This is a genomic window from Pradoshia sp. Z4_20, assembly GCF_058216035.1.
In genome coordinates, this window is sequence record NZ_JBZAJD010000002.1 from 57672 (window position 1) to 115342 (window position 57671).

Genomic DNA, 57671 nt, shown 5'->3' on the forward strand with positions numbered 1-57671 from the left:
CAATTCACCTTTAATGGGAAGGATGTTATCGTCATCGCTAACCATTTTAATTCAAAAGGCGGAGATCAGCCGCTCTTTGGAAAAAACCAGCCGGCTATATTGTCTAGTGAGGAGCAGCGCATTAGCATAGCAAATGTGGTGAATCAATTTGTAAAAGAAATCCAGTCCAAGAACAAGAATGCCAATATTATTGCTCTCGGAGACTTAAATGACTTTGAATTTACAGATACACTCAATACACTGAAGGGAAGGGAACTGACGAATATGATTGATTTGATTCCCTCAATTGACCGCTATACGTATGCCTATCAAGGAAATTTACAAGTGCTAGACCATATCCTTGTTTCGAAACCACTAACATTGCGTACAGCTGTTGATATCGTTCACATCAACGCTGCCTTCATGGAAGAACACGGACGGGCAAGTGATCATGACCCTGTATTAATCCAAACCATGCTAAAATAATGCTCAATAAATTCTTGAGAAGGCGGTCCTAAAAGGATTGCCTTCTCTTCTTTTATGTAAGGCAGAGTTTTGAGATGATACGTCTTAGGTAACGCATATTATGAACACAAGAAACCCAATGGTACATATACATCGGGTTTGTCATCTCTTGGCACTTCATAAGTCAAGGCTTGTCTACTGTCTCCTATTCCTTTAATGGTCGGATCCTGAACAATACCAATCCAGCTAAAATAACCACAAAAATCAAAACTAATTGTGGTGTATCATCTTCTGCGACAGACGGCATGACTCCTATTAAACCGAGCAACTTATATATAAAGCTGGTGACTAAAGTAGCAAATGCAATAATAAGATTGGGTTTTTAAAACGTACTTTCCAATTCATTCTATCACTCCATTAACTTAGTATGCCTAACTTCAAATATATTTAAAAGGCTGAATGCTGACAGTAAAAAGAAAATCCCTGCCCCCCAATTTAAGGACATTTCACTCGTGGCATAAGAAACAGCAATGATTAAATAAATTAAGGCGGATAACCCTAACCCAAACTTTCTCATTACATAACTATTAATAACCAGCCCAATAACCTTAATGGTAGCTGCAGAAAAGAAAATGAGAGCAAACAATGTCTCGCTTCCCAACTGACTTAAAGTTCCATATAACTCTGGCAATTGCTGAAACATATCATTGTTGAACATACATACCATAGCAAGGTAATAGCTCAATATACTAACTAGTGCCTCAAAATATGGTATAGACCTTTTCATCATCCACCCTCCTTAGTTCAGTTTTTGTATAGCAAACACAATAAAACCGATAACCGCTGGAATAGTTCCACCTATAACGGCAGCGGTCACAGTTCTTCTTAACCATACAGTATCTCCTTTAATGTCTTTTAGGGTTTCTAAAATACCAGCAATCTGTTGATCGTGTACAATTTGTGTACTACGCATTTGGTCCAACCGATCCTCCTGCTTGTCCATCCGGAGTTCATGTTTTTCAAAACGCACGTCCTGTTTATCAAATTGCCCTTCCGTCTGACGCTTGTACTCTTTGAACTCTTCTAACATATTCATCACCAACTGTTTTAACATGTAACCTTCACCCTCATCATATGCGAAGAATCTTTCTTTTGTGCCATAATTAGACTTTGTAACTATCATTTAATGTCTGAATAGTTGGCCAAGAGAATGGCTCACTTTACACGAGCATCACTTTAGGCAAAAAAAGAGGACTCCAACTAGAAGTCCCCTCATACTATGTGATTTGATCATACTTACCCGTGAAATAACTCAATGGTTTATTACTTATAATTGCATTCAAGTCTACATTACCAGCATATCCATCTACTATTCCTTTGTCTGTAAACTGCCATAAGTCGCAAACATAGTCAGGTTTCCTGCTACTTGCTCGCATGCCATTGTTACGCCCATAAGAAGGTATCCAAACAGCATCAAAGTCTCTTATATCGATATTAAAGGATTTATAAAGATGATTGGCAATATATATCCCTACTTTCTTCACCCCAAGAGCTCTCAATTTCTTTGCATAGACCTTAACCCCTGCTCTCATATCTTTCATGCTCTTCTCCTCAACGTCAAGCCAGTAAACAGGCGGGCTAAATTCTTTAGTCCGGTTATAAAAATCAGTAGCCTCTTTCTCCATATCAGAGATCGAAATACCTCTTACCCACGCATAGGCATTAGTTGGTACACCACGCTTATTAAATTCCTTGTGATGAGTTTTATAATGTCTGTCGATTGTAGAAGATCCATACTGAGTACGAACAATAACTAAATCCACTTCCTTGGCTAGTTTGTCATAATTTATAGATGATGGTGGCTGGTGATGTGAAATATCTATAATTTTCCCCATTTTTATCAGTACCCCCTTTTATTAGAATATATAAAAAGAGCCCTGGAGGACACTTAAAATAAATTAAACGGCAACTATAGTTTTTGACAGAGGCGAGCAATTTTGCTGGGCATAAAAACTGACTCGCTTTTTTATATTAAATCCTTAAATGGTAAGACTTCTCCCCTTCCCTTAAGGGATTGTGTGCACTATATTGGCCGAGCATACACCTGGATTCTGCTTGCCGTTTTTTATCCAACTAAGGCGATCTATAAAGGGCTTTTCGCTATGTCCTTCACAAAGTGGATGGGCTAATTTTTTCTCGCTATAACAGCAAACTTCTCTTTAGAGTGTATTCTTAGTTGTTTCTCCAGAAATTCATCCGCTTCCGGTTCCCATGGAATTCTAGCATCAGTTTTCCATGTGTATCTCATTTTTATCGCCTCCTACTTTTATAATATCAGTCAGAGGAGATTTATTAATAAGAGGTAAAAAGGTTTTATAAAAAAGAGGACTTCCAGAGTGGAAAGTCCCTTTAATTTTAAATTTTCAGCTTTTCTAATTCGTTTAATTTTAAATGCAAAAGAAGAATTTTTTGATTCACTTCCTTAGATGATTCCACATGTTGAAGCAAATAGCGTAACCGCATGGTGTGGAAAATACACAAAAGTTTCTTCATATATAATCATCCTTTATCCGACTTACGTTAATAATAGCGTTGGTATATAACTTCAACAAGAGGCTCAAGATGCGGTTCATTTGTCATATACAAATAAGAGGAATCCCACTTAGGAACCCTCTTATTTATTCTTCTCATGTTACCGCATAGTATGTTCCAATTATACTTTAAATCAACGAAACCTTTCGCACAGGATATTCATTTCCTGTAACTATTTAATGCTATGGAACGAATCCATAAAAGAGCCGGATTGCCAAAGATACAATTCACGCTTTAAGGCATACTCATGCTGTTCTACTTCTAGAATCAGGAGCTTCGATGAAATACATCCAAGTACGATTGGGTCATGGATCCATTCAGATCACCGCTGATGTGTACTCTCGCGTCTCTAAGAAAATCGAAAAAGATACTATGGGAAAATTTGAAGATTTCACAAAAAGTTAAAATGTTTAGAGGCGGGGCAAAAGCGGGGTAAAAATTTGGACAAGCTAAAAACATGTGATTGCCCCACCAAATAAAAAACCCTTGACGCTAGCAGTGTCAAGGGTTTCAGCTATTAATACATTTGAAGATATTGTTCTCTCTCCCATGGATGAACTTGGGTTCTAAACATATCCCATTCAATCTCTTTTGCTTCTACAAAGTGTTCCAGGATATGATCACCTAGACCATTCATGATGACTGGGTTTTTTTGTAATTCCACTAACGCTTGATATAATGTAGACGGAAGATCTTTAATACCTTCTTCAGCACGTTCTTGTGCAGACATTACATAGATATTACGGTCAATTGGCGCCGGAGCTTTTTTCTGATTTCTAATGCCATCAAGACCAGCGCTAAGTAATACTGCCATAGCTAGGTATGGATTTGCAGTTGGGTCAACAGAACGTACCTCAACACGTGTGCTCAATCCACGGGAAGCCGGAATACGGATTAGTGGGCTACGGTTACGAGCAGACCATGCAACATAACAAGGTGCTTCGTATCCAGGAACTAGACGTTTGTATGAGTTAACTGTTGGATTTGTTACTGCCGTGAACGCAGGCGCATGCTCAATGATACCAGCAATGAATTGATGAGCTGTCTCGCTCAATTCGATATTTCCTTTTGTATCGTAGAAAGCATTCTTTCCATCAGAGAATAAAGATAAGTTCATGTGCATACCGGAACCATTCACACCGAACAATGGTTTTGCCATGAAAGTTGCGTGCAAGCCATGTTTACGAGCAATTGTTTTTACTACCAATTTGAACGTTTGGATTTGGTCACATGCTGTAATCGCATCAGCATATTTAAAATCAATCTCATGTTGTCCTGGAGCTACCTCATGGTGGGAAGCTTCAATTTCAAATCCCATCTCTTCTAGCTCAAGAACGATATCGCGACGGCAATTTTCACCTAAATCTGTAGGAGCAAGGTCAAAGTATCCGCCTTTATCATTTAACTCCAAAGTTGGTTCCCCTGCTTGATCCAATTTGAATAAGAAGAATTCTGGTTCAGGCCCAAGATTGAAATCTGTGAAACCTAGCTCTTTCATTTCCTCTAACACACGTTTTAAATTAGCACGTGGGTCACCTGAGAAAGGTGTGCCATCCGGATTGTAAATATCGCAGATTAAACGAGCCACTTTTCCTTTTTCAGCAGTCCAAGGAAAAATTACCCATGTATCAAGATCTGGATATAAAAGCATATCAGATTCTTCGATACGAACGAACCCTTCAATGGATGAACCATCAAACATCATTTTATTTTCTAATGCTTTATCAAGCTGACTTACTGGAATTTCTACGTTTTTAATTGTTCCCAGAATGTCGGTAAATTGTAATCGAATAAATTTCACATTTTCATCTTTAGCTAACTTTCTAATATCATCCGCAGTGTATTTCCCCATCTTCCTTTTTCCTCCTTAAATAATAAAGCTTTTTATATTTTAATTTTTAATTAAAAAACCGATGCATATCACCAGATTGGTTGCTGCCTCTCGTTGTAAAGCGGCCAGCCTTCAAAATTTCATCACGCAATAATTTTCTTAATTGCGCATTGGTCAATTCTGGTTTTTTTTCTTCTTTAGAATGTTCATCTTTAGCAATTATTTCAGTTTCATTATAAATAGAAGGTTCAAGAATTTTTTTAATCCCAGCCATATTTATGCCTTGATCAAGCAATTCTTTAATTTCCAAAAGACGATCAATATCGTTTAACGAAAACATCCTTCGATTACCCTCTGTTCTGGCTGGATAAACCAATTTGTGTTCTTCATAATAACGGATTTGACGTGCAGTTAAATCGGTCAGCTGCATGACAATACTCATTGGAAAAAGTGGCATGGTTCTTCTGATGTTACCGCTCACCACTACATCCTCCTTCAATAACTCTTCTTGATATTGTTAGTTTATGCCATGTGAGCTTCTTTGTCAATCGTATGTAAGGTTTTCTGACATGAAATCTCAGGAGTAATGTACCATTTTAACTACTTTACTTCTTTTACCCCAAACTCAGTCAATTAACCTATTAATTTTTGAATTTCACATAAAAAATCATTTCTATTTACACATTAATTCAACTCTTTTCCACTAAAAAGTATACCTACCTCTACGGAGCAAATAGACCAAGATGCAGAAAAGATATGGCACAGACACACTAGAGGGGTATAGAAGATGCAGGAAAGCCACGGTATCCTACGCCTATCTTACATCTATCAAACACCTTTAATTAGGAATAGGTGTAACAAAGATGTAGCATAGCATCTATTCAGCACCTTCCAGACACCTTTGACCCCGCATAGGTGCGGCATAGGTGTGCCATGGGTGCAGCATAACACCTATCCTCCACCTTTCAGACACCTATGCTATGCGATGCCATTCAATAAACAGCTAATATGATATAGATAAACAGAGTTCACTTTGAATCCCACGCTCTGCAAATAATCGGTTACTTGTAACTCACACTGACCATTTTTACTAATAAAAAACTCCCCTATTCCAAAAATAAGGGAGTTATTATCAGTTACTTAATTAATCCTTTTTCAATCATCTGATCGATCGCTTTGCAAATGGCTATTTTAACATGTGAGTACGTTAGACCACCCTGTACAAAAGCGGTATATGGCGGTCTTAACGGACCGTCAGCCGTTAATTCGATACTCGCTCCCTGGATAAACGTTCCGGCAGCCATGATTACATCATCCTCATATCCAGGCATATAGGCAGGATATGGCGTCACATGAGAGTTAATTGGTGAAGCGAACTGAATCTGCTGACAGAACAGCACCATCTTATCTCTGTCATGGAATTGGACTGATTGGATTAGATCTGTTCTTGGTTCGTTCCATGTAGGTGAAGGGTTAAATCCCCATTTTTCTAACATAGCTGCTGTAAAGATTGCTCCTTTTAAGGATTGTCCAACAACATGCGGAGCCAGGAAGAATCCTTGGTACATTTCCAATAAACTGTACAAGGAAGCACCCGCCTCAGCACCAATACCCGGTGTTGTTAAACGATATGCGCATCGTTCTACCAAATCAGCTCTACCGGCAATATAACCACCCGTTTTCGCTAAACCGCCGCCAGGATTTTTAATTAAGGAACCAGCCATTAGGTCCGCACCAACCTCAGTAGGCTCCATTTTCTCAGCAAACTCTCCATAGCAGTTATCAACAAAGACAACGACATCCTGTTTGATAGCTTTTACAAACTGAATCATTTCCTTGATTTCTGCAATTTTAAATGATGGGCGGTTATCATAGCCTTTTGAGCGTTGAATTCCAATTACCTTCGTATTTGGTTTAATGGCTTTTGCTACTGCATCAAAGTCAACATACCCATCTTCCTTTAAAGCGACAGATTGATAGGATATTTGATATTCCTTTAAGGATCCTATACCACTTCCGCGTATGCCAACAATCTCTTCAAGCGTGTCATATGGCTTTCCAGTGATGTATAAAAGCTCATCTCCAGGGCGTAACACGCCGAAAAGGGAAGTTGAAATAGCATGTGTTCCAGATATGATTTGCGGGCGGACAAGTGCCGCTTCGGCTCCAAATACATGAGCAAACACCTTTTCCAATGTATCTCTTCCCATATCATCATACCCATAACCTGTTGATGGATTAAAATGGGCATCACTAACCTGATTTTCCTGGAAGGCTTTCAATACCTTCGCTGTATTAAAGTCTACATTTTCTTCGATTTCTAAAAATCTTTCAGCAATCATTTTTTCAGTATCCTGAACAGTTTCTTTAATTCTCTCACCGTTCTTTAATTGTTCAAACATGTTGTATTCCTACTCCTACTCATAATTTATAATAATTCCCATGATTGCATGGTCTGCTAAAGCAAGTCCCTTTAGATGATAGGTCTCATTGCTTTCATGAAACTCGGTTGATTTAACGATTGTCTCATCCTTTAACCGGGCTATAATTTTCCCTTCATTAGCTGGAATCATTACGGAATATGGTTCCATAAAGCTTTCAACCAATTTTTCCATTTCTAAAAGGAGTTGTTGAATCCCTTCATCCTGACGAGCAGATATATGAATGGATTTTTCCTTGGATGTCGGTACAAATTCAGAATGGGCGGCATCTTTTTTGTTATAGACAATCAATTGAGGAATATCCTCAGCACCCAAATCCTCGATAATTTTTTGAACGGTCTTCTCATGATTATAAGCATCAGGATGAGAAGAATCCACTACATGTAAAATGGCATCGGATTCTGTCACTTCTTCAAGCGTGGATCTAAATGCCGCAACAAGGGAGGTAGGTAAATCCTGAATAAATCCAACAGTATCACTGATAAGGACCTTGTATCCAGATGGAAGAAGACATTCCCTGGTCATCGGATCAAGGGTAGCGAACAGTTGATTTTCCTCATAAGAATCCGCTTCAGCCAGACGGTTAAACAAGGTTGATTTACCGGCATTCGTATAGCCAGCCAATGCAATTTGGAAACGATTATTTCGTTTTCTGCGCGCTCTGTAACGTTCCCTATGCTTAACAACTGAATCCAACTGCCTTTTGATCTCATCCAAGCGACGTCGAATGTGGCGTCTGTCAGATTCCAGTTTGGTTTCCCCCGGTCCCCTCGTTCCAATACCGCCGCCGAGTCTTGATAATTCAGTACCTTGCCCCGCCAATCTTGGCAGCATATATTGCAATTGGGCTAACTCTACTTGCATTTGACCTTCGCGAGAACGCGCACGTTGAGCAAAAATATCTAAAATCAACTGGGTACGGTCAACGATTCTAGTTCCCAGCTCTTTACCTAGATTTCGTATTTGACTGGGAGACAATTCATCGTTAAAGATTACGACATCCGGTTCTATCTCTTCAACTAATGCAATAAGCTCCTCGACTTTCCCTTTTCCGATATATGTAGCAGGATGAGGCTTAACTCTCTTTTGAGACACTAATACAAGAGCCTGCCCTCCGGCAGTTTCCGTTAGTGATTCAAGTTCCTCCATAGAGGATTCAAATCGACTGTCATCAATATCTTCTCGCTGACAACCAACTAGTATAGCTTTTTCATATGTTTCTTCCATTATGTCACTTCCCTCAATAGTTCACTATTCTTCTTATCATACCAAAAAAATCACCCGTTCCAAACACTGTATTCAAATGATATGATAAATTAGCCAGATTTTAAATGATTATTTGAATTTTATTTAAGGAGAAAAAGAAAAAAGTATGACATGGGATGTATTAAGCATTATCGGAACAATCGCTTTTGCGATTAGCGGAGCCTTAGTGGCAACAGAAGAGGAATATGACTTATTTGGCCTTTATTTACTCGGATTTGTAACAGCCTTTGGGGGAGGTGCCATTCGCAATTTGCTGCTCGGGATCCCAATAATCCATATTTGGGAACAAAACGGATTATTTTTTATCGCATTCATTTCTATAACTATTGTTTGTTTATTTCAGCATTCGCTTTTAAAGCATTGGAACAGGTGGGGGAATTTTTTTGACGCTATCGGTTTAAGCGCATTCGCTGTACAGGGCGCTTTACTAGCAACGGAAATGAACTTACCGCTTATTGCGGTTGTATTTGCTGCTATCCTGACAGGAAGTGGCGGCGGTATCGTACGAGATGTCCTCGCAGGCAGGAAGCCAATACTGTTAAGATCTGAGATTTACGCAATTTGGGCAGGTATTGCAGGTCTCTTAATCGGCCTCGGAGCGATGACATCCAACCTTGAATTATACCTTTTATTTATTATTATTACCTTTTTACGAATGCTTTCTTATCTATACGAATGGCATTTACCTGTTGTTAAAAGAAGTTACTGATTAAGAGTTACTACATAAATATCCTACTAATCCACTTTCATAGATTCGTATTTATATAGGATAAATGATAAGGGCCTTGCTGTTTTCTTAGCAAGGCTCTTTAATCTGTATTGATGATTATCTTAAGTGCCATACTCCACAACTGGCATGAATCCTTTTACCTCATAATCAGAAATCTCTATAAATGAAAAATTATGACGATGAAAAATAGCTCTGATTTTAGAAGAGAACTCCCTCTTATACTCAAGAATGCGTTTTGTTGTTTCAAATTCCCATACACATAGTTTATTTTCTTCTATAAATAAGCCGTATTTGTAGGTAAGTGCAAAGGTAATTAAATTTCCTGTATCAAAAGGAATTTTCATCGTTTTTTCTTCTTCAAGCTGCTCGTTTAGTATTACTAACTCATTTCTCTCCGAGTTGATACAAGCATAGGGCTTATAACGAGTAACCAGAGGGTCATAGAGAAGATCATATTGGATAGCATTGTTATAAAAAGACTTTAAACCACTGAATGGAGATACACAGTTCAATATATTTACTCCAGCACCCTTTCCATATACACCTTGATCTCCATATGTACATAGAACGCCATCTTTGTAAGGAAATAACTCATGAATATGTGAACCAACCTCAAATTCAGATACAAATTTACCCGTTAATGAATAAAAAGATAGAGTCGTATTGTATAAAAGACAGAAATGGTCTTTTGTGAATCGAATAATATGGTGACCCTTGGGAAGAGTTAAAATAAGTTCTCCGTTTAATTGAACCGTATTTTCACCGGTGTTTTTTAACAAAACAATCAAATCTTCTTTTTTACAATCTGCATCAATTATTACCTGTTTGCTTGTAAATATAATTTCTTCTATCAAATTCATCTCGTTTAACCTTCTACTCTCATTCCACTTCTCGATCTTTATGGCAAGAGATTGTTAATATAAAATCTACCATTCCAACCTATGCAACTAACTAAAATTTACCACAAAATCTAAATTATTAATAGATTACTTAGACGTGGTAGTTCGTTAATTCCCTGCGTTTGATTTTAGTATTCTAACCTACTAATAATCACCATCTTAGAAATATTTCATTATGACTATTTCTCAAAAAAACAAATGCCCCAAAAGCTTTATGACAGCTTACGGGGCACTCATATTTATTCGTATCTCTTACTCAAACGTATCGAACACTAGGTCATCACTTCGGATGGTCATTAATTCCCGACGTTCATATTGATCCGACAGCAAAAGACGCATTGCCTGAGTTCTGATTGATTTTTCTATTACATTCCTTACATATCTACCATTGGAAAAGGATTTAAGATGTAGAACATTTGTTAAATAATATAGATGATCGCGCAGTTTTCTTTCCGCGTCCAGACTATAAACGTATTGCCTGGCACTTAACATTCGGTTCCCTATATCCATTAATTGATCAACCGTGTAATCCGGAAAATCAATGACAATCGGAAAACGGGATTGCAGGCCTGGATTCAAGGTTAAAAAATACTCCATTTCCCGTGAATATCCGGCAAGAATAAGAATAAATTCATGCTGCCGATCCTCCATATGCTTTACCAATGTATCAATCGCTTCCTTACCAAAATCCTTTTCACCACCCCTTCCCAAAGAATAGGCTTCATCAATGAAAAGAATACCCCCAATTGCCTTTTTGATTAAATCTCTCGTCTTTTGAGCTGTGTGTCCTATATATTCTCCTACAAGATCTGCCCGCTCAGCCTCGATTAAGTGGCCTTTGCTCAAGACATTCATCTTTACAAATAAATCTCCTATAAGCCGTGCGACCGTCGTTTTTCCAGTACCGGGATTACCTTTAAACATCATATGAAGCGCCTGTTTTTCAGCCTTAAGGCCAGCTACTTCCCGTTGTTTATTCACATAAATCCATGCATAAATTTCCTTTATAACTTTTTTCATTTCCTCCATGCCTACGAGACTATTCAATTCAGCTTCAATTTCTTTTAGGGCTATATGATGAGAAGGTATATCCTTTGGTAATGGAGGAACATTTAGAATCGGCTTAACCTGAGCCTTTGCTTGACCATTTTTCAATACAACATTAATTTGCCCATTATTTCTCACTCGCATTGGCTGTTGCTCCATTTGATCACCTCTTTAATGAAGCCGTGTCCCCCCTTTTTTACCTAACACATTCGACAAAGTGAAGGCAAAATAGACAAGGGCACCCCTGAAACTACAATATAAATTTATTTTTTACCAATAAAGGTGTGCCTGATTGTCACATACTGCGATTGCCCGGAAAATAATTATATTTCCTCTCCTTATTTATATTCCGGGCACCCTCCATACAGAATGAAAAAATCAGTTAAATAAAAAACAGACTCACCGTAGAGGGAGTCTGCCGTACTTATCCTTAACCTTCAAGGTCAACTTGTACATTTTTTTGAGGAGCAAATGTTGAAATCGCATGTTTGTAGACCAGTTGATGTTTACCCTCTGTTTCAATTAAGACTGTAAAATTATCAAACCCTTTTATCAGTCCGCGTAACTGAAATCCATTAAGTAAAAAGATTGTTACATATACATTTTCCTTACGCAATTGATTTAAAATTTGATCTTGAATATTGATTCCTTGTTTCATTTTTTTGCCTCCTCTTTTCTCTCTATAGTTTATCTATTCGCCTTTAAAGCGAGCATTCCTGCCACTTCAAGCGATATTTCTTCAGAAATTTTTTCGAAATCAGCCAAATTGGTCATATCAAACCAGTGAACATCCATCTTATTTCGGAACCAAGTAAATTGTCTTTTTGCAAACCGACGGGAATTCCGCTGTATTTGAGCTATAACATTTTCTCGTGTTTCAGTTCCTTCAAAGAGTCCCTCAAATTCCTTATATCCAATTGCTTGCATGGATTGTGCATCTTTTAATCCTTTTGCATATAGTTTTCTGACTTCCTCTTCAAGACCCTGCTGCATCATTGCTTCCACTCGTTCATTGATCCTTTTATATAAAAGATCGCGGTCCATCGTTAATCCAATCAAAGCCACATCATATAATAATGTTCTCTCTGTGGATTGTTCCTGTTCACTGAAACGCTTTCCTGAATCATAAAATACCTCTAAAGCACGGATAACTCTTTTTGTGTTATTAGGATGTATTTTTTCTGCAGCAACGGAATCAATCTCAACAAGTGTTTGATAAACAGCATCAGGCCCTTCTTGTTCAATTCGTTCTTCCAGCTCTTCTCGAATATTAGGATTTGCTGTGGTTTCAGGGAACTGGTAATCATAGAGGACGGATTGAATATACAAACCGGTACCACCCACTAATATAGGAAGCTTTCCCCTATTCGTTATATCATTAATCTTCTGCTGCACTTCTTGCTTAAAATCATAAACATTATAGGATTCAGATGGTTCCCTGCAATCAATTAAATAATGAGGAATCCCTTCCATTTCGTCCTTTGTAACTTTAGCAGTTCCTATATCCATACCCTTAAAAATCTGTGCTGAATCGCCACTTATAATTTCACCATTGAACTTCTTGGCCAAATTGATTGATAATTTGGTTTTTCCCACTGCCGTTGGTCCAATAATCACGACCAATTTCTGTTTTTCCATTTATGCTTCACACTGCCCTATTCATTTTTTTCTTATCTTAACATAAATCATTATAATCTGAACATGAGCGAGTAACATCTAACCAGTATAGTCAGTTTAAATGGTCTTTATTCAATTCTTTTTTCACACTTTTATTATTTTTAAATAATTTTCAGATGAACTTTAACCTTAAGATAAGTTCTATTAATACTAACCCTATAATTAAGGTGCTTCAGTAATCAATCATATAACAATTACCTAATCAATATTTATTATAGAGGTTTCATACATTTGAAGGCGTAAACGATATTACGCGCAGCAAATTGCTGAGGATGGAGAAAGGTATCCTACATATATAGAAATGAGGAGATTGTTTTCATGCTCCGGTTCATACAGGTGTTAACCGGCTTACTTACGTTTTTCTTATTGGGTTATATTTTTTCATATAGAGTCTTCTCCTTGGTGCAATTACTTTTTGTTTATTTATTCGTCCTATTTTTAATAACCGGTATTAGAGAACTTTATAACTATAAGACTTTTATAGGATCCATGTATGTTCTTGTCTCGCTTCTTCTTTTCTTATTTTTTATCCACAGATGAAATAGCGGGTTCAATATGACCACTGGCATCTCGATTCCATAGGAAACTTACAAACCCATCTAATTCTTCACGTTGGAAAGTTCTTTCTACAAGGCTTACATTTATCTGTAAGATCCTGAATTTAAATCTACAATAGTTACTTTAAAATAGATTAATAATATAAAATCATTTCAATTTAACGGTATAATAGGTATTAATTAGGTTGTTTCTCTCCATGTAAAATTGCAAAATCAATGCTAATTCTCATGATGTTTTTTTAAACTTTTGATGTAGTTTTACTTAACTTCAGTAAAGTGGTAACGATTATTTTAGAAGGAGTTCAATTCCAAAAAAAATGTTAAGGAAGTGATGGTTTTGGGAGAACAACTAAAGCTCGATAAAAACCAATGGGATGACAGTCATCGTCCATGGGCTCTCCCGAATTTACCTTGGACAATGAAGCAGACATGGAGCGATCTTTTATTTGCCCATTATCCAATTAAATATGAGGTATTACGAAAGTTAGTACCTGAAGTGCTCCCTTTGGATTCATATAATGGCATATGCTGGATTGGGGTTGTACCGTTTCGTATGTCGGGTATTAGACTCCGGGGATTACCCCCTATTCCAGGAACAGATCAATTTCCTGAGCTAAATGTTCGTACATATGTCATTCTCGATGGAAAGCCAGGTGTGTACTTTTTTAGTTTGGATGCTTCCAATTGGCTTGCTGTAAAAGGGGCTAGAACACTATACCACTTACCGTATTGGTACACTGATATGGAGATCCAGACTAATGATACAAACATTGAATTTAAAAGTAAGAGACTACATGACCATGAAATCGAGTTAGCCTGTAGCTATAGACCAATTTCAGAACCATTTCAGGCAGCTAAAGGGTCTTTCGAGGAATGGATGGCCGAGCGTTACTGCTTTTATACCTTAAATTTATCAGGAGTACCGCTTCGCTGTGATATTTTACATGACCCTTGGGTATTACAAGAGGCAGAAGCAGAATTCAGTAAGAATTCCGTTCTATCCAAGCAAGGTATTGATATTAATGGTGAAATGCCTATATTTCATTTTGCAAAAAAAATTGAGGTGCGTGCTTGGCCTTTGGTTCACCATTTCACTAATCGTTTCAGTACATAGAATAGTATAAGGTCTCAGTGCCATGGACTAAAATACTGACTCCTTTTATACACATCTCCTTAGAGCCAAATAAAAAGAGATTCCCTCATCCTTTGTTAGATGCTGAAATCTCTTTTTATGTTTAAATTGTTCTATTTTATCCTTCTTTGTTTTCGTCATTCTTGTACTCAAATCAATTGTATATAGGCCGCCCCGTAGAGTCTCAGGATTGCGCTTGCCTTCCCTCTCCAATTTCAACCTATATTTTTTAGCCCGACTTTTACTCATAACTCTATACACCTCAATTTTTTACAGGATAGGATTAGTATACACAAATTTAGGGAAAAAGACATTAAGCAGCGTTTCTAATGAGAGGTCTTTAATTTATTTTCAAACCAATCACTGAAATGTTGTTAGTTGAAGAAATATACCTTAAAATGTAAACAAGTTGTCGTTTAGGAGGAATGAGTAATGGAAGAACAAAACAAAGGAATACATAAATATAAAAAATACATCGATTCAGCCAAAACCTATTTAAATAATACAAAAAAATCAAATGAGCTATTAGATGAAGCAACTACGAAATCAAATACAAACAAAAATGCACTGGAAGAGGTATGGGACAATCTTCAATTACTCATCACCATGTTTCGCTCTTGGGTAAAGGGTGATTATAAAGAGATTCCTAAAAAATCGATTATTTCTATAATCGCAGCCATTATCTATTTTGTATCACCTATTGATTTTATCCCTGATTTTATTGTAGGTCTTGGTTTTGCTGATGATGCAGCCATTATCGGATTTACGATTAAGCAAATAACTGAAGATCTCGAGAAATTCAAACTATGGCAAGCGAAGCAAGAGCAAACTATTGATATTGAGTAATTAAAAAGGTGTCTGATCAGTATGATAGGCTGATTTGACACCTTTTTTGATTTTCAAGATTGATTTCTCGGGTCCTGGTTAATACATATATGCGATTTACATAAAAACATAAGCAGCTGCTTAGAGAGAATCAACCCTGCAAGTAATGGTACCTGCTCATAAATTAAATTCCCTAAGATGACTACCTTTCAGACACTTTTACCCCGGTATAGGCTGGTCATAGGTGGAGGATAGCTGCTTTCCTCCATACTTCACCCACCTTTCAGACACCTTTACCCCGGTATAGGCCGATCATAGGTGCCTCATAGCTGGGATATAGCTGCTTTCCTTCATACTTCACCTACCTTTCAGACACCTTTACCCCGGTATAGGTCGGTCATAGGTGCCTCATAGCTGGGGGATAGCTCCTTTCCTCCATACTTCACCTACCTTTCAGACACCTTTACCCCGGTATAGGCCGGTTATAGGTGCCTCATAGCTGGGAGATAGCTCCTTTCCTCCATACTTCACCTACCTTTCAGACACCTTTACCCGGTATAGGCCAGTCATAGGTGCCTCATAGCTGGGGGATAGGCCCCAAAAAAGCGCAGCTTAGGAGCTTTTTTGTATCCAAACTTATATTATAAACACAAAAAAAGCGGAGGAAAACGACTTGTTCCCCCGCTTAATTAAAGTTTAATGCATTTTTATTTACTTACTACATTACATAACCCGTTTAAACATTTTCTCCAGCTCATAAATCGAATAATGAACGATAATTGGACGGCCATGCGGGCATGTGAATGGATCATTTGTATGACGCAATTCATCCAGTAATGCACTGATTTCATCATTACGCAAATGCCGGTTGGCTTTAATTGACCCCTTACAGCTCATCATAATTGCCGCTTCCTCACGCAATTTCTTGATATCCACCTTTTTCATCGTTAATACTTGGTGGACCATTTCATCGATGATCGTTTCTTCCATGCCTGCTGGGAACCAGGTTGGATGGGCGCGGACAATATAACTATTTAATCCAAATGGTTCTAAAAATACTCCGACCGCTTCCAGCTCTTCTTTATGTTCTTCCAGCTTCACAAACTCATCTGTTGAATACTCCAGTGTCATCGGTACCAACATTTCTTGCAGTTCTTTGTTGACCTCTCCCACCTTATGCTTGAAGAACTCATACTTAATCCGCTCTTGGGCAGCATGCTGGTCAATCATATAGAGCCCTTGTTCATTTTGGGCCAAAATATACGTTCCATGCAGCTGTCCAATCGGATATAAAGGCGGAATTCGGCTTTCTTGCATGTCCTGATTGTCTTGAATCGGCTCTAATTCCTCTTCTTTTTGCTCTACGATCGTTCCGACACGTTCGGAACCCGCTTCTGAACTGATAAACGGTTCAGTTTCTACCTGTTCTTCTACTGATTCCCTTCCAGGCTCGTTCAACTCGATAGGACTAGGAGCCTCGAATTCCCGCTTCGGCTGTTCAATCTCAGGCGGATCATAAATCACTGAAAATCCTTCAGTTGCCTTTACCATTGGAGGAGTCTGCTTTGGCGCCTCAGGCCGCTTGGCTCTTTCCTCCGTAAACGTAAATTGAGCTTGTTCCGTTTTTGCTTTTTCCTCACGTTTAACAGGAGCGCCTGTCGGAATTAATGTCTCTTTTTTAAACGTATTCCGGATGGCCTCGCTAATTAATGTCATCAGCTCTTGCTCTTTACTGAAACGAACCTCCATTTTGGAAGGATGCACATTCACATCAACCAATAAAGGATCCATTTCAATATTGAGCATCGCAATTGGATAACGTCCAATAGGCAATAAAGTATGGTACCCTTCCATGACTGCTTTGGCGATTAAATAATTCTTAATAAATCTTCCATTTACCAAAATGGTCATATAGTTACGCGAAGCCCTCGTCATTTCCGGATGTCCGGCATAGCCTTTTATTGAAAAATCAAGTGTTGATGCTTCAAACGGCAGCATTTTTTGAGCAGTTTGTATCCCATATATCCCGGCAAGCACCTGAAGTGGATTGCCGTTGCCTGATGTTTGTAATAAGGTACGGTCGTTGTGAACCAGCTTAAACGATACATCCGGATGCGACAGTGCCAGCCTATTTACGACATCGGTTATATTCCCAAGCTCTGTATGAACGCTTTTAACATATTTCAGACGAGCCGGTGTATTAAAGAACAGTTCACTCACCGTTATATCGGTTCCTTTACGGCTTGAATAGGACTCATGAGTAAGGACCTTGCCGCCCTCGAGTAAAAGACGGGTTCCAGGTCCATCACCTGTTGAGGTCTTTAATTCGAATTTGGAAACAGAAGCGATTGAAGGCAATGCCTCACCCCGGAAACCTAGCGTACGAATTCTGAATAAATCGTTTTCGTCCTTTATTTTACTGGTCGCGTGCCTGTGAAAAGCATTGAGGGCATCGTCCTCTTCCATCCCTTCCCCATTATCAATAATGCGAATGGATTCAAGACCGGCTTCCGTAGCATAAATCTCAATTACCGTACTGTTAGCATCTATTGAGTTTTCCACTAACTCTTTTACAACAGATGCAGGTCTCTCTACTACTTCTCCGGCAGCGATTTTATTGGATAATAGATCATCTAACAGTACAATTTTCCCCATATCGTTCTCTCCTTCCTACTTTAATTTTTTCTGTAATGTATATAAGGCGTTTAAAGCTTCTAAAGGATTCATCTCTAATATAGATAAGGATTTAAGCTCTTCCGCTACCTTCCACTCTTTTGAGTGTCGGGATGATGAAGTCGTTTTTTCCTTTTTATCTTCTGTGAAAAAGGATAATTGCGCCTGTTCACTGACAATTTCAGCATCAGTTTCAGTTTTTACAGGCGGCGTAGGTTTTGGTTGCTTGTCCCCTTGTTCAAGGACGTTTAATATCTCTTGCGCTCGCTTAATCACCGTCTCCGGCATTTCCGCAAGCTTGGCAACATGAATACCATAACTGCGATCAGCAGGTCCATCGACTACTTTATGAAGGAAAATGACTGTGCCATTTTGCTCAATTGCACGAACATGTACGTTACTCAGCTTGCTGAGTTGATCAGCTAGAGCTGTTAACTCATGATAATGCGTGGAGAAGAGGGTAGCTGCACCAATATGATGATGAATATATTCTATGATTGATTGGGCCAATGCCATTCCATCATAGGTTGACGTTCCTCTTCCGATTTCATCGAATAGAAGCAAACTGTTTTCTGTTGCATTCGTAATCGCATGGTTCGCTTCAAGCATTTCGACCATAAAGGTACTTTGTCCTGATATCAAATCATCTGCTGCACCGATTCTCGTAAATACCTGATCGAATATTGGCAGGATTGCTTCGTCTGCAGGTACAAAGCAGCCGATTTGGGCCATAATCGCTGTCAAGGCAACCTGGCGCATATACGTACTCTTACCGGACATATTTGGTCCAGTAATTAATAAGATTTCCTTCTTTTTATCCAAGAAGCAATCATTCGGTACATATTCCTGTGCTTTTAAAACCTTTTCTACGACTGGATGTCGGCCATTTTTTATACTCATTTGACGTGTATGAGAGAATTGTGGTTTTACATAGTGGTAACGTTCACTAATAGTAGAGAAACATTGTAAAACATCCAATTCACTGATTTCCATCGCTAATTTTTGCAGACGAGGTATATAATCTTTAATTTGATCACGTAATTCACAGAACAAATCGTATTCCAGACCTGTACTTTTTTCCTCTGCTTCGAGGATGATTGTTTCTTTTTCTTTTAATTCTGGAGTGATATAACGTTCTGCATTTGCAAGAGTTTGTTTTCTGTCATATCGATCATCATTCAGAAGGTGGAGATTTGCCTTTGTTACTTCCAAGTAATAACCAAATACACGATTATAACCAATTTTTAGAGAACGGATACCTGTTCTTTCTCTTTCCTTTTGTTCCAACTGAGCGATCCAGGTTTTCCCGTTCTTGGAAGCATCGCGATAACGATCTAAATCTTCGTTATACCCTTCGCGAATAATGCCTCCCTCTTTAATGGAAATCGGCGGGTTCTCATGCAGCGCCTGCTCGAGTAAATCCGTCACTTCTTCACACGGATCCATCCGGGATGCGATTTCTTTAGCCGTATCAATAGGCAGCCTTCCAATCACATCAATAATAGCCGGTACTTGCTGCAGGGAACGCTTCAGCTGCAATAAATCCCGTGCATTTACATTGCCATAGGAAACACGGCCTGTTAAACGTTCCAAATCATACACTTCATGTAATAGCTCACGCAGCTCTTCCCGTTCAAAAAATTGATTCATAAATGTTTCAACCATCGATAACCGAGCTTCTATTTCAGATTCGCTGACTAATGGGCGTTCAATCCATTGCTTTAGTCTTCTGCCGCCCATGGCCGTCTTGGTTTCATCAAGAAGCCATAAAAGAGAGCCTTTTTTACCTTTTGAACGAATAGTTTCCGTGAGCTCTAAATTTCTTTTTGAATAGTAATCAATTTTTAAATATTGTTCCGTTTCATATAATTCAACTGGTTGAATATGTTCAATCGTCCTCTTTTGAGTACGCTGTATATAATTGAGCAAACGGGCTACCGTATGCTTTAGGTCTTTTTTCGGAAGCTCACTTACCAAATGGTTAAACTCTTCCTTCGGTTCCGAGTCGGCTTCATAAGAAATCGTGACAATCCCTCTGTCTTTTAATAACACTTCTTTTTCTTCACCGAAATCTGGCTGAACCACAACTTCTTTAGATCCTATAACGGAAACTTCATTTAACACATCTTTAAAATTGGAAAAATGGGTTACTCGATTTTCGCCAGTCGTTAAATCAATATGAGCCACTCCAAATCCCAAGCCATCTATGGAAGAAATAGTCGCAAGATAGTTATTCTCTTTTTCGGCGAGACTCTTTCCTTCCATCACCGTACCTGGAGTAATTAATTGGACAACTTCACGTTTAACGACTCCTTTTGCCGCTTTTGGGTCCTCTGTTTGTTCGCAAATGGCCACTTTAAAGCCACGATCTACCAGTGTTTCAATATAAGACTGCGCTGAATGATAAGGAACCCCGCACATGGGAATCTTTTGTTCTCCTCCACCATTCTTCGCTGTTAAGGTTATCTCCAATTCTTTTGATGCCTTAATGGCATCCTCAAAGAACATTTCATAAAAATCACCGAGACGGAAAAACAAGAATGCATCTTGATAATCTGCCTTTATACTCAAGTACTGTTGAATCATAGGAGTATAGGTTGCTACTGCCATTTTCCCAAAACCTTTCTTTCAATCAAATATATAATAGAAGTATTATATCATAGGAGCCAAGCTCATCTAACAACAAAAAAACTAGAGAGTTTTTCTCTCTAGTTACTTAATCCCGCTTGCTTTTGCTTTTTTTCCTGTCTGATTCATAGGAGCTGGACTCTTCACTGGATGACTCACTATGATCAAGGAAATCAGGATTAATTTCCTCCAGTTCGTCATCATCTACCTCAAGCTCCCAGCTTTCCTCATCGGTGTCTGCATTTTCCCTGATTGAAACAGTTACTTTTGTTTCACCAATAATCTCCACTAAAAATTCACGTTCAACATGAACAGAAATTTTTTCACCATCTGGAGTTATTAGACATTCAATACAATTCGGTTGTTGAACCACTTTGGCTATGACTTCATTATCATCATAGACTGTTTGGTCCCGATACTTTAATTTGATGGTATCTTTATACGGAACCTTTTCTGTTCTGACTTCTGTCTTTGTATTATTGCAATATGAATACCAAATATTGATATCATAATATCCTGCAATTTCTACCTTTTTACCATGTTTCTTAGCTTCGTACGTATGATTAATAATCCAGCAGCCCAGTATACTGGTAGGATCGTTGTCTGGACAAACCGTATGATTTGCCTTGGTAAACTTACGCCCCTTTGCCACTACTGCCTTCGTGATAATTTCTCTATATTGCGACATACAAGGTTACCCTCCTCAACCATTTTCATTTCATCCTATGCATGATAAATGTCTAGCGTGCAAATTAATTATCAGTTCAACAAGGATTGCATGCTACAGTTTATGCCCATGCTGAAGAAAGGTGACCTTGATTTAAAAATAGGAGCAAGTTATGCGGAATTCTTCTATAATAGTATGAAGAAGGATCCTGCTATTTACAGGATCCTAATACTTTCTTTAAACTGTTTTGTTTGTCGATCTTTTATACATATATTGCTGCCATTGAAAACGAATAAAGCAGCCTATACAAAATCCCAGGATAGCAACGAATGATGCAATAGCAACCATGGCCGTAAATACATATCCAGCAATCATCCAATCAAGCATATAACTGATCAGGCCGCCTGCAAGACAAATAACAGCGATCACTTGATTAAATTGTTGCTGAGCCCACTCTTCCGGGATATAATCAGAAATTATTTTTCTTAAAAATAATTTACCTGCTTGCATGATTGGATTGAATCCAAAGACTAAACCCATAATTCCTGCAAATAAAGGCAGTGCTAAAATCCATTCAACACCTGTTACCCAAGTAGCGACCACGCTAAGAAAAATCACCCATTGGTTTAAACGTACCAATGGTCTCGGAACTGTGCGGACCGTTTCTCCCATTATTTCACACCTCTCCAATATGTTTTATATGTTATTTTTCATCTTACTCTGTTTAACCATAAATGGGAAAGTATAAGAATTTAATTAAATTATATTTCTCATCAATACTTTTAGTCATTAATTGTATTTAGAGGAAGAATCATGAACCATTCTAATTGACAGCAAGGAAGTTGATAAAGGATAATAACTTTCCCATTCATTTTGTAAACGAACTAGTTCGATAGTAGATTTTTTATAAACTTGATAATTTTATACTCTAATTAAAAGAACATAAATAAGAATACCTGCTTCTTAATTGAGAATCTCCTTGCTGCCTCTCTTGCTTGCTTTATTTCTAAAGGTAAAACCCCTACCTGTAAGAGCTCTCTCACAATGAATTAAATAAGCATCCTTTCACTAAATCTCCTTTTATTTATAATTATTTTAAATAAATAGTAGTTTTTAATTGATAATATTATAAAAAATAAATATAATAGGTTTATCATACGAAAAAGGTGGTATAAATAATGTCCAAAAAATTAACAACTAGTTGGGGAGCTCCTGTAGGAGATAACCAGAATTCCATCACAGCTGGAAGACGCGGACCAACTTTAATTCAAGACGTACATTTATTAGAAAAATTAGCTCATTTTAACAGAGAACGTGTACCTGAGCGTGTAGTACATGCAAAAGGCGGCGGAGCACATGGTTATTTCGAGGTTACAAAGAATTTAACTGAATATACAAAAGCTGCTTTCTTATCTGAAGTTGGCAAAAAAACTCCTTTGTTCATTCGTTTCTCTACAGTTGCAGGTGAACTTGGTTCTGCTGATACATTACGTGATCCTCGTGGATTTGCAGTAAAACTTTATACTGAAGAAGGTAACTACGATATCGTTGGTAACAATACTCCTGTCTTCTTTATCCGTGATGCAATCAAATTCCCTGATTTCATACATACACAAAAAAGAGATCCAAAAACACATTTGAAAAACCCTAATGCTGTTTGGGATTTCTGGTCACTTTCACCAGAATCTTTACATCAAATAACGATTCTTATGTCTGATCGTGGTATTCCTGCTACTTGGCGTCATATGCACGGATTTGGTAGCCACACGTTCAAATGGACGAATGCTGAAGGTAAATCTGTATGGGTTAAATACCACTGGAAAACAGAACAAGGGGTAAAAAATCTATCTACTGATTTGGCTGCTGAGCTTGCAGGTACAAATCCAGACTACCATATCGAAGACTTACACAATGCAATTGAAGCTGGCGATTATCCTGCATGGAAATTATGCGTACAAATCATGCCGCTTGAAGATGCCAACACATATCGTTTCGATCCATTCGATGTAACAAAAGTTTGGTCTCAAAAAGACTATCCTTTAATCGAAGTTGGCCGCATGGTATTAGACAGAAATCCAGAAAACTATTTTGCAGAAGTAGAACAAGCTACATTCTCTCCTGGTAATTTTGTTCCTGGTATTGATGTATCACCGGATAAATTGTTGCAAGGTCGTTTATTCGCTTATGCAGATGCTCACCGTTACCGTGTGGGAGCAAACCATAATCACTTACCAGTCAACCGTCCTAAAGTTGAAGTAAATAACTATCAACGTGACGGCCAAATGAACCCAAGTATAAATGGCGGTTCTTCTGTCTACTACGAGCCAAACAGCTTCGGAGGTCCACAAGAATCTCCTGAAGATCAACAAGCAACATTTGAAGTGGAAGGCTATGCTGCAAGCACTTCTTATGATAATGATGATTTCTACACTCAAGCTGGTGATCTTTACAGATTGTTAAGCAGTGAAGAACGCGCTAACCTGGTTAACAACATCGTTGGATCTATGCAAGGTGTGACTGTACCTGAAATTATCGAACGTCAAATCCAGCATTTCTACAAAGCTGATCCTGAATACGGAACACTTGTAGCTGCAGGACTTGGTTTAACAGTAACTGAAGAAGTTTAATAGAATAATTTAATCGTATTTTACGTTCTCAATTAAGTTTAAGGTACTGCTATACGCAGTACCTTTTTTAAATAAAGACACAATTTCCCCTTCTCCTCCAAGTTTTTAAGTAGTATTTTTTAGCCAAGTAAGGACTCGAATGAAATAAAACGGCTCAAACCAGCTAATCACAAAGAACACAATAAAAAAAGAACTGAGTGAAATGAATTTTAACCAACCTTCTTCCTGTTTTGCAATCGCCACAAAACTGAAGACTATTCCAACTACAAAAGAAAGACTTCCTAAAAGAAATAAAAGTTCCACATGTTTTTCTATACCTGCGGTTAAACCGAATAATATCAGCCCTGCTATCATCATTCCCATCGACCATAAACTGAATTTTCTCAACACTCCACCTCCATTCATAAGAGTATCACCATTTGGAATAATATTACAAAACGTTTTCCATTTAGATTTCATTTAAATTTAATAACTCGGAAAATAAAGATCTGTAAAATTTAAGATCAAAATTAATAACCTTTCTCCTTCATCTTGAACACATACACTATATGATAAGGTTAATCAGATTTCTAAGGCTTAATTATTAAACAAAACATTACAGATACTAAATAAATATCTCTTAAAAGAATTGATTATTAATATATAGTTCAAATTTACCATTTATTTGAAAATTATGTCGATTGCCTCGAAAACTAATTTATAATCAGATATGAGGCCTATATCTTGGCCATATCAAACAAAAGGGGAGCGGTATATGAAGTTTCGATTGAAGTTTTCTCGTATGTTGGCCATTATGACAATGGTTGTTGCGCTTGCTGGAACATTGCTTGCGCCGGCAGTCGATGCAAAAACATCTGATCGCCAGAATGAAGCACGTTTTATTCAGGAACTGGGCGTTTCGTCCCAAAGTATGAAGAAACAGAAATCCATATCTAGAATTGATGCAGCTGCTCTGATGGCGCGTGCATTAAAACTCGATAGCCAAAAAGCTCCAAAGACAAGCTTTACGGATGTGCCAAAATCGTCCCAAAAAGCTGTAAACTCATTAGTCTATGCCGGTATTCTTGATGGGAAAAGCAAGAATAAATTTGGCAGCTATGAGCCCTTAACTCGTGGGGAGCTTGCTGTTTGGATTGCGAAGGCTTTCGATTTGAAAGGAAGCACAGTAACAAACTTCTCTGATGTACCTGCTAAACACGCTGAAAGAATCGGTTCTATCCTTCTATACGACATCGCTGAAGGTATTTCCGATACTGAATTTGGTTATAACCAAAAGGCTAGCTTATCCGAGCTTATTTCCATGCTGCAACTAGCCCTAAAAGCCCCAGATTATCAGTTGCGTGTTCTTCATGTGAACGATACACATGCTAATATTGAAAATACACCAAGACAAATAACCGCAATTAATGAACATCGCAATGGAAATACGAATAATCTTCTTCTCCATGCTGGTGATGTATTCTCTGGCACCCTTTATTTTAATGAATTTAAGGGACTAGCCGATCTTGAATTGATGAATCTTGCCGGATTCGATGCTTTTACCTTTGGTAACCATGAATTTGATCTTGGCACTGAGACCTTGCTGCCATTCGTTCAAAGCGCTGAGTTCCCATTTGTGAGTGCAAATGTTGACTTCAGCGATGATGCCCTCATGAAAAGACTTCAGAATAACACATATACTGCTAAACCACATGATGGAAAAATATACGACGGTATTATTAAAAATGTAAACGGTGAGAAAGTTGGTATTTTCGGCTTAACGACCGCTGAGACTACCAGTATCTCTAGTCCTGGTGATGTTAAATTCGAAGAATATATCAATTCAGCCAAAGCCTCCGTTAAAGCATTCAAGAAACAAGGAGTCGATAAAATCATCGCCCTTACCCATATTGGCTACAATGACGGCGGCGGTGACAATGACCTTGAGCTTGCTAATCAAGTCGAAGGCATTGATATTATTGTTGGCGGCCACTCTCATTCACAGCTGAATGAGCCAGTCGTTGTAGATAAATACAAAGAACCGACAGTTATCGTCCAAGCAAACGAGTATTCCAAATATCTTGGTGAGCTTGATGTGAGCTTTGATAAAAAAGGAAAAGTTATTGCCTATGATGGCGAACTGATTAGCATTGATGCTAAGAACACAGAAGGATCTTATATCTTTGCTGAAGACCCGGCAGCAGCTCAAATCCTAGCGAAGTATAAGCCTATTGTTGACGCAAAGAAAAAACAAGTTGTCGGAACAACAGCTGTCGATCTGATTGGTGGCAATCCTGCTGCAAGGACAGGCGAAACAAATCTTGGCAACTTGATTGCTGATGGAATGCTCGATAAGGCAAAAGCCATCAACCCAAATACTGTCATCGCCCTACAAAATGGCGGCGGTGTCCGGACAACCTTAAAGGCAGGACCAATCACTTTAGCTGACGTTATGACAGTCCTCCCCTTCAGCAATGCACTCGCAATCATGGAAATAAGCGGAGCGGAATTGAAAACAGCTCTTGAACATAGCGTTAGTGCTGCTCCAAGCGCTAGCGGCGGATACCTGCAGGTCGCAGGCATGCGGTTTATCTATGATAGCTCTAAACCTGCTGGCACACGCGTGCAATCAGTCGAAATAAACCAGAATGGCGAATATACATCACTCGTGGATACACAGAACTACTTCGCTGCTACGAACATCTTCACTGCCAAAGGCGGGGATGGCTATTCTGTCTTTGCTGATATTTATGCAGATGGACGCGTAAGCGAACCTGGCTTCGTTGATTGGGAAATTTTCTCCGATTACATCCAGTCCTTCCCTGAACAAACTGTTTCACCTAATGTTGAAGGCAGGATTATTGATTTAGCTAATTAAGATAAAGCTATTCGAGATAAAGAATATTAAAGGCATCAGTTTAAGACTGATGCCTTTTTTCAATGAATTTTACATTAATTTTGTTAACCTGAAATAAGTTTGCTGAAGGGACATGCCTTTTTACTTATTCCATAAATACCCATTTTAACTTTATAATGAGATAGGATGTTCAATATATTAAATAAATCGAGATAGGATGCGGTGATTATGGATTATATTAATTATACTGAGATTATCTTGAGGTACGCTCTCCTGGCGTTTTCCTTTTTTTGCGTTTATGCAGTAACCAGGCAAGGGAGTAAAAGCGAGCGTTATGCAGCACTATTAATCTACCTAGCTACCTTTGGCTTGTATACGTTCTTAATTATTGCTGAAGTGATTACCCCCTCTGAAGATGCGAACATTGGATTAGGCTTTTCTATATTGCTAATGGGATTTGTGAGCATCGCAGGAATCATCTTAGCAGGCATCATCTACCTGGTGAGGAGAATTAAATCCCGTTAATCGATTTACATCACTATTATTTTTTCAGATTACTAGTTTATCTATTTAAGGTGCACTCAGCAGAAGATAGTAAATAACTAAAAGTATTGATGAAAAAATAAAAAAACTATTAACTTGGATGATGCAAAAATAAAACCTGTAAAGAAGCGTGAAAAAAGAAGCTCCCACCCTTACTTGAAAGATACCCCCGGATAGTGGCACTTTTTTTATCAGTGTCCGCTATCCAGAGTATCGTTCATGTTCTGAATGGAAGCTTCTTTTCTATTTTTTGTTTACCTTTTTAATTAATCAATTTCAGAGGAATCCCAATCCAAGAATGTCTTTTGAACAATGGATTGAACATTTTTACCTCCGCCATTATTTTGTACATCTTCTATTAACAGTGCCATGACAGCCTTCGGATTTTTTTGATCATAGGCTACGAATAACCCATTTTCAATACCTTCTTCTCCTTGTGTGCTTTTCAGCTCAGCTGTACCTGTCTTACCTGCTAATTCCAGTTTAGGTGTGTTTGCAGCCTTTCCTGTGCCGCTTGTAACAACCTTCCTCAAGTCAGTTTTCAATGTTTTAGCCTGTTCAGCAGTAATAAAAGAATCATGCCAAACGGCAGTTTCAGTATCAAGGTAAAGACGAGGCTTCATCAATTTTCCATCATTGACAATTGTACCGTAAATACTGGATAAATGAACCGCACTCATTAATACTTCTCCTTGACCATAGCCAGTATCAGCTAATAATTTACTGCTCTCCAATTTGCCGCTATTTGAATATTGTGATGCGCGGACTGGATATTCGAGCGGGAATTTTTCTTCGCCAATCCCTAATTCCTTAAATCCATTAATCAAATCAGTCTCACCAATCGAAAGAGCTGTCTGTGCGAAATAAATATTATCTGAGATTTGTAAGGCAGTTTGAAGATTAACAGGTTTTCCTGGATCGCTTACTCTTGTAATAGAGGCATTTCCCCATTCTTTCCCTTTAGACCATTTTAAGCCTTTAATATTCAGCTGTTTTTCTGGGTCAAGCTTACCCGTTTTTAAACCAATTGCTGCAATAATCGGCTTGATCGTTGAACCAGGTGAATAAGCGGCCGCAAATCGATTTAACAATGGCAGTTTTTTATCATTTTCCAGCTGACTATACTTCTCTGAGCTAATTCCCAGTACAAAGTCGTTTGGATTAAACGACGGAGAACTTACAAGCGCCAATACATCTCCTGTATTTGGATGTACCGCAGCAAATGTCCCCGCAGCTCCCTTCATATTTTGAAATGCTTGTTTTTGTAATTCACCATCCAATACTAACCTAAAGCTTTCCCCATCCTCTGCTTCTGTTTCAGCAATGACTATAGGGTCATCTTCGCGGTTAATATAAATCGTATTGCCATCTTTCGGGCGCAGTTTATCCTCTAATAATTGCTCAAGCCCTCTTTTGCCAATTATACTGTCATTTGAATAGCCCTTATCTTTATTTTTCTCTAGCTCTTCAGCAGTAATAGTACCTACATATCCTGTCAAATGGGCTGCACTTTCACCATATGGATATTCCCGAATCTCTTTTTCTTGGAAACTGACACCATTAATAACTTTTAATTTTTCAATCAGCTCTGTTTGGTTATTTTGGATTGTTTTAATTGGCACAAAATAACCTGGCTGAACCCAGCTTTGATTAAGCTGTTTATCAATATAGTCATTGCTAAGATTCAATAATTTTGTTAACTCAGCTTTTTTGGATTCATCAAACTTCTCTGGTGTTATACCTACAGTTTGAGCAATTCCATTTATCGCAAGTCCATTTCCATTACGATCAAGGATTTCGCCCCTTTTACCAGTTGTCGTTTTAATCCCAATCTTATCGTCTGGCTGAAGTTCAGGGAAAATATAAGTTGTATCCCAGTCTACATACCAATTCTCTTCCTTATCCTTCGTTTCAAGCTTCATGGTTACTTCTTTTTCAAATTCAATCGGTCCTGCAAGGGAATTCATTTTTACTTGAATGGGAAGTGTTATACTTTTTTGATCCCTCTTCAGCTCTTTCTCATCCTTGAATTCGCTTTTAACTGATAAATCGGAAATCTCCAGGTCCTTATAGACCTTTTGATATCGATCGACATATTGTTCTTTTTTAAACTTGTCTTTGGCTGAGTCTGCTACATAGTTCGAATACATCTTATCAAATTTCTGATCGTTCCACAGGTTTATGTATTCCTTCAATCGCTCTTCTGGACTGACAGTTTCATTACAACCAGCCAAGATAAGAACCATTAATAACATTCCTATACTTCCCCATATGGTTTTTTTAACCTTCAACGTGAGAGCCCCCTTTCACATACAAGACTATTATACTAAACTAATCAATGATTTTCACAATGTTTCATCTTCAAAATAAAGCTTATAAACAATTTTACTAAAGCGAATAGACAAAAAAACCTTTTAAGTTTAACTACAAAGAGTTAATTTAAAAGGAATTAATTAGAATAAACTATTTTTTTTGTGTATTTTAATTGAAGTTTCATGCTTATATTTTTTTATCAATTTAATAAAATCAGGAAGAGTCTTACAAATATGAGTAGGCTTTGTTCCATACAAGCTCGTTTGAACTGTGCTAAACCATTGAGCTGCGATGGTCGTTACGTGCGCTGAAGCTCCTGCAGCGATATCAGCCTGGCTATCTCCAACAACGATGACCTCAGATGGATCATTATGGAGTAAAAATAGTGATTTCTGTATCCCTTCAGGATCGGGTTTAGGTGCTTTAACTTCATCGCCAGAAATGGTCACATCGAAATAGTCGTATAGATTCAACAACTCTAGTGAGAGTGTTAATGATCTTCTGCTTTTTCCAGTAACAATTCCCAGATTTATATCCATGTCCTTTAAAACATCCAGCATTTCCTGAATTTCTGTTAAGTATTCAAACTCACGATTATGCCCTTTTTCATATAAATCATAAAAATCTTCTATGGCATGCTCCACCTTTTCCTTATTACGTAAATGATTTCTTATAATAACATCCTCAATGGGACCAAATAATTGAATAATCTCTTCATCAGTTAAACTTCTTTGATCATATTTATTAAACACATACCTAAAAGCTTCAAAACTAACAGGTAAAGTATCGGCAATAGTTCCATCAAAATCAAACAGAACGGTCTGGAGACTCACCGTGCCACTTCCTCTCTGTATTAGCCCTATCAATAGTTTATTACCCTTTTTGTAAGAAGGTTAATACAGAACTAAAATAAAGTTTTACTCCCATCAAATGAAAGCGCTTTAAATTTAAATAAAAAAATTATTTATCATATTCATAGGCTTTGTAAATCTCAGTTGCTTCTTCCACAGATATCTGAAATGAATCACTTGCCATTTTCATAAGCCGATCATCATAGACTGCCGGATTATAATTAGGAGCTGTACTGAGATGAGCTTTTGCTTTCTTAATATATGTATGTACGGCTTTTTGTCCAACAGAACTCTCAATCTCCACCTTTTCGTTTACCTTAATTGAACTTTCGCTAGCACTGCACCCTGTAAATAATAATGTTACACCTAATGCGATTAACATCTTTTTCATTATATGGACCCCCCTTCCATTTGCCTACTTTTAGTATAAAAGACTTATAGAAGGAACGTATATACTGTTTTTGAATTTGTCATATTTCATTATTTTCTAAATCAAATTTCAACACATCTCTTAACCCCTATCTTCGCAACAAAAAAGCCCCGAGCTTGGATGTTTATACTCTTAACATTAATAATCGGTTATTAAAAAATCAGCTCTCCCTCTAATAGTTATATCGCCAATTCTATCATTTACCAAATTTGTATAAATCCCTTTCTAGAGGGGTTCAAATGGCAATATTAGTAGATTCCTGATATTGACAACCAATTCTCTTCCATTCTTTTATATAATCGAACCCGTAATAAAAAATTTTAAGGAGAGGAAAGATGAAGAAAAAAATCACATCAGTTATACTCACAACCACTTTACTGCTACCTACAGCCACCGCTTTTGCAGACTATCAATATACGGTTGTCTCCGGTGATACTTTATGGAAGATTGCTGTTAAAACAGAGACAGGAATCAGCGAAATTATTGCAGCCAATTCTCAAATTTCAAATATAAACTTGATTTATCCTGGTCAAAAGATCAATATTCCTACTCAAGACGATGTTAAATCCTATGAGCAAGAAGTTATCAGACTCGTCAATGTTGAAAGAGCAAAACAAGGTTTGCAGGAATTAAAATATGATTGGGAGCTTGCTAGAGTAGCTAGATACAAATCAGAAGATATGAGAGATAATAATTATTTTAGTCACACTAGTCCTGTATATGGTTCACCATTCGACATGATGAAAAACTTTGGTATCAGCTATAAATCTGCTGGTGAAAACATCGCAAAAGGTCAAACAACACCTGAACAAGTTGTAAAGGCGTGGATGAATAGCACAGGCCACAGAGCAAATATTTTAAGCTCGAAGTTTACTCATATTGGTGTAGGTTATGCGAAATCTGGTCACATTTGGACTCAGCAATTTATATCTAAGTAAAAAGAAAGCCTATTTTGGCTTTCTTTTTTCGTTTTCTAAACCTTCCTTTACTTGTCTTAGGGGATAAACTGGCGGGAGAGGTGGGTTTGATACCCGGGGCATAGGTGTTGCATAGGTGTTCGATAGCTGCTTTCCTTCACCTTTGACACACCTTTGCTCCGCCTTTGACCGGGGATACCCGGGGCATAGGTACTGTATAGGTGTTTGATAGCTGCTTTCCTTCACCTTTGACACACCTTTGCTCTGCCTTTGACCGTGGATACCCGGGGCATAGGTACTGTATAGGTGTTTGATAGCTGCTTTCCTTCACCTTTGATACACCTTTGCTCCGCCTTTGACCGGGGATACCCGGGGCATAGGTTGGTTATTGAAGCCTTAGCTAATTCGTTTTATAAAAAACAAACAGCCCTGTCATTATGATGACAGGGCTGTTTGGCCTTGGATAAACTATGCATCAGCGCTTCTTTTTATATTTTTTTCCCTTTTCTTGAAGCACAACAGTACTTAATGCAGGAATGGTCACCTTTTCCCCTTTCAGTTTATATATGGGTTTCGAGGAAGCCTCATTTGCATTTACGAGTACATTCCATACAGCGTTTCGTGGAAGTACAACTTCAACATCATTTGTGTTGGCATTATGTGCTACAAAATAGCTCCCATTTTGCTTTCCTCTTGATGGTTCAGTAATCGTATAGGCAATCGTATTTACCGGTGCATTTAAAAAGCGAATACTATCCTTTATTGCGCTGGCCTCCGTCATTCTGAATACTGGATGGTTTTTACGAAGTTCTATCAAACCCGACATATATTTCACTTCATTCACAAATTCTGCATTCCGTTTCCAATCTAATTGATTAATTGCATCTGGGGATTTATAGCTATTATGGTCTCCATACTTCGTTCGCATAAATTCCTGTCCGGCGTGAATAAATGGGATCCCCTGTGAAGTTAAAATGATAGACGTGGCCAGTTTATGCCTTTGCTTTTTCTCTTCGTAACTTGCATTTGGATTCGTTAATTCCAACTTGTCCCAAAGGGTATGATTATCATGTGCTTCGACATAGGTGATGACCTGTTCCGGATCACGATATGTTGCCTGATTATCATCATAATCAAGACCGGCCATAATGCCTTTTTTGATCCGATCTTCCATATTCAATTTTCCATTTACGAATCCATTATCCTGCTCTTCAAATACACTGCCCTTCAGTCCGTCTCGAATGTCATCATTAAAATGAGCAATGCCGGGCATTTTTTCAGCATTTTTCTGATTTGCCTTTATGTCAGCCGCAAGCGGAGTATTTAAATCCCAACCTTCCCCATGGATAATAAATGATGGGTCAATACGCTTCAAAGCCTTCCTTACATCATTCATTGTCTCAACATCATGGATTCCCATTAAATCAAATCGAAATCCGTCCAGTTTATATTCCTTCGCCCAATAGCTTGAGGAGTCGACGATGAATTTACGCATCATTCTTCGCTCGGAGGCAGTATCATTGCCGACACCGGTACCATTGGCCAATGTACCATCCTCGTTGTAGCGGTAGTAATAGCCAGGAACCAACTTTTGAAAGTTTGACTCTGCAGCATCATACATATGGTTGTAGACAACATCCATTACTACACGTACGTCCTCCTTATGGAGCGTTTGGATCATTTGCTTCAGTTCTTTTATTCTCACTTTAGGTTCATAGGGATTGGTAGAATAAGACCCTTCCGGTACATTGTAGTTTTGTGGGTCATACCCCCAGTTATACTGTGGCTCGTCAAGCTTTGTTTCATCTACTGTTTTATAATCATAGATTGGCAAAAATTGAACATGAGTTACTCCCAATGATTGTATATGATCAAGACCGGTTGGAAGCCCATTTGGTCCCTTTGTACCTTTCTCCGTAACGCCTAAATATTTCCCCTTTTGCTTAATTCCGCTTTCTGACTGGATGGACAAGTCGCGTACATGCAATTCATAAATAATTGAACTCTCTGGATTCGCTAACTTTGGTTTCTTATGTTTATTCCAGCCATTCGGATTTGTTTTCGATAAATCTATCACGGCTCCTTTTTGACCATTGACTGACGCTGCCCTTACATATGGATCAACAGCCTCTGTCCATTTCCCACCTATATTCACTTTATATGTGTAAAAGAGACCATCCTGATTTCCTTTTAATTTAGCCGTCCATGTCCCCTTTTTATCCGACTTCATCGTAATTTCCTTGCCCTTAGGATCATTCCAATTTTCATAAAGAACGAGCTTTGCCTCTTGAGCTGTTGGAGCCCACAAACGGAAGTTGGTCGAAAAACGTGAGTAGGTGTTCCCAAGATCATTGCCACCATAATAATACTGGCGATCAAACTCCTCTGTCCGCACCACTTCTCCTATCTCAACAGCCCGCTCTCCATAGCCCTCAATTCTCACGGCATAGCTTCCACGCACATCAAGCTTCTTGTTTGTTTTTATCGTAAACTTACTTGTTACTGAGCTATTCCCTTCCTCAGGGATAATTGCTTGAATGGGTGCATTTTCAAGCTCAATCACTGTTCTGTTTATATCAAGTGGATTATTTGTCGTGACAGTGATTTCTGTAAAGCTGTCCATCGCTGCCTTTTTGATGCTCGGCTCACTGTTTGGTTCTGAATAGTACACTTCATCATCTCCTGAAATAATCCACACCTCCGCCTTTCCATCCTTTATTCCTTCAATCCAACGGTCGCCTCCATCTTTTTCCCATGAATCAGTACGAATAATAAAGCCAACCCGCTCATGAAGTCCCTCCAGTGTAAATCTCGCAACCTTTCCAAATGCATCTTCTTCCTCAAACTGTTCGACATGACCTTCTCCATTTTCAGGCCATACCCATAGATTCCAATCCTTTGCATCATCATTTCCCTGATAATGGATGACAATCTCCGTTTTTCCATCTTCTGCTTTTGCACTTAGCTGAGGGAGCATTGTCAATAACAAGCAAAATGTGCCTAGCAACGCGATAATTCTATTCTTTCTCACAGACATCTTCCTCCTCCTTCATTCTTCTCTTAGTAGGCAAACGATTGCATAAATTCATATATGTAATCGTTTTCATAATTACACCCTTCCATTCTAGTAAACTAACTTTCTGAAGAACAGTTTACGTTTTCCTATTTTTAGAAGAATATGATTCAGAAATATGGACTTTATGCCTATACCTTTATATAAATTAAACGAAAGAGGATCATCAGAGTTGAATCATTCTTCCTTACCAAACAAATCCAGCAACTCTTGAATACGTCCCCTTTCGTAGAAAAAACATTCAAATATAATTAACTATATGTGTCTGCTACTATATTGCTGAATTCTCTTTCACAATGGAGGTGATTTCCATCCAAACAATAATCTGATTATTGATTACGAAGTCATAATACCCCCAAAAGAATAATCGCGATATATTGTAGGCATATTCTTAAACTCATGGCCCGCCTGAAACATTCTTTGGACTTAAGTAACTGAAGCACTTTATATTTTAAATCAACAAGCAACTAAGCTGTCATTCTGCACACGAAAAAAGATGATTCCTGCATCATACAGAAATCATCTACTCACTTCGCATTTTTTATATGTTCATTACAAATGAAGATATAATAACTTTCTCTATGCATTGTTTAGGTTCATTTTTAGCATATTTTCTCAAAATAGATTCTCTTCTTCGGTTTACACAAACCCTATCTGAGTCAATATGTCAAAAGATACAAAGCAGACAACTATTGAACTTCAAGATGAAGATCACCTGCTTTAACCTTTCCAGCCATTTTTAGGAGACGGTGAATCGCAAGAGCAATCATAACAGGAAGCACCATCCCTATTCCAACATAGATGAGGAATATGCCTATCCCTTGATTAGCTAGGATGTTTATTGGTGCAATCAACGAGCTTAGCCCCATCCCGCCTAATTCATACGGTACTTTAAAATCAAAGACCATCGTAGCTATTGGCGCAGCAATTGCGGCAGCTGTAAACGCAGGTATAATATAGATTGGGTTTTTTATCAAATTAGGAAACTGTACCTTTGGTGTCACGATTGATTGGGCAAGGAAGCCACCTAAATCATTATCTTTATAGCTCATTGCTGTAAAGGCTACAAATTGTACTGTACAGCCAATCAAAGCTGCTGCACTTGATACTGGATCCAACTGCAGAGCAATCGCAAGCGCAGCTGATGAAGCTGGAGTCATTAATAAAAGACTAAATACCAAGGATAGTACAATCGATCCAATTAAAGGAGAGCCTTCTACAGAGGCTGTAATTTGTGCACTTATCCATGTTAGTAATGGTGTCGTCACCGCCGCTAATCCAACTCCTGAAACCCCGCCAATAAAAATAGCTGTAATTGGAATTGCCATAATATCCAATTTCGTTTTACCAACCATCCTCTTGCCTATATATGTAGCGATGAGTGCAGCCAATACAGCCGATATGGGTTGTCCAGTAACGATTGTAAAAGCACCTTCTGCTGTTTTTTGTATAGCTGCTCCACCAACTGTGGCACATGCCATTGCACTAAATTGTACTAATGAGTTACCTCCAAGCTGATAGGCAATCCCTGCACCAAGAGCAGGCGCTAGCAAAACCTTTGCCGCTCCTCCAATAGTAAGGAACATTTGCCAATCAAAATAACCCCCAATTGATTCAAATAATAGACCGATTCCCAATGTTACTAAAACGGCATTTGCGATTCCCGTTGACGCCTTATACATTCGATTAACTATATATTCTTTTCTCTTCATCCCCATCGCCCCTTATTAGTTAATTAAATATTCTGAAAAATAAAGGTATTATGTTTTCTTTTCTATGCATCCTTCCTTTATTGGAGATATTAGTATTTAGATATATTAACACACCTAAAATAAAAATAGCAAAATATTTTGAAAATTTAATATAAATTAATAATTTGAACTTCAAAATAATTCCATAACGTTTTTATCAACTGAATTTCCATATTCATATTATATTTTTAACTTACAGTAATAGTTGGTTTCTGGCATTTTCCTTTTTTCACTCTCCACTTTCCACAGCCAATAATTCTATTTTTAAATATAATCTAATTACACATTTTGATTTACGAATACTTATTAATTATTTTAGTCGTAAAGTAACATAAAAACGGGCAAATACACAAAACTTGTTCTACCTCATAACCAGTGCGAAGTATATGAATGATTTTGAGTATCTCTGTTTATAATAGCTGCTGCGTATAATCTTTTTGGTCCAAAAAAAGGATTTCCGCACTTTTACGGAAATCCTCGCTCTTCTTTATAATGATAATGTTAACTTGATTGTCCCATCATTCATCTCATACGATTTAATTTTTCCAACAGGTATCTTTTTGACGATATCCCAGGAATTAAAATCCATTTTAATCGTCTGATTTGTGTAATTTGAAAATGGCGGACTGTTAAAAATTTTAATTTCATCTATCTTTATATCAATCGGCTTCATACTCTCAATTTCAAAAATAATCACTCTTTTTTCCATATGAATTGGTTTCAGGCTTATCATATATGAAACATTTTTATCTGTTTTACCTCGAATGTTCAAATGGCCTGTTGTTATTTCTACTTTTATATCTTTTTGGCCAGACTGTCTTTTTATTAGTTGTTCTAACATTACTGGCTTAATAGGAACGGTCACTCCATTTTTACTTATTTCGTTAAATTTCTGTTTAAATTTATACAGCACGGTGGCAACACTCCTAAAGTATTTAGTTACCGGTTTAATTAAACTCAAATTTTACTTCTGCTTGTTTCTTTTAATATAACTTAATCGTAACATGGCTAGAATTACATTCCCTACTAATATGTCCTCTTTTCATCCATAAAAAAGCACGATTCTTTCTTTGGTTATGAAAGAATCGTGCTTTTCTTTTTATCAAATCATACATTCTCTCTTCATTAAAAATGGATAACAAGATCTATCTAACTCTATTATTTTAGATGTAGGCTTAAACATTCATTTCTTTTTCACAGCATATGATTTACTGACAAAAGGAATTTCCTGTATGCCGTTCACCTGATTTACATAAACAGCCATCACAAAACAAACATTTGCGAGCAATCCTAGGAAATCAAATAAGATGTCTAGCACTTCTCGCTCTTCACTAACTTTATGCAGGGCACGATAGGATTTCTTGGCCTCACTGCGTACGACATGAAGTGCGCATGCAGCGTTGCTTCCTTGCGGTAATACGAATTGTTTTACCTTTTCCCCTGTTTTCTCAACATAAAAATCATATCTATCACTCAACCACTGTAAATCTGCTTCAGTTATCGCCAATTTTCCGCGCACAGAACCGTTCACATGATAGCATAGCGCTTGAACCTTACGAAGGTCATCAATGACTGCTTGCTCTTTCTCAGTCAATAACGGGAAAACAGCTCCAAGCCTTGTGGTTAAACTATCAGTGCGAATCTCATAATCAACTAAACAGCTTTTTTCTCTCATGAATGGATAACTGGAGTAGCGCCAGTCTTTTTTCAAGGTTCATTCCTCCTTATTTAAAACTTAGGTTTTAGTATGAAATAATGGTAACTCCGCGACGCCTTCACATAGAAGGCCATCGCACATGAATTCTTCATGCCTCCCCTTTTATATCTATGGCATAAGGAATCATCTGCCTTTTTCCAAAATAGGAATCATTGTATGTATACGTATGAGTTTTAAAAATACGCATCAAGTTAAGATCCGTAATGACTTGTTCGGGTTCCCCTGCTGCAACGAGTTCTCCATTTCCCATAAGTATGAGTCGATCACAATAGCGAGTGGCTAAATTAATATCATGGATGGCCGCGAAGACAGCCTTTCCCTCTTTTACAAGCTCCCGGATGACCTCGGCAATTTGGACCTGATGATAAATATCCAGATCTGAAGTTGGCTCATCCAACAAAATAACCTCAGAATTCTGAGTGATGGCTTTAGCTAAGAAAACAAGCTGACGTTCTCCTCCTGAAAGGGATGTGATATAACGGTCTCTTAAATGATAAATTCCTGTTTGTTTCATCGCTTTCTCTGCCAATTGATTATCATCTTTTTGTGAGAATTGCCATTTCTTCCGATGCGGATGCCTTCCCATAAGTACTACCTGACTCACTGTAAATTCATAGTCAAGGACCGTGCTTTGTGGCATATAGGTGATTGCTTTGGCCACTTCAAGAGTAGTCATCTCAGAGAGAGCATGATTCTTAAAGGCTATTGACCCTGCAGGTGGCTTTAGCAATCCTGCCATTAAGCGCAGTAAAGTAGATTTTCCGGTACCGTTCGGACCAATCAAGCAGGTAAATTGGTTAGTTTCCAAAGAGATATCCATTGCTTTTAAAATCACCTGTTTGCCACGGCTAAAGCTGAGTTTCTCCGCATTCAAAATAGCTGTCATCTCAGATTTCCCCCTTCTTTTTATTTTTTAAAATTAAATAAAGGAAAAACGGAGCGCCAAAAAAAGCTGTAATAATACCGATTTGAATCTCAGCAGGCCTAATGGCCAAACGGGATATTAAGTCAGCAAGAATCAAGAAACTCGCTCCCCCTAAGACACTAGCCAGTAGTAAATTTCGATGCGAGGGCCCAATGATCATACGGATCATATGAGGGACAATCAGACCAACAAAACCGATGGCTCCCGTTAATGAGACACTCATTCCAGTTACTAATGAAGCAGTAATTAACAATAGATTACGGGTGCGCTGAACGGAAATCCCCATATTCTGGGCCTGCTCTTCACCCAGCAGAAAGATATCTAAGTCGTTGGCATGGTACAAAAAGACACAAATCGAAAATAAAACAGGAACAGTTAATATTTGTACATGACTCCAATCACGCCCGTTTAAGTTCCCCATCATCCATTGGACAATCTGCTGCATCACTCCTGCATTCGAAAAAGAGATTAGCAGAGAGGTACAGGCTGATAAAAAAGAACTAATCGCAATACCCGTCAGCAGCAATGTCAGTACTGAGGTCCTTCCTTGATTGGTCGCAATCATATAAATTGCAAACAAAGTCAATGCAGCCAGGATAAAGCCCATTAATGGGACGAAAAGAGAATGGATCGCGGCCAAACCAAAATAGATGGCCAGTACACCTCCGAATGCTCCACCTGATGAAACACCAATTATGCCGGGGTCAGCCATCGGGTTGCGAAACACACTTTGCATCACGACTCCCGATATTGCCAAGGCTGCCCCGACTAATCCAGCCACAACAACCCGCCCCAGGCGAATCTGCACAAGGATTGTTTCATACATTGGGTTATAGTCAAACTCTATAAATGGAAGCAGTGAGAGTAATACTTTCACAGTTTCCGTAAATGGAACGATGACCCCGCCATACATGGTTGCTAAAAGTAACGATACGAGCAAGGAACAAATCAGGATTCCAAAAATAAGAACCTGTTTAGACTGTTTACAAACCATATTATTCTCCATATAAAACTTGATAAATATCTTCTGCTCCCTCAATCACAAAATGGGAAGCCGTTGTTAAATTTGCGCTTTCTATCACATGCACTTCATTATTCTTAAAGGCTTTAAGATTTTTAAGTGCCGGATCCTTTTGCCATTCCTCGACGAATGTTGCTTTTGAACCGTCATACTGCCAATCGCTTGTAATAATCACATCTGGATTTATCTCAACTAATTTTTCCTTTGAAAGATTTGGATAATCAGGATACTCTTCACCGGTAATGCCCGCTTCTGTAATGGCATTTATCCCGCCTGCTAAGGTGATGATTTCTCCTATTGTAGTATTCTCAGTAACTGAAGAATTTTGCTGTGTCCAGTAAACCACTCGTTTTTTATCTGTTTGTGCTTTTGCTTTCGTTTGTAAATCTGACATCCTCTTTTTGACATCAGCTATGATTTCTTCTGCTTTATCTTCCTCGCCAACAATGGTACCAACCTCCATTAGACCATCCAATACACCTGATATAGAGGAATCATCTTTAAGTTGGTAGGTGGTGATGTCTGCAGCATCAATTTGTTTAAGAACCTCAGGATCTACATAGGAAGGAATCAGCACTAAATCAGGCTGAAGTGACAGCACCAATTCAGATGTGACTGATTCAATTTTTGTATCAATTCCATCTGTTAGATCTGCTACATTCGAAATCCCTGAGTCTGTAGACATTTTCGTTACCGCGGCAATCCGCTCCTCATCAACCAAAGGCAATAAATATTCATCAATAGCCAATGTGGTCGAAACAATCCTTGAAGGTTTTTCTTTAAGGGTCACCTCTTCCCCACGACCGTCTGTTAAGGTTTTCGGATACTCACTTGTTTCCTGGTTTGTTTCTTTTTCCTGGTTGTTTACTGTCTCATCATTTCCGCATGCAAACAATGCAAAAACGGATAAGAACACCAAAAGTGATAAGCTTGCAATCTTTTTCATCTCACTATTCTCCCTTTTTCAAAATTTATTTATATTTAGCGAATTTACGCTGAAATATTAAACATAAAAAAGCCTGTCTTCCCGATTAAGGAAAACAGGCTTGATTCATGCACAGACAAAAAAACGCTGTCAAAATCAGCGCAAAGACACAATCATCTCTACGTTCGCCATCCCTTTTCCCACCGAAAAGTAAGCAATACACATTCATAAGCAGGTTTCCTGACTCTGAGCTTCACTTTACTCTCACACCTTCCCTCTTTTAAAGGTGGTCACGTGATTTCATCAGCTCTTACAGTAGCGGGGGCTGTTCCAGATTTACACTGGATTCCCTTTTACCTCACAAAAGTGAGCACTTATGATTGTTTTAAATTTTCGTACTATTAATATATCATGTTGAAAATGTAAACGGAAGATATTTTTGATATATAGGAATTCACATAAATTTAAACAAGTGAAATGACTGTTCTAATTGACCAACTGAATTACACGCATCTTCTAGTCGATCTATCACTTTTATCACCATCCAATATATGGATTCCCTTTCTGTCCAACCCATATATCGGATTGCTCTAACAACGCTCCTATTTTAAGAAGCCAATCTTCCCTTCCCTTTGGAGCCATCAATTGCACTCCAAGGGGTAAGCCAGAATCTGTCATATGAACAGGCAAGCTAATCGCAGGCTGTCCGATGATGTTCGCCAACTGTGTAAAAGGCGTATACGTTAAACTTGGTTTAAACATTTCATAGACCATTGCTAACTGTTCAGAGGGTTTTAGTTCATTTACTTTCAATAACTGCAAGCTCTGTTCATCCGTATGCGTCAATTCGCCCACCTTTGGAGCTGAGAAAGCTGTTGCCGGCGTCAAATACAAATCATAATCCTCATTGAACCTGGCCATTTGTGCAGCTGCCGTATCCCATTCAGCTAAACTGCGTGTAAATTGAACAGCTGATACATTCTGCCCGGCAGTTCTGAGTACCCATGTGACTATCTCTATATCATTAACGGTAATCGGCCGTCCAATGGCTTCCTCAATGGACAGTATATCTGCTGCCATTTCTCCGCTATTCATAATATAGTAATTTTCCATAAGGCGGATTCCATCTACCCCATTATCACATTCTTCAACGGTGAACCCTGCCTGTTCCAGCCATTTGACTGTCTTATGTACCGCTTCTACAGCTTCTTCACTAACGGGTGTTCCCACCGGAGACTTTGTGGAAAAAGCAATTTTAAACCTTTCTTTCAATGGATTCGAAAGCTCCTTCAAATAGCTCCCATTATATAAAGGTACCTGAAAGGCAGTATCCGGCTGAATGATTTGCAAGGCATCCAGCATAGCTGCACTATCACGAACCGTTTTGGTTAAGGCAAAATCTACCGCAGCTCCATGCCATTGGCGGCCCACACCTGGACCAACGGGTGTCCTTCCCCTTGTTGGCTTCAAGCCTACTAATCCAGTGAATGATGCCGGTATACGAATAGAGCCGCCGCCATCACTGGCACCGCTAATTGGGACCATACCTGAAGTTATACTGGCTGATGCTCCGCCGCTTGATCCACCCGATGAATGCTGCAGGTTCCATGGATTACGTGTCGCTCCATATACAGCTGGCTCAGTAATATTTTTCAGACCAAACTCCGGAGAACTCGTCTGTCCAATAATGACAAATCCTGCCTCACGAATTTTTTTCACAAAATTAGAATCCCGTTTAGCAATCCGATTTACATGTAATTTTGAACCCGCTGTAATCGGTTCGCCTTTAATAGATTGTGATAAGTCTTTTAATAAGATAGGTACTCCTGCAAAAGGTCCGTATATAGATTCAGACTTTCCAGTTTCCATCATTGCCTTTTCGAATCTAGTTCGAACAACTGCATTTGTTTTAGGATTTAGTTCATTTATTTGTTCAAATGCGTCCTCTATTAATTCTATTGCGGATACTTGTTTTTCCTTTACAAGCTTCGCTAACCCAAGTCCATCATATTGGGTATAACATTTAAGATTCATTGCTCCGACACTCCTACTTTTTGGCTACAAATCCTGTTTAGTGTTCTGTTTTAATGCTTTTTTCGTATATAGAATAATACTTATCATTTCAACATTAAATTTTATAGGTATCAATCAATTCATACAAGCGTTCCAGTCCATCTTCTTCCTCAAAATTGTTCATTTTATCGATAATCATCTGTTTGTTTTTAAATATAGTTTCTACCTTATCAGCTAACGTGTTTAACGAAAGCTCATCCTCTTCAATAACATAGGCAAAACCCTGCTTTTTAAATGATTCAGCATTCATGATTTGATCGCCTCTGCTGGCTTTCCTTGATAACGGGATTAAGACCATTGGAATTTTTAAACTTAAAAATTCAAAAATGGAATTTGAACCGGCCCTTGAAACAGCCACAGCTGTCATAGCCAATATATCTGCCAAGCCTTGGTTAATATATTCAAACTGAGCATATCCATCACGATGTAGGGTGGAATCTACCTTTCCTTTTCCGCATAAATGAATGACATTAAAGGTTTTGAGCAATCGATCCAAGTCCTTACGCACAGCCTTATTCACTGCTTCAGAACCCTGACTGCCTCCCATGATCAATAATCCAGGTTTCCTTGTATTAAATTGGCATATTTTCATTCCAATCGATGGGTCACCCTGACGCAGTTCATCTCTTACGATGGGCCCTAAGAAAAAAGACTTTTCTGCAGGAATATGATTTTTAGCCTCCGGAAAGGTATAACAAATTTTTTGAACAAAAGGCAATGATAGCTTATTGGCCAACCCTGGTGTAATGTCTGACTCATGCGAAATGATCGGTACTTTTCTACTCGCCGCAGCAAGAATGACAGGAACGGAAACAAAGCCACCTTTTGAAAAGATTATGGACGGCTGTAATCGCTTAATAATCTTTCTTGATTGCATAAAGCCTTTCAAAATATTAAAAGGGTCTTTTACATTTTTTATATCCATATATCTGCGAAGTTTACCTGTGGATATTGGAAAATAAGTGACACGATCAAACTCCTTTATCAAAGAGACTTCAATTCCCTCTTTAGATCCTATATAGTAAATCTCCCAATCCCTTTCAATCAAATAGGGAATGAGCGCCAAATTGACAGCAACATGCCCAGTTGATCCCCCACCTGTTAAAATGATTCTTTTTTTCATTTTATAAACCTCCGACAAATTTAAACGAGTCATGGAAAGTAACCATTAATATGTATGCTAAGACATGAAATCTAAATTTTATTCTCTCCTATTCACCTTGCTAATCAAAAACGGAGATGTCATCAGTGACTTACTTCCACACCCTTGTGATATTGCTTTGATCCTCATCTATCTTTAAACAATACACATCCGGATTAGTCAGACCCAACCAAGTTTCGTAACCAAAGGATTCATCCAGATGATTTAGGATTAAAGTCAGTAAGTTACCATGTGTTACGATTAATATATTGAGATTCTCGCTATCCAATGCCTCCTTTATTACAGTAAAACCTCTTTTAGCAGCCTCATTGCTGGATTCTCCTCCGGCTAATTTAACATCACGTTCCAAAAACGATTGGTATAATCTATTTTTCCAATCAGGTAAATCATGTCCAGATAAGATCCGTTCCTTTAAACGATCATCATATTCGAGCTGTATATTCTTTTCTTCAGCAATTGCTTCAGAAGACTCAATTGCCCTTTTATATGGACTGCAGACTATACGCTCTATTGAAATAGAGTTAAAAAAATCAGCTAGTTCCCTCGCCCGTATTTTCCCTTTTTCTGTTAAATCACATTCAGAACCCTGTCCGGTAGCCTCACAATGTCGAACTAAATATATGTATTTCAACACGACACTCTCCTACTCCCTATAAATTTTATTTACTATATTCTACCATATAAGGAATTCCATTAGAGCTTTGGTTAGTACGTCATCCTATTGTTGATAGTTAAATAAAAAATAAGTACCATTAAAATATAGAAATATGAATTCTTAAAACAAGTAGTGCTGAAGCACCTAGTCTTGTACACTCATGTAAATTCTAAATATTTGAGATGCTTGGGATTAAAGATATTGGGATTCTATCTATATATCAGAATAGGAGGATAAATAATGAAGCAATATCACATAATTGTCTCTGGGATTGTTCAAGGTGTAGGATTTCGCTATTTTACTCTGCTTACAGCAAAAGATTATGATATACATGGGTGGGTGCGTAATTTAGTAAATGGTGATGTAGAAATTGTTGCACAAGGAACAGAAGAAGCATTGGATCATTTTCTTGGCAAAATTAGAATAGGCCCAAAATATAGTCGAATAAACCATGTAGAGGTTAACACTCAGGTCGCTACTGAATATAAAAATTTTACAATTAAGTAAACTTATCCAAAACACAGAAAACTCACTTTTATTACAATAAACTTTCTGTTTTGTTACATTTAGGAAACATACCTAGTAATTTTTTGTCGAATCTACTACACTAGGCTAGTACTTTAAAATTTTACTAAGTTTAGTGGGGGTCAACATGAAGAATAAAGTTTTATCTATTACTGCTACCGCTGTCCTGGCGTCTTCTATTTTTGCTGGTGCTGCTTCTGCTGCTACCGTCACAGTTTCTAAAGGTGATTCTTTATGGAAATTAGCAGTTAAATATAATACTACTGTGTCTGCAATCAAAAAGGAAAACAACCTAACGTCTGATACTATTTACATAGGTCAAACACTTAATATTGGTGAAAATACGACTGCAAGCACTTCTACAAAGAAATATACAGTAAAATCCGGTGATTCTTTATGGAAAATTGCAAATACCTATAATACAACTGTTGCAAACTTAAAATCTTGGAATAATTTAAAAAGCGACACCATTTATGTTGGACAAGTATTGGTTGTAAGCAAATCAACTACTTCAACTGGTACCACTTCAGGCAGTACGGTTACAAAATCAGAAGCTGAGCGCATGGTTGCTACGGCAAAAAGTTTAATTGGCACTCCTTATAAATGGGGTGGAACAACACCATCAGGATTCGATTGCAGCGGGTTCATTTACTATATCGTTAAACAAGAACGCCCAAGCTTTACACGTACTAACACAGCAACTTACTTCTCTACTATGAAGAAAGTAAACACACCTTCTGTAGGTGACTTTGTATTCTTTGAAACATATACTTCCGGTGCTTCTCATATGGGAATCTATGTTGGAAACAATAAATTCATCCACGCTGGCTCCAGCGGTGTTGTACAGGCTGATATGACATCATCCTATTGGAAACCAAAATACTTAGGTGCAAGAAGCCTATAAGCATATCTTTATCAATCAAAATCGGTAAGCTACTATTGCTTGCCGATTTTTTATTTTTTCTTCTGAATTATGATTTCATTATTTGAGGATTTATCTAAATTTATACAATTAGGAATTAGCCGTATAGCTGAATATCATTCGGACATCATATTCTTAAATCGGTTATGTAAGGAGATTGTCAGATGGCTAAAGTATTTGGAAATGACCCATTACATATACTATTTGCATCCATTCAAGGAGAAACTGAACGAGATTACTGGGAGCAACTAAATGATGGCTTATCCTATCATAAAGGAATATCATGCTTGGAAGATGGCAGCTATCTGATTATTGAACAAAGGCAATGGATTGAACAAGAAAGCATTGGCTACCCCATTTCAAAGGAAGATGCCCTAAAAGAAATTCTCTTATCAGATAATCTTCATTTATTAAATCACCCTAAATTTTATGATTTAAAAATTCTTTATGAAAAAACAAGGAATACTCCATAATCGAAAGGAGTATTCCTCTTAAATTAGCCTATTCTTTTTCTACCCATTCGCCATCATCGTTTTTCTTGTATTTATTTTTCACCGCACTCCAGGCTACTTTAAAAGCTGTTTCTTCTTCATCATATTCTTCTCTTGCCGAATTAAAGGCTTCTTTAAATATTTCCTGAGCATGATGCGGTAACGAGTCCTTTACGGAATCTGGGAGTTCACTAACAGATTTGTAGGGCATATGATAAACCTCCAGTAATAAATGTTTTAACATTTTATTACCTTGTATCCCCCTTCTTTAAACAAAAAGTCTCTCCAAAGGAATACCCCGGAGAGACATTAAATAAAATTATTCACCAAGATCAACATTATGATAAACTTGCTGAACATCCTCTAAATCTTCAATTGCATCAATCATTTTTTCAAATTGCGCCTGTGCATCTGGATCCAATGTTACATCATTTTGAGCAAGCATGGTAAGCTCTGCCACAGTGAATTCTGTAATTCCCACATTTTTCAATGCTTCTTGAACAGCATGGAATTGATGCGGTTCTGCATAGATGATAACCGCCTCATCTTCTTCCAGGATATCACGAACATCTATATCTGCTTCCATTAGCAATTCAAGCACTTCATCAGATGTTTTCCCTTCAATACCAAAAACTGCTGTAGCATCAAACATATAGGCAACAGATCCGCTGACACCCATATTCCCGCCATTCTTACCAAACGCTGCACGGACTTCTGAAGCTGTACGATTAACATTATTCGTTAATGCATCCACAATCACCATGGAACCATTTGGCCCAAAACCTTCATAACGAAGCTCATCATAGTTTTCTTCTGCTCCGCCTTTAGCTTTCTCAATCGCACGATCAATAATTGCTTTTGGTACACTGTATGTTTTTGCACGTTCAAGTACCATTTTTAATGCTTGGTTAGATTCGGGGCTTGGTTCACCCTGTTTTGCAGCTACGTATATTTCACGTCCAAATTTGGCATAAATACGACTGGTATTAGCATCCTTAGAAGCCTTTTTCTCTTTAATGTTATTCCATTTACGTCCCATTATGAACACTCTCTTTCCACTATATATCTACTTAAAAATAGTAATACGAATAAGCTTTTACTTCAATACTTTTTGTTACAATCCCTAGGTTTCTCCAAGTTTCTATGTATAAATGAAGCAACTTTACTATTATACCTCATATATTATACATTTAATGGTTAAGATAATGAAGGAATAGAGATTTTAAATTTAATATCAGGGAGCGATTCACTCAGTAAAGAAACCCTTTAATTAATCTTATTAATGCTACTCAATATCTAACACAAATGTATAAGATATCGTTCCATCATTCCATTCAGCTAATACTTCATATATATAACGGCCTTTACTTGCAGGAATATAAAACTGTTTATTTTTATGTTCGATTTCTTGTCCTCTGCCCTTTTCATTCCATAAATAAATTTTAATATCTGGGTTATCGTCAATTTGGATAGTGGCTTTTTGATTAGATTTAACCTTAATTGATTCTATGCTGTCCGCCATCCGATAAGGAGAGGCGTGATCTGTTTCCACCATTTCTTCTTCTTCTCCGTTAATCCTTTTCCATTTATAATTTCCTTTTTCCAGCTGATACTCTATCCCATTAATTATTACTTCTCCCTTCATATGTGGAGGAAATTCATTAGCATTAGCTTCATTTTCTTTACCTGTATTATTTGAACAACCTGTAATCAGAAGTAAAACGAAAATTAACATCCCCATAAAAAAGTTTCTCATCGACTGGTTCCTCCATTCTCTTACCCTCTAAGATGAGTTTTTTATATTTTTAAACGGTCTGCTTTTATATAAGTACAAAACCATAATTATATTATGTAAATTAAAATCCATCTAACGCATAAGGTTATCTTAATAAATCTCTTCCTATAGCGGACATTGCTGATGAACAATTTCCAGTAGATGTTTAGATTTTCCCTTGGAAACATGCTCTGCTAGTCTTGCTCCAGCAATAATTGGGATCCACTGCAAAACATCCTTTTCTGATAACCCGCTTCTCACGTAATACAGATGCAAATACATTTCGGCCAACTCCATTGAAACTTCTGAATACAAAAGATACGTCCGACATACATCAGCACGAATATCTCCTAAGCTGCTATCTACCCAATCAATAATCGTTACTTTATTGTCCGAATCGATTAAATTAAATAAATGGAAATCACCATGGCAAAGTCGCTTTTCATATGACATTTCATTCATTTTTTGTATCAAAATATCCTTATGTTTTCTTTTTAAAACTGCTGCCTGCTCAATTTGGCGTATTAATTTATCTGTCATGAGTTCAAGAGAATCAGCAATAACCGAATGTATTTCCTGCTGTATATCAATCGACATACTCATGTAATATTCAGCTTTACTCATGTTTTCAGATACGATACTGCCAAATGTTCTGCCCTTAATGTACTCCATTATGATTGCTTGTTTTCCATCTATTACTGTCACATCCACTATTTCTGGAACAGAAAGTCCCAAAGAGAAAACTAGCTTTTGCTTATTAGCTTCATACCTTGCTTCCGTCGCTGGTAAATACTCTTTAAATACTTTGATAATCTTATTATCCCAAAGATATATATTTGCTGTATTCCCCATCGCGAATGGAGCGGCTAATTCCATTGAATATCTCCCCTTGATTCATACTCATGTAGCTTCCACTGTAGACATTACTCTAAAAAATAATATATATATTGCCTGATTACTTCTTTATATTTCAACAAATACTGTGTAATTCCTCTTTCTATAGTACGTTTAATGCCGCTTATCAACAAAAGAGCCTCATTTAAGGATGAATTTATACAAAAATAAAGATTGCAATTAACTTCTTATAATTGCATCCTATCTATATTTCCTGAGGTTCATCAATCAAATAGAGCTATTCCCCTCCAGTCATATTATTAGATAATGCGGAATGTTATGGTGGTTAACTGATAAATTTAAACATTTCCTGTGTTTTATTTATACATTCATTCTGGCAATAGGGACATTCGGAAGTTTCTTTGGCCTAATCCGTAAGTATTCGAATTCTCTTTGCCTTAGCGCAGTCATCAAGAAAATGTAACTTATTACCAAAAGGCATAAAACTATTTCTTTCTTCCCTGATGTTCATTAAAATGTAATTACAAAAATAGGTATCTTACGTGAGAAAGGAAAAAAAACATGAAGAAATTTTTTTTCATAATACTTGCACTTGTAATGTGCACGGGGTTAGTTGCATGTGGCGGTTCATCTAGTAGTAAACAGGAGGGATATACACCTGCTAAACCACTAGATCTTTCAGGTACATGGGTTCAAATTAATAGCAATTCTGATGAAGCTTGGCAGGAAGCCACTATTGCAGATGGCACAATTGAAATCAACTGGATCAGTGATAAAGGGGAAACAAAATCATTGTACTGGTCTGGCACATATGAAGCGCCAACTAAATCCACTAATGAATATGAATGGACATCTAAAAATGATAAAGAAAAAACTGACAGTGCCTTGTTAGCATCTGGTGCTGACACTAAAGATTTCACTTATAAAGATGGTGTGATTTCCTATGAAGCATCAGCTATGGGAACAACTACTACTATCAAATTGGAAAGACAGTAAATCATCTTAGCATAAATTGAAAGCCCATGAAAAAAACAGGTCAGAGGCCAAATGCCCTCTGGCCTTTTCTCATGAACATCTTTTTTGATTTCATTAATTTGAATACCTTTTCAAAGGAAGTATCCCCTCTAAATTAGCAACGCCAACTTTCGCTACTATATAAGATTCTTTGGGTTTTACTTTCGCAAACTAAATACATCACTGCACCGATTGCTAATAACAAAATCTAAATGATTCATTTTTCACCTTTTTACTTCCGTAAATTTTATGCTCAACAAACAATTAATTCCTGGAAATCAGCCCTGCGTAATTAAGGATCTCTTAACAAAAAAATAATTAAGCATTATTTGTTCACAAAATATACACAATCTGTTACGATAATTGTAACAATTTAAATTTTTTTACTATTCCTACAAAGGGTGGGGTTCAAATGAAATTAAAAACATACGGGTTATTTATACTTTCCATTATTTTTGCTGTTATAGGACATTTTAAAGTTTCCGGAAGCATACAGCCAAATGGTATTGAGGTATACTCCAACACAACCGTTCTTGAGAGTATTTCCAACGGAGTTTTGTTAGGCGGGTTTGTCTTCTTTATCGGAATGGCAATGCTAGGATATTCTGTTTATAACTTTGTAAAAGAACATTCTTAATGTTTGGCCCTCAGGTACTTGCTGAGGGTTTTTTTATTTGCTTTTTTTGTCCTACACCTTTTTACTGTTAAGCTACAAACTTCACTTTTTTCTACCGCAAAATATTTCAACCTATCCTGTTTCCCCCTTTATCGTGCATATAATTGCCATGCCTCGTCCGTATTATGAATCCTTCCCAGCATTCTCTGTTTTTAGATAGGTAAACCTCCCGAAATGAACATAAAAACAAGGACTCTGAAGAAATACAACTTGTTTTGATAGCTTTTGTCATGCAGCAGGAAAAGTATATTGCCTGTGAAGAATACATGTATTAGAAAGATACAAATATACCTAAACGACAAAGGGAAAGGATTGTTAATTATGAAAGATAATCAAATCTTACGAGCATATTCCATTAAAGAAGTTTCACGGAGAATAAATGTACCTGCAGGAACAATCCGCCAATGGGAAAAGGACTTAAATGGCGTATTAATTATTCCGCGTTCTAAACAGGGAGCCCGTTTTTATACTGAAGTTGAAATTTCAATTTTAAAAAGAATAAAGGAAATGCGTGATAAAAATCTTAGTAAGGAAATTATTAAGGACATGCTACAAAAACATTTAACTCAAGAAAAACAGCCTGTTTCAGAACCCCCTTCTGAAGATTCCGGAACCTCTTTGGCTGTTGTAGAAAAACCAGCTGAACCAAGGATGGAGGATTTCTTGGTAGCCATGGATGATTATAAGAATAATTTAATGAAAGAAATGTCAGCAGAGTTACGAAATAATCGGAACCTTATGATTGAAGAGGTAAAAAAAGAAATTTCACAAGGTTCAATTGATACGATTAAAGGCCTATCGAAAACGATTCAACGATCCAATATAAAAACAAACGGAGAGTTACGAAAACTTTCTCTAAATGTTTCAAAAGCATCAGAGCGTACATCCGAAACATTCGGAGCACTAACGACCACCATTGCGAGGTCTTCAGAGGGAGCCTTTGAATCGTTTTCCAAACGGATATCCGAAGCGGCCGCAGATGGTTATCGTGACTTACTTGCAGACCTCTCTGCGTCCGTAACTGAAACACAACAAGAAATTAAAAGTGTAACAGAGGCCATGTATCAGGATCGCGAGCAGTATTTCGAAACGATGAATAATGAATTAGACCAGTATCGAAATGACATCCGTCAACGAGAGGAAGCTTTTAAACAAATGGTCATGAGCTTCCGAGATGCGGCACCTACAAAAGAAATAGAAAAACCAAAAACAGTGAAATTTAAAGACGTTAAAAAGAATAAAACAAAGGAAAAAGGAAAAGTCAAAACAGAAAAAAATAAGCAAGATAAACAGACTTTAAAGGAAAAGGATATGGTTCCAGCAGAAAAGAAATGGTGGAGTTTTCGACGCAAGAAGTAAAATCTAAAGGTGGTATTAAAAATGAATACAAACGAAGTAGCTAAAATCTTAGGAGTTTCATCGAGTACAGTTAAACGTTGGGTTAAACACCTATCTATTGAACCTGCCAGAAATTCTAAAGGGCACTTTATCTTTACAAAGGAAGAATTCAGCCAATTGGAACACTATCATAATCAAGATCAAATTCAATCCGTTCAAATGCTCTCTCATCCAAATAACGAAGAGGTAGAGAAACTAAAACTAAAAGTTAATGAACTTGAATTAAAACTGTATAAAAAAGCGGATGGTGTTGCGTCCATCCAGCTACTCCAACATCGAAATGAACTTGAGGATTTACTGTCAATCGTAAATGAACTAACAACTCGAATGGATCATCTTGAGACCCAATTAAGCGGAACAAAAAAACCTCCCGCTATTTCTAAGCCGATTGCACTTGATACAATAAAATCCAGGCGAAAAAGGAAACGGAAAATAACACAAATCATGTTTGGGTTATAAGGATATTAACTTAGAAGTATAACGGGACTTTTTCAATAAGTTCCGTTATTTGCTTTATTAATGTCTGTATACGTCCAACCGCCGAAAAATAATACAGCGGAGTATTTATCAGTGTTTCCATTCCGGTTTCGTAATTGAAAATACATAAGCATCATGTGATTGATTTCTCTGATATAAATATCCTCGAAGTGTCCCTTCTAATGTAAAACCCATTTTCAGCAACAAATGATTAGATGAAGTATTAGCCGGATACGTAATAGCCCCTATCCGGAATAAATCAAGTTGATGAAAGGAATAGTTTACTACTGATATAATAGCTTCTGTTGCATATCCTAACCGCCAAAAATCCGGATGAATCTCATACCCAATCTCGGCACGTTTGCTTTTTAAACTAAGATTATTTAAGCCAACTGTACCAATTAACTGACCAGATTCCTTTAAAGTAATACCCCACCTTATGGATTGCCCAAGTGCCAGCCCTCTATCCAGAGTTGCAAAAATTAAAGCAGCATCTTCCTTTTTGGTCAAAGGCTCCATCCCATAATACTCCATTACTTCTTGTTTAGACATGATCGTAAAATACTGGTTTAGATGAGAGGTATTTAATCTTACTAATTGTAAACGCTTAGTTTCTAATTCTACAAAATCCATTTTAACTCCTCCATTTCTTATCCCCTTAAATCTTCAAATGCAAAACCATTTGTTCTCCTCTTTTCCCCATTCTCCTCTCCCCCATATCCTTAAAGCCGCAGTTTATGTATAAAGATTGAGCAGGGATATTTTTCATATTCACTAGCAGAACAACTTCATCAATTTCCTCAAAATGATTTTTGATAAAGTTGGAGATGGAGTATAATGCTTGTTTGGCAAACCCTCTCTTTTGGTATTTATAATTAACTGAAAAACTGGTTAATAACAGTGCTCTATTGTTTGTCGTCACTTCAGCCACCCTTTTGCCACTGTATAAACAGAAAAAGCCGACTGCCTTTCCGTTATTAAGAATCAACACTGGAAACTTATCACAACCCTGATATACTTGTTCTAATGCTTCGAGCGGATATGATGTAAATAGATATTGTTCAGGGGGTAGCTTATAATCTCTTATACCTTCTATATATTCGTCGGAATAACTAGCTAATGTAATTTTAGAAGTATCCAAATGTTTCATCCTCCATATTTTTCAAAATAGAAGTAATAATTTATAATACCTAATTTATTTTAAAGATTCAATTTTTTATGAACAATATACTTTTGACGAACATATTAATTAGAGTATAGAATTATAATCTATAGAGTTATATTTTGATTTTACTTGATTCAAAAAGGTACACTATGTTTAAGTTATAAGGTTAGAGAGGTTTTCATAATGGATCAAACTATTTTATTTGCCTTTGCATTAACACTCATGGCTGGTTTAGCAACAGGAATCGGGAGCTTGATTGCTCTGTTAACATCTCGTACCAATAAAGTATTTTTATCCGTTTCCCTTGGCTTTTCTGCCGGCGTCATGATTTATGTTTCAATGGTTGAAATTTTTGTTAAGGCAAAAGATTCTCTTGTCAGTGCTTTAGGCTATGAAAAGGGCTATACAATGACTGTGGTTGGTTTTTTTGGCGGTATCTTACTTATCGCCTTAATTGACCGTTTTATCCCAAAGCAAGGGAATCCTCATGAACCAAAAAAAGTGGAGGACATGAATAAGCCGCGAAGTGAAATTCATAGTGATGAGCTTATGAAAATGGGTGTGTTTACCGCTTTGGCAATTGGTATTCACAATTTCCCGGAAGGTATCGCTACATTTACATCAGCAATACAGGATCCTGGCTTAGGAATTGCTATTGCAGTCGCCATCGCTATTCACAATATTCCCGAGGGGATAGCGGTTGCCGTGCCTATCTATTTTGCGACCGGGGACAAACGAAAAGCCTTTAAACTTTCATTTCTCTCCGGATTGGCAGAGCCAGTCGGTGCTCTAGTAGCTTACTTACTGTTAATGCCATTCTTAACTGATATGTTGTTTGGAATTATCTTTTCGGCGGTTGCGGGGATTATGGTATTCATCTCGTTGGATGAATTATTACCTGCAGCTAAAAAGTATGATGAAGGTCACCATGCCATTTATGGGTTGATAGCAGGGATGGCGTTAATGGCAATCAGTTTATTATTATTTATTTAACCAGCTATTTCAAAAAAAGTAGGTCCTGAATTTTCAGGGCCTACTTTTCTTTTACTTAAAAGTTTTAAAGAAATCTTTTGATAGCTTGTTGAAGACTGCCCATTGTAGTAGCTTTGTTTTCAAAATTAATCCCCATATGGATAATTTGCTGTACAATATCGGGGCGAAGTCCTGTGATAATGGATTCACACCCCATCATTGAAGTACCCTCAATTAACTTCATTAGTTGATCAATAACATCAGGATCCATCTCAGCTATACCGGATAAATCAATAATTAAGGTTTGGATATGGTGTTCTCCAACTGCCTGTAACGCTTTCTTTTCTATAATTTTGGACCTATTATCATCCCATACACCGATTAGTGGTAAGATACAAATCGTCGGTGTGATCGGTATAATCGGGACGGATAAATTTTCAACCATTTTAGTCTGCTTTTCAATTAATATATCTTTATAATTCGAATAGCTGATAAAGAAAGTATTCAAGAAACTATCAATTTGATTGTTAATTTGTTTTTCCATAATAAAAAAATCTTCCATATTAAAAGATTCTTCTGATTGTTGAACAAATTGATTGATAAATGCCCACATCGTTCTTCTTATTGCCTGTACCCATTCCAATTTAAAATTCAAAGTAAGGGAATGAGTAGCCCAAGCTATGCCTTCTTGCTTAGCAAAATCAATAACTTCTTTCTTCTCCTGGTCAAGAACGTATATAACCAGTTTATGGGCGTTATTTATCAAATCAATATTGCCAATCAGTAAGATTTCTTCTATTTTCCGCCTGACATTTACTGCTTCAGATAATAACATATCACTAAAGGACTGGCGATTTTCCACGATATATTCTTTGATCATGGCAGCTTTATCCAAGGTTGTATCCATTCTACCCCTCCTATTATAGTCGTCTGGCTACATAAATTTTATCAGACACTTCAAAAATCGTAAAATATTAACTCTTCCTTTCTAAAGTATTTAATAGGTCATCTTATTAATTCGTATGACAGAAAAGCTACAAAGGATTTTACCCTTTATAAAGGCTTTTCGTATAGTTTGTTGTTAGTAGTCAAAGGTTGAGTGCGAAAACCCAAATTAGAGGAAAATAAAGTGAAAAAAATCCAATAAATACGAAGAGAAATGTGATATAAATACTTGTAGTATTTTAATTAGATGGGGGATTCAATGTATAAAAGATATTGGGGATCTTTGACATTTTTGAGCTTGTATGTAGTTGTGTCTATACGTGTTTTCCACACCTAAACTCTTTCCTAATTTAAGCCAGCGAAACCAATTGAGGCAGTTATCAAATATTGAGTTGCAACAACTTAAATATACTAACGGATCTTCAGTCTACTATAAAAAATATCGTTATTCCCTCTTTAAGCTTAATATATCAACCCCCATTTGGTATAACCATCACGAAAACAGCCTTTAAAAAAGAAAAGTCATGAAGGGTTAGTATTCTGGAACGAATCGTTGGTCACTTAGAAGAACATAAAAAAAACTAGAATGAACCCATATAATCTCGCTTACAGAGTTCATTTTAGTCTCATAGCATTTGTTTGATTAAAAATTGTTACTCTTAATTTCTACTACTTTTTTGTAAATTCAATTATATACTAATATGGATTATGAAAATTTTTAACGGAGGTTAAGGATGATAACGATAAAATCCTTATATGGAGTCACAGCTATGAACTTATTTATCCTTTTACCCTTATTAACAGAGTCCTTACTTCAGGATTGGACATTTTCTTTTTCCCAGCTCGCTTATTTTGTCTGTCCCATTATTACCATGATAACACTTATTAAGATTATCCAATTAGATATATTAAAAACCTATCATGGTGCCTTCAACTTTATTGTTCAATTACTTATTGGAGGCACTTCAATTATTATCGCGTTCAATCATTCTGGCTAAGTCACCTCTATTTACTCTTTTAGTTCTATCAATTAAAGTTTTAAAGAGTAATCTCTCGTTTATACGGTACTGTTCGCAGCCGAATGACTCCTTTTTTGAATAGCATTTACACCCATGACAACAGCTATCATTTCACCTATTTCGATTTCATTGGAAGTTTTAGATAATTCATAGGCAGGACTTGATAAGATGGAGTTGACTTTTCTAAATCGGCCAACTTGCTTTCCTTTT

At 37.4% G+C, this 57671-nt stretch carries 58 protein-coding genes, 1 pseudogene and 1 riboswitch (2 of these 60 cut by a window edge); of the genes and pseudogenes, 18 read left to right on the forward strand and 41 right to left on the reverse strand.

The window, feature by feature from the left end:
• A protein-coding gene (locus AC4BHP_RS06260; RefSeq protein ID WP_490551741.1) for a DUF8508 domain-containing protein crosses the window boundary here: on the forward strand, nucleotides 1–465 show its final stretch. Its footprint begins 1917 nt before the window's first position; 465 of the gene's 2382 nt are visible here — the last part of the coding sequence; its start codon lies beyond the left edge, outside the window; the stop codon is at nucleotides 463–465.
• Nucleotides 466–563: 98 nt separating this feature from the next.
• Here the strand turns inward: AC4BHP_RS06260 and AC4BHP_RS06265 are convergent, their stop codons facing one another.
• The 6 genes from AC4BHP_RS06265 to AC4BHP_RS06290 all read right to left on the reverse strand — a co-directional run bounded on the left by AC4BHP_RS06265 (nucleotide 564) and on the right by AC4BHP_RS06290 (nucleotide 2997).
• Nucleotides 564–719, reverse strand: a complete 156-nt coding sequence (locus tag AC4BHP_RS06265) for a phage holin (protein WP_077248048.1) — start codon at nucleotides 717–719, stop codon at nucleotides 564–566.
• 134 nt (nucleotides 720–853) lie between these two features.
• Nucleotides 854–1231, reverse strand: coding sequence for a hypothetical protein (locus AC4BHP_RS06270; protein WP_066104215.1), 378 nt, complete (start codon nucleotides 1229–1231; stop codon nucleotides 854–856).
• A gap of 12 nt (nucleotides 1232–1243) precedes the next feature.
• Nucleotides 1244–1558 (reverse strand): hemolysin XhlA family protein, encoded by a 315-nt coding sequence (locus AC4BHP_RS06275; RefSeq protein ID WP_066104219.1) that lies wholly within the window; start codon nucleotides 1556–1558, stop codon nucleotides 1244–1246.
• A gap of 163 nt (nucleotides 1559–1721) precedes the next feature.
• On the reverse strand, nucleotides 1722–2339 hold the full coding sequence (locus tag AC4BHP_RS06280) for a glycoside hydrolase family 25 protein (protein ID WP_139891109.1): 618 nt from the start codon (nucleotides 2337–2339) through the stop codon (nucleotides 1722–1724).
• 290 nt (nucleotides 2340–2629) lie between these two features.
• Complete coding sequence (locus AC4BHP_RS06285) at nucleotides 2630–2752, reverse strand: hypothetical protein (RefSeq protein ID WP_257468928.1); 123 nt, start codon at nucleotides 2750–2752, stop codon at nucleotides 2630–2632.
• A 107-nt stretch (nucleotides 2753–2859) separates the two neighbouring features.
• Nucleotides 2860–2997 (reverse strand): hypothetical protein, encoded by a 138-nt coding sequence (locus AC4BHP_RS06290; RefSeq protein ID WP_180349899.1) that lies wholly within the window; start codon nucleotides 2995–2997, stop codon nucleotides 2860–2862.
• A 211-nt stretch (nucleotides 2998–3208) separates the two neighbouring features.
• On the opposite strand from AC4BHP_RS06290, the pseudogene AC4BHP_RS06295 reads away from it, so the two are divergent.
• A pseudogene (locus AC4BHP_RS06295) lies at nucleotides 3209–3441 on the forward strand (tyrosine-type recombinase/integrase); the annotation flags it as partial.
• Between the two features lie 112 nt (nucleotides 3442–3553).
• Here AC4BHP_RS06295 and glnA read toward each other — a convergent pair.
• From glnA to hflX, 4 genes are all read right to left on the reverse strand, one after another.
• Nucleotides 3554–4888 carry a type I glutamate--ammonia ligase gene (glnA, locus tag AC4BHP_RS06300; protein WP_066104225.1) on the reverse strand — a complete coding sequence of 445 codons (1335 nt, stop codon included), beginning with the start codon at nucleotides 4886–4888 and terminating at the stop codon, nucleotides 3554–3556.
• A gap of 46 nt (nucleotides 4889–4934) precedes the next feature.
• Nucleotides 4935–5348: a MerR family transcriptional regulator gene (locus tag AC4BHP_RS06305; RefSeq protein WP_490551742.1), complete on the reverse strand. Its 414-nt coding sequence runs from the start codon at nucleotides 5346–5348 to the stop codon at nucleotides 4935–4937.
• 655 nt (nucleotides 5349–6003) lie between these two features.
• Complete coding sequence (locus AC4BHP_RS06310; RefSeq protein WP_066104232.1) at nucleotides 6004–7269, reverse strand: methionine gamma-lyase family protein; 1266 nt, start codon at nucleotides 7267–7269, stop codon at nucleotides 6004–6006.
• 15 nt (nucleotides 7270–7284) lie between these two features.
• Nucleotides 7285–8535: a GTPase HflX gene (gene hflX / locus AC4BHP_RS06315; RefSeq protein WP_490551743.1), complete on the reverse strand. Its 1251-nt coding sequence runs from the start codon at nucleotides 8533–8535 to the stop codon at nucleotides 7285–7287.
• A gap of 145 nt (nucleotides 8536–8680) precedes the next feature.
• Between hflX and AC4BHP_RS06320 the strand changes: the two genes are divergently transcribed.
• The gene (locus AC4BHP_RS06320) at nucleotides 8681–9283 is read left to right on the forward strand and encodes a trimeric intracellular cation channel family protein (protein WP_139891111.1); all 603 of its coding nucleotides are present in this window, start codon (nucleotides 8681–8683) and stop codon (nucleotides 9281–9283) included.
• Between the two features lie 122 nt (nucleotides 9284–9405).
• Here the strand turns inward: AC4BHP_RS06320 and AC4BHP_RS06325 are convergent, their stop codons facing one another.
• From AC4BHP_RS06325 to miaA, 4 genes are all read right to left on the reverse strand, one after another.
• Nucleotides 9406–10164, reverse strand: coding sequence for a hypothetical protein (locus tag AC4BHP_RS06325; protein ID WP_490551744.1), 759 nt, complete (start codon nucleotides 10162–10164; stop codon nucleotides 9406–9408).
• Between the two features lie 291 nt (nucleotides 10165–10455).
• Nucleotides 10456–11409 (reverse strand): stage V sporulation protein K, encoded by a 954-nt coding sequence (gene spoVK / locus AC4BHP_RS06330; RefSeq protein ID WP_066104245.1) that lies wholly within the window; start codon nucleotides 11407–11409, stop codon nucleotides 10456–10458.
• Nucleotides 11410–11680: 271 nt separating this feature from the next.
• On the reverse strand, nucleotides 11681–11908 hold the full coding sequence (gene hfq, locus AC4BHP_RS06335; protein WP_066104248.1) for an RNA chaperone Hfq: 228 nt from the start codon (nucleotides 11906–11908) through the stop codon (nucleotides 11681–11683).
• 29 nt (nucleotides 11909–11937) lie between these two features.
• A complete protein-coding gene (gene miaA / locus AC4BHP_RS06340; RefSeq protein ID WP_490551745.1) occupies nucleotides 11938–12888 on the reverse strand; it encodes a tRNA (adenosine(37)-N6)-dimethylallyltransferase MiaA in 951 nt (316 codons plus the stop codon).
• A 1014-nt stretch (nucleotides 12889–13902) separates the two neighbouring features.
• Between miaA and AC4BHP_RS06345 the strand changes: the two genes are divergently transcribed.
• Nucleotides 13903–14598, forward strand: coding sequence for a YqjF family protein (locus tag AC4BHP_RS06345; RefSeq protein WP_490551990.1), 696 nt, complete (start codon nucleotides 13903–13905; stop codon nucleotides 14596–14598).
• A gap of 45 nt (nucleotides 14599–14643) precedes the next feature.
• On the opposite strand, the gene brfA is transcribed toward AC4BHP_RS06345, so the two are convergent.
• Nucleotides 14644–14865: a ribosome rescue factor BrfA gene (brfA, locus tag AC4BHP_RS06350; RefSeq protein WP_490551746.1), complete on the reverse strand. Its 222-nt coding sequence runs from the start codon at nucleotides 14863–14865 to the stop codon at nucleotides 14644–14646.
• Between the two features lie 183 nt (nucleotides 14866–15048).
• On the opposite strand from brfA, the gene AC4BHP_RS06355 reads away from it, so the two are divergent.
• Nucleotides 15049–15462: a YkvA family protein gene (locus AC4BHP_RS06355; protein ID WP_066104258.1), complete on the forward strand. Its 414-nt coding sequence runs from the start codon at nucleotides 15049–15051 to the stop codon at nucleotides 15460–15462.
• 702 nt (nucleotides 15463–16164) lie between these two features.
• Here AC4BHP_RS06355 and mutL read toward each other — a convergent pair.
• The 4 genes from mutL to AC4BHP_RS06375 form a co-directional block, all read right to left on the reverse strand.
• Entirely contained in the window at nucleotides 16165–18096 is a 1932-nt protein-coding gene (mutL, locus tag AC4BHP_RS06360) for a DNA mismatch repair endonuclease MutL (protein WP_490551747.1), read from the reverse strand.
• Nucleotides 18097–18111: 15 nt separating this feature from the next.
• Nucleotides 18112–20724 carry a DNA mismatch repair protein MutS gene (gene mutS / locus AC4BHP_RS06365; RefSeq protein ID WP_490551748.1) on the reverse strand — a complete coding sequence of 871 codons (2613 nt, stop codon included), beginning with the start codon at nucleotides 20722–20724 and terminating at the stop codon, nucleotides 18112–18114.
• A 106-nt stretch (nucleotides 20725–20830) separates the two neighbouring features.
• Nucleotides 20831–21430 carry an outer spore coat protein CotE gene (gene cotE / locus AC4BHP_RS06370; protein WP_066099703.1) on the reverse strand — a complete coding sequence of 200 codons (600 nt, stop codon included), beginning with the start codon at nucleotides 21428–21430 and terminating at the stop codon, nucleotides 20831–20833.
• A gap of 216 nt (nucleotides 21431–21646) precedes the next feature.
• The gene (locus tag AC4BHP_RS06375) at nucleotides 21647–22081 is read right to left on the reverse strand and encodes a DUF4395 domain-containing protein (protein WP_490551749.1); all 435 of its coding nucleotides are present in this window, start codon (nucleotides 22079–22081) and stop codon (nucleotides 21647–21649) included.
• 503 nt (nucleotides 22082–22584) lie between these two features.
• Here AC4BHP_RS06375 and katA point away from each other — a divergent pair.
• Nucleotides 22585–24036 (forward strand): catalase KatA, encoded by a 1452-nt coding sequence (gene katA, locus AC4BHP_RS06380; RefSeq protein ID WP_139063775.1) that lies wholly within the window; start codon nucleotides 22585–22587, stop codon nucleotides 24034–24036.
• Between the two features lie 105 nt (nucleotides 24037–24141).
• Here the strand turns inward: katA and AC4BHP_RS06385 are convergent, their stop codons facing one another.
• The gene (locus AC4BHP_RS06385) at nucleotides 24142–24423 is read right to left on the reverse strand and encodes a hypothetical protein (RefSeq protein WP_490551750.1); all 282 of its coding nucleotides are present in this window, start codon (nucleotides 24421–24423) and stop codon (nucleotides 24142–24144) included.
• Between the two features lie 367 nt (nucleotides 24424–24790).
• On the opposite strand from AC4BHP_RS06385, the gene AC4BHP_RS06390 reads away from it, so the two are divergent.
• Both AC4BHP_RS06390 and AC4BHP_RS06395 read left to right on the forward strand, forming a co-directional pair.
• Complete coding sequence (locus AC4BHP_RS06390) at nucleotides 24791–26893, forward strand: 5'-nucleotidase C-terminal domain-containing protein (protein ID WP_257468929.1); 2103 nt, start codon at nucleotides 24791–24793, stop codon at nucleotides 26891–26893.
• Nucleotides 26894–27100: 207 nt separating this feature from the next.
• On the forward strand, nucleotides 27101–27397 hold the full coding sequence (locus AC4BHP_RS06395; RefSeq protein ID WP_140461352.1) for a hypothetical protein: 297 nt from the start codon (nucleotides 27101–27103) through the stop codon (nucleotides 27395–27397).
• A 284-nt stretch (nucleotides 27398–27681) separates the two neighbouring features.
• Here the strand turns inward: AC4BHP_RS06395 and AC4BHP_RS06400 are convergent, their stop codons facing one another.
• From AC4BHP_RS06400 to AC4BHP_RS06410, 3 genes are all read right to left on the reverse strand, one after another.
• Nucleotides 27682–29706, reverse strand: a complete 2025-nt coding sequence (locus AC4BHP_RS06400) for a penicillin-binding transpeptidase domain-containing protein (RefSeq protein WP_225983686.1) — start codon at nucleotides 29704–29706, stop codon at nucleotides 27682–27684.
• Nucleotides 29707–29868: 162 nt separating this feature from the next.
• Nucleotides 29869–30561, reverse strand: coding sequence for an HAD family hydrolase (locus tag AC4BHP_RS06405; protein ID WP_490551751.1), 693 nt, complete (start codon nucleotides 30559–30561; stop codon nucleotides 29869–29871).
• A 127-nt stretch (nucleotides 30562–30688) separates the two neighbouring features.
• Nucleotides 30689–30970, reverse strand: a complete 282-nt coding sequence (locus AC4BHP_RS06410) for a putative periplasmic lipoprotein (RefSeq protein ID WP_140461350.1) — start codon at nucleotides 30968–30970, stop codon at nucleotides 30689–30691.
• Between the two features lie 374 nt (nucleotides 30971–31344).
• Here AC4BHP_RS06410 and safA point away from each other — a divergent pair, with 374 nt between their 5' ends.
• Nucleotides 31345–31947 carry a SafA/ExsA family spore coat assembly protein gene (gene safA, locus AC4BHP_RS06415; RefSeq protein ID WP_139891127.1) on the forward strand — a complete coding sequence of 201 codons (603 nt, stop codon included), beginning with the start codon at nucleotides 31345–31347 and terminating at the stop codon, nucleotides 31945–31947.
• A 454-nt stretch (nucleotides 31948–32401) separates the two neighbouring features.
• On the opposite strand, the gene pulA is transcribed toward safA, so the two are convergent.
• From pulA to AC4BHP_RS06465, 10 genes are all read right to left on the reverse strand, one after another.
• Entirely contained in the window at nucleotides 32402–34903 is a 2502-nt protein-coding gene (pulA, locus tag AC4BHP_RS06420) for a type I pullulanase (protein ID WP_490551993.1), read from the reverse strand.
• 785 nt (nucleotides 34904–35688) lie between these two features.
• On the reverse strand, nucleotides 35689–36717 hold the full coding sequence (locus AC4BHP_RS06425) for a PTS sugar transporter subunit IIC (RefSeq protein ID WP_490551752.1): 1029 nt from the start codon (nucleotides 36715–36717) through the stop codon (nucleotides 35689–35691).
• A gap of 520 nt (nucleotides 36718–37237) precedes the next feature.
• Nucleotides 37238–37663, reverse strand: a complete 426-nt coding sequence (locus AC4BHP_RS06430) for a hypothetical protein (protein WP_490551753.1) — start codon at nucleotides 37661–37663, stop codon at nucleotides 37238–37240.
• Nucleotides 37664–37933: 270 nt separating this feature from the next.
• Complete coding sequence (locus tag AC4BHP_RS06435; RefSeq protein ID WP_066099799.1) at nucleotides 37934–38461, reverse strand: hypothetical protein; 528 nt, start codon at nucleotides 38459–38461, stop codon at nucleotides 37934–37936.
• Between the two features lie 94 nt (nucleotides 38462–38555).
• Nucleotides 38556–39353 carry an ABC transporter ATP-binding protein gene (locus AC4BHP_RS06440; RefSeq protein WP_066099802.1) on the reverse strand — a complete coding sequence of 266 codons (798 nt, stop codon included), beginning with the start codon at nucleotides 39351–39353 and terminating at the stop codon, nucleotides 38556–38558.
• Nucleotide 39354: 1 nt separating this feature from the next.
• On the reverse strand, nucleotides 39355–40386 hold the full coding sequence (locus AC4BHP_RS06445) for a FecCD family ABC transporter permease (RefSeq protein WP_181161991.1): 1032 nt from the start codon (nucleotides 40384–40386) through the stop codon (nucleotides 39355–39357).
• 1 nt (nucleotide 40387) lies between these two features.
• The gene (locus AC4BHP_RS06450; RefSeq protein WP_490551754.1) at nucleotides 40388–41359 is read right to left on the reverse strand and encodes an ABC transporter substrate-binding protein; all 972 of its coding nucleotides are present in this window, start codon (nucleotides 41357–41359) and stop codon (nucleotides 40388–40390) included.
• 192 nt (nucleotides 41360–41551) lie between these two features.
• Nucleotides 41552–41731: riboswitch (cobalamin riboswitch) on the reverse strand.
• 144 nt (nucleotides 41732–41875) lie between these two features.
• A complete protein-coding gene (locus AC4BHP_RS06455) occupies nucleotides 41876–43372 on the reverse strand; it encodes an amidase (RefSeq protein ID WP_066099812.1) in 1497 nt (498 codons plus the stop codon).
• Between the two features lie 94 nt (nucleotides 43373–43466).
• Entirely contained in the window at nucleotides 43467–44534 is a 1068-nt protein-coding gene (murG, locus tag AC4BHP_RS06460; RefSeq protein WP_066099816.1) for an undecaprenyldiphospho-muramoylpentapeptide beta-N-acetylglucosaminyltransferase, read from the reverse strand.
• A 130-nt stretch (nucleotides 44535–44664) separates the two neighbouring features.
• On the reverse strand, nucleotides 44665–45207 hold the full coding sequence (locus AC4BHP_RS06465) for a histidine phosphatase family protein (RefSeq protein WP_490551755.1): 543 nt from the start codon (nucleotides 45205–45207) through the stop codon (nucleotides 44665–44667).
• A gap of 261 nt (nucleotides 45208–45468) precedes the next feature.
• On the opposite strand from AC4BHP_RS06465, the gene AC4BHP_RS06470 reads away from it, so the two are divergent.
• From AC4BHP_RS06470 to AC4BHP_RS06480, 3 genes are all read left to right on the forward strand, one after another.
• A complete protein-coding gene (locus AC4BHP_RS06470) occupies nucleotides 45469–45735 on the forward strand; it encodes an acylphosphatase (protein ID WP_066099827.1) in 267 nt (88 codons plus the stop codon).
• A 145-nt stretch (nucleotides 45736–45880) separates the two neighbouring features.
• Nucleotides 45881–46657, forward strand: coding sequence for a C40 family peptidase (locus tag AC4BHP_RS06475; protein WP_066099829.1), 777 nt, complete (start codon nucleotides 45881–45883; stop codon nucleotides 46655–46657).
• Between the two features lie 182 nt (nucleotides 46658–46839).
• Entirely contained in the window at nucleotides 46840–47148 is a 309-nt protein-coding gene (locus tag AC4BHP_RS06480) for a hypothetical protein (RefSeq protein WP_066099832.1), read from the forward strand.
• Between the two features lie 28 nt (nucleotides 47149–47176).
• Here AC4BHP_RS06480 and AC4BHP_RS06485 read toward each other — a convergent pair whose 3' ends face one another.
• From AC4BHP_RS06485 to AC4BHP_RS06500, 4 genes are all read right to left on the reverse strand, one after another.
• Complete coding sequence (locus AC4BHP_RS06485) at nucleotides 47177–47377, reverse strand: ChaB family protein (protein WP_066102205.1); 201 nt, start codon at nucleotides 47375–47377, stop codon at nucleotides 47177–47179.
• Between the two features lie 108 nt (nucleotides 47378–47485).
• Nucleotides 47486–48205 carry a YebC/PmpR family DNA-binding transcriptional regulator gene (locus AC4BHP_RS06490; protein WP_066099835.1) on the reverse strand — a complete coding sequence of 240 codons (720 nt, stop codon included), beginning with the start codon at nucleotides 48203–48205 and terminating at the stop codon, nucleotides 47486–47488.
• Between the two features lie 246 nt (nucleotides 48206–48451).
• Complete coding sequence (locus AC4BHP_RS06495; RefSeq protein ID WP_140461341.1) at nucleotides 48452–48922, reverse strand: hypothetical protein; 471 nt, start codon at nucleotides 48920–48922, stop codon at nucleotides 48452–48454.
• Nucleotides 48923–49066: 144 nt separating this feature from the next.
• Nucleotides 49067–49816, reverse strand: a complete 750-nt coding sequence (locus AC4BHP_RS06500) for an aminoglycoside phosphotransferase family protein (RefSeq protein ID WP_490551756.1) — start codon at nucleotides 49814–49816, stop codon at nucleotides 49067–49069.
• 540 nt (nucleotides 49817–50356) lie between these two features.
• Between AC4BHP_RS06500 and AC4BHP_RS06505 the strand changes: the two genes are divergently transcribed.
• The 4 genes from AC4BHP_RS06505 to AC4BHP_RS06520 all read left to right on the forward strand — a co-directional run bounded on the left by AC4BHP_RS06505 (nucleotide 50357) and on the right by AC4BHP_RS06520 (nucleotide 53342).
• The gene (locus AC4BHP_RS06505; RefSeq protein WP_066099846.1) at nucleotides 50357–50791 is read left to right on the forward strand and encodes an LptM family lipoprotein; all 435 of its coding nucleotides are present in this window, start codon (nucleotides 50357–50359) and stop codon (nucleotides 50789–50791) included.
• Nucleotides 50792–51221: 430 nt separating this feature from the next.
• The gene (locus tag AC4BHP_RS06510; protein WP_139891144.1) at nucleotides 51222–51446 is read left to right on the forward strand and encodes a hypothetical protein; all 225 of its coding nucleotides are present in this window, start codon (nucleotides 51222–51224) and stop codon (nucleotides 51444–51446) included.
• Between the two features lie 360 nt (nucleotides 51447–51806).
• Nucleotides 51807–52844, forward strand: a complete 1038-nt coding sequence (locus tag AC4BHP_RS06515) for a MerR family transcriptional regulator (RefSeq protein WP_066099853.1) — start codon at nucleotides 51807–51809, stop codon at nucleotides 52842–52844.
• A 21-nt stretch (nucleotides 52845–52865) separates the two neighbouring features.
• A complete protein-coding gene (locus AC4BHP_RS06520; RefSeq protein ID WP_066099855.1) occupies nucleotides 52866–53342 on the forward strand; it encodes a MerR family transcriptional regulator in 477 nt (158 codons plus the stop codon).
• 108 nt (nucleotides 53343–53450) lie between these two features.
• On the opposite strand, the gene AC4BHP_RS06525 is transcribed toward AC4BHP_RS06520, so the two are convergent.
• On the reverse strand, nucleotides 53451–53993 hold the full coding sequence (locus AC4BHP_RS06525) for a GNAT family N-acetyltransferase (RefSeq protein WP_066099858.1): 543 nt from the start codon (nucleotides 53991–53993) through the stop codon (nucleotides 53451–53453).
• A 25-nt stretch (nucleotides 53994–54018) separates the two neighbouring features.
• On the reverse strand, nucleotides 54019–54501 hold the full coding sequence (locus tag AC4BHP_RS06530) for a GNAT family N-acetyltransferase (RefSeq protein ID WP_490551757.1): 483 nt from the start codon (nucleotides 54499–54501) through the stop codon (nucleotides 54019–54021).
• Between the two features lie 207 nt (nucleotides 54502–54708).
• Between AC4BHP_RS06530 and zupT the strand changes: the two genes are divergently transcribed.
• Entirely contained in the window at nucleotides 54709–55518 is an 810-nt protein-coding gene (gene zupT, locus AC4BHP_RS06535) for a zinc transporter ZupT (protein WP_066099864.1), read from the forward strand.
• Between the two features lie 64 nt (nucleotides 55519–55582).
• Here zupT and AC4BHP_RS06540 read toward each other — a convergent pair whose 3' ends face one another.
• Nucleotides 55583–56404, reverse strand: a complete 822-nt coding sequence (locus AC4BHP_RS06540; RefSeq protein WP_066099869.1) for an STAS domain-containing protein — start codon at nucleotides 56402–56404, stop codon at nucleotides 55583–55585.
• A 772-nt stretch (nucleotides 56405–57176) separates the two neighbouring features.
• On the opposite strand from AC4BHP_RS06540, the gene AC4BHP_RS06545 reads away from it, so the two are divergent.
• Entirely contained in the window at nucleotides 57177–57440 is a 264-nt protein-coding gene (locus AC4BHP_RS06545; protein ID WP_066099872.1) for a hypothetical protein, read from the forward strand.
• Nucleotides 57441–57499: 59 nt separating this feature from the next.
• On the opposite strand, the gene AC4BHP_RS06550 is transcribed toward AC4BHP_RS06545, so the two are convergent.
• Nucleotides 57500–57671: the 3' end of an LURP-one-related family protein gene (locus tag AC4BHP_RS06550; RefSeq protein ID WP_066102213.1), read on the reverse strand. It continues 338 nt past the right edge of the window; 172 of the gene's 510 nt are visible here — the last part of the coding sequence; its start codon lies off the right edge, out of view; its stop codon occupies nucleotides 57500–57502.

Coding starts and splice junctions, on each gene's coding strand:
- AC4BHP_RS06390 (WP_257468929.1), top strand. CDS start 24,791: ATGAAGTTTCGATTGAAGTTTTCTCGTATGTTGGCCATTATGACAATG.
- AC4BHP_RS06500 (WP_490551756.1), bottom strand. CDS start 49,816: ATGGAATTAGCCGCTCCATTCGCGATGGGGAATACAGCAAATATATAT.
- AC4BHP_RS06355 (WP_066104258.1), top strand. CDS start 15,049: ATGGAAGAACAAAACAAAGGAATACATAAATATAAAAAATACATCGAT.
- AC4BHP_RS06320 (WP_139891111.1), top strand. CDS start 8,681: ATGACATGGGATGTATTAAGCATTATCGGAACAATCGCTTTTGCGATT.
- AC4BHP_RS06275 (WP_066104219.1), bottom strand. CDS start 1,558: ATGTTAAAACAGTTGGTGATGAATATGTTAGAAGAGTTCAAAGAGTAC.
- mutS (WP_490551748.1), bottom strand. CDS start 20,724: ATGGCAGTAGCAACCTATACTCCTATGATTCAACAGTACTTGAGTATA.
- AC4BHP_RS06480 (WP_066099832.1), top strand. CDS start 46,840: ATGGCTAAAGTATTTGGAAATGACCCATTACATATACTATTTGCATCC.
- AC4BHP_RS06285 (WP_257468928.1), bottom strand. CDS start 2,752: ATGAGATACACATGGAAAACTGATGCTAGAATTCCATGGGAACCGGAA.
- AC4BHP_RS06440 (WP_066099802.1), bottom strand. CDS start 39,353: ATGACAGCTATTTTGAATGCGGAGAAACTCAGCTTTAGCCGTGGCAAA.
- hflX (WP_490551743.1), bottom strand. CDS start 8,535: ATGGAAGAAACATATGAAAAAGCTATACTAGTTGGTTGTCAGCGAGAA.
- glnA (WP_066104225.1), bottom strand. CDS start 4,888: ATGGGGAAATACACTGCGGATGATATTAGAAAGTTAGCTAAAGATGAA.
- AC4BHP_RS06345 (WP_490551990.1), top strand. CDS start 13,903: ATGAAGCAGACATGGAGCGATCTTTTATTTGCCCATTATCCAATTAAA.
- AC4BHP_RS06270 (WP_066104215.1), bottom strand. CDS start 1,231: ATGAAAAGGTCTATACCATATTTTGAGGCACTAGTTAGTATATTGAGC.
- AC4BHP_RS06545 (WP_066099872.1), top strand. CDS start 57,177: ATGATAACGATAAAATCCTTATATGGAGTCACAGCTATGAACTTATTT.
- AC4BHP_RS06280 (WP_139891109.1), bottom strand. CDS start 2,339: ATGGGGAAAATTATAGATATTTCACATCACCAGCCACCATCATCTATA.
- spoVK (WP_066104245.1), bottom strand. CDS start 11,409: ATGGAGCAACAGCCAATGCGAGTGAGAAATAATGGGCAAATTAATGTT.
- murG (WP_066099816.1), bottom strand. CDS start 44,534: ATGAAAAAAAGAATCATTTTAACAGGTGGGGGATCAACTGGGCATGTT.
- AC4BHP_RS06520 (WP_066099855.1), top strand. CDS start 52,866: ATGAATACAAACGAAGTAGCTAAAATCTTAGGAGTTTCATCGAGTACA.
- pulA (WP_490551993.1), bottom strand. CDS start 34,903: ATGCTCCCTCAGCTAAGTGCAAAAGCAGAAGATGGAAAAACGGAGATT.
- hfq (WP_066104248.1), bottom strand. CDS start 11,908: ATGAAACAAGGAATCAATATTCAAGATCAAATTTTAAATCAATTGCGT.
- AC4BHP_RS06495 (WP_140461341.1), bottom strand. CDS start 48,922: ATGAGAAACTTTTTTATGGGGATGTTAATTTTCGTTTTACTTCTGATT.
- AC4BHP_RS06450 (WP_490551754.1), bottom strand. CDS start 41,359: ATGAAAAAGATTGCAAGCTTATCACTTTTGGTGTTCTTATCCGTTTTT.
- AC4BHP_RS06505 (WP_066099846.1), top strand. CDS start 50,357: ATGAAGAAATTTTTTTTCATAATACTTGCACTTGTAATGTGCACGGGG.
- AC4BHP_RS06410 (WP_140461350.1), bottom strand. CDS start 30,970: ATGAAAAAGATGTTAATCGCATTAGGTGTAACATTATTATTTACAGGG.
- AC4BHP_RS06525 (WP_066099858.1), bottom strand. CDS start 53,993: ATGGATTTTGTAGAATTAGAAACTAAGCGTTTACAATTAGTAAGATTA.
- AC4BHP_RS06515 (WP_066099853.1), top strand. CDS start 51,807: ATGAAAGATAATCAAATCTTACGAGCATATTCCATTAAAGAAGTTTCA.
- AC4BHP_RS06475 (WP_066099829.1), top strand. CDS start 45,881: ATGAAGAATAAAGTTTTATCTATTACTGCTACCGCTGTCCTGGCGTCT.
- AC4BHP_RS06455 (WP_066099812.1), bottom strand. CDS start 43,372: ATGAATCTTAAATGTTATACCCAATATGATGGACTTGGGTTAGCGAAG.
- AC4BHP_RS06310 (WP_066104232.1), bottom strand. CDS start 7,269: ATGTTTGAACAATTAAAGAACGGTGAGAGAATTAAAGAAACTGTTCAG.
- brfA (WP_490551746.1), bottom strand. CDS start 14,865: ATGAGTAAAAGTCGGGCTAAAAAATATAGGTTGAAATTGGAGAGGGAA.
- mutL (WP_490551747.1), bottom strand. CDS start 18,096: ATGGGGAAAATTGTACTGTTAGATGATCTATTATCCAATAAAATCGCT.
- AC4BHP_RS06485 (WP_066102205.1), bottom strand. CDS start 47,377: ATGCCCTACAAATCTGTTAGTGAACTCCCAGATTCCGTAAAGGACTCG.
- AC4BHP_RS06375 (WP_490551749.1), bottom strand. CDS start 22,081: ATGGGAGAAACGGTCCGCACAGTTCCGAGACCATTGGTACGTTTAAAC.
- AC4BHP_RS06445 (WP_181161991.1), bottom strand. CDS start 40,386: ATGGTTTGTAAACAGTCTAAACAGGTTCTTATTTTTGGAATCCTGATT.
- cotE (WP_066099703.1), bottom strand. CDS start 21,430: ATGTCGCAATATAGAGAAATTATCACGAAGGCAGTAGTGGCAAAGGGG.
- AC4BHP_RS06510 (WP_139891144.1), top strand. CDS start 51,222: ATGAAATTAAAAACATACGGGTTATTTATACTTTCCATTATTTTTGCT.
- AC4BHP_RS06290 (WP_180349899.1), bottom strand. CDS start 2,997: ATGAAGAAACTTTTGTGTATTTTCCACACCATGCGGTTACGCTATTTG.
- AC4BHP_RS06425 (WP_490551752.1), bottom strand. CDS start 36,717: ATGGGGATGAAGAGAAAAGAATATATAGTTAATCGAATGTATAAGGCG.
- AC4BHP_RS06470 (WP_066099827.1), top strand. CDS start 45,469: ATGAAGCAATATCACATAATTGTCTCTGGGATTGTTCAAGGTGTAGGA.
- AC4BHP_RS06395 (WP_140461352.1), top strand. CDS start 27,101: ATGGATTATATTAATTATACTGAGATTATCTTGAGGTACGCTCTCCTG.
- AC4BHP_RS06540 (WP_066099869.1), bottom strand. CDS start 56,404: ATGGATACAACCTTGGATAAAGCTGCCATGATCAAAGAATATATCGTG.
- AC4BHP_RS06325 (WP_490551744.1), bottom strand. CDS start 10,164: ATGAATTTGATAGAAGAAATTATATTTACAAGCAAACAGGTAATAATT.
- safA (WP_139891127.1), top strand. CDS start 31,345: ATGAAGAAAAAAATCACATCAGTTATACTCACAACCACTTTACTGCTA.
- zupT (WP_066099864.1), top strand. CDS start 54,709: ATGGATCAAACTATTTTATTTGCCTTTGCATTAACACTCATGGCTGGT.
- miaA (WP_490551745.1), bottom strand. CDS start 12,888: ATGGAAAAACAGAAATTGGTCGTGATTATTGGACCAACGGCAGTGGGA.
- AC4BHP_RS06490 (WP_066099835.1), bottom strand. CDS start 48,205: ATGGGACGTAAATGGAATAACATTAAAGAGAAAAAGGCTTCTAAGGAT.